Below are 56,631 nucleotides of genomic sequence, written 5' to 3'. Positions count from 1 at the left end.
CTCCGCGAACACGCGAGCACCGCGCTGATGACGTAGCGGTAGGAACGGTCGTCGGCGTCGAGCAGGTTTCCGCTGCGCGCATAGGCGTCGCGCAGCCATGCGGGCTCGTCGAGCTCTCGCGCGGGAGCCACCTCCGCGATCGGAGCGTCGAGCGGGGCCTCCGAGAGGTCGGCGTGGCGGCGGCGTCCCACGGTCACCGCTTCGGGGAGCAGTGTCGGCAGGCGCACCATCTTGCGCACGTAGTCGGGCTCGGGTGTCGTGTCGGCGTCGAGGAAGCACAGCACCTCGCCCGTGGCGGCCGCGACCCCGAGGTTGCGGGCCGCCGCGGCGCGGAACCCGCGGTCGTCCTGCCGGACGAGACGGACACCGGCGGGGACGGCGGGCTCGTCGGGGGATCCGTCATCGGCGACGATCACCTCGAGCAGATCGGCCGGATAGTTCTGCGCGCCGAGGGCGAGGAGGGTGCGGGCGAGCTCGGCGGGCTGGTCGTAGTGGGTGACGATGACGCTCACCCGGACCGGCTCGGGCTCGCGGTGCGCGAGCAGATCCCACCGGTTGCCCGGCACCCACGGCATCCGGTCGTTCCATGCGCCGGTCGGCGACTCGCTCACGCGCTCGCCTGCTTCCACCAGTCGAGGTAGGCACGCGCGGCGTCGGCGCGACCGTAGGGCACCCGGTCGAGGCCGTGCCAGGTGGACCCGGGATCGGCGCGCGCGGCCGAGACGGCAGCCGCGAGGGCGTCGGGCTCGACGGGCGACAGGGTCCCGGGCCGCAGGGCGGCCATCTCGTCGACGTAGCGGTTGCGCACGGCGAGAGGGCGGCGACCCCATCCGATCCACGACGCGAGGGATCCGGATGCCGAGACGTGGCGATGCGCGATCACCGGCACCGCGACCCGGCCCACGCGCGTGGCCATGTCGACATCGTCGAGCCACCCCGTGACCTCCACCCGGACTCCGCGATCCGCGGCGCGCCGCTCGAAGGCGGCGAGGTCGTCGGCGTGTCCGTCGGAGGCGCGACCGAGCACGGTGAGGCGCGTCATGCCGGCCTCGACCGCGGCGTCCAGCGCCTCGTCGTGGCCCTTGCCGGGATAGAAGAAGCCCAGGACACCGACCGAATCATCGAGGGGCCCGGCCGAGGTGTCCGAGGGGGAATCGACGGGAAGCGGCACGACCGCGACGGGGCCGTTCCACACCCCCTCTTCACGCAGCAGCTCGCGCTCATGGGCGCTGTTGACGACCACGCCGCGCGCGGCCTCGACCACCGCGCGGTAGAACGCCCGGCGGCGCGGGCGGTTCCGCTCCCCATCGGACTCCTGCGGCACGTCGTGCAGGGTGACGGTGAGCGGGTGGCGGGAAGCGAGGGCCTCGACGGCCCGCGCGGCGTCCTCGGGCGAGGCGCCCCAGAGGCGGTCGGTCACGTGCGCGTGAACGGGCGTCCCGCTCGGCAGTTCGGCGAGAGCATCGGGCGTCACCGTTCGCGTCGACGGCTCCCGTCGCACGACCTCCGCCGCGATCTGCCGGGCGTAGACGGCGACGCCGTGCGGCCCCGGGGGCGCGAGGAGCACGGGCGGGGCGGCATCCGGAACCGAAGACGTCGCGGTCACGCCGCAGCCGCCCAGGTGCGCAGGAGCGGGGTCATGCGCTCGACGACGGCCGCGAGCAGGGCGGGATGCGCGGCGTAGTACGCCGATTGCGCGTCGCGCACGGCCTCCGCGGACATGCGCTCCCCCGCGACGATCCAGTCGAGCTCGGGAGCGTCGTCGAGATCCCACGCGTCGACGACCCACGACTCGAGGGGCGCGCGCACCGACGCGAGGATCGGGCGGCCGGGGTCGACGACCCGGCCCGGGTGGCCGAGCGCGGCCACGATGCGTTCGCCCAGAGGCAGGAACAGCGCGTTGCCAGGGTGGTTCACCGTGCGGGCAAGGTCGGAGACGACGGGCGAGAAGAGGTCGGATGCCGAGACGTCGAGCCCCATCGCCTCGCGGCGGCGCAGTTCGGCGATCGAGGCGTCGGCGATCGCGCGGACGGTGCGCGCCGGAAGTCGCGGGGGCACCGCGATCCCCGCCGCCGCAGCGACCGTGCGCACGTCGTGATACGCCACAATCGGCGGATCTTCGGGGAAATCGGGGAGGCGCAGCACCGCCTGGAAGGGATGCAGGCCGGCGAAGCGCACGGCCGGGACGGTGACCGTGCGGGCCCCGGACGGCAGGGCCGCGCGCAGCTGCGCGGTGCCGAGCGGGAGTCCGCGGTAGTCGTCGCGGATCGGCTGGACCACCAGGAACGCCGCCTCGGCCAGCAATGCGTGCAGGCGTTCCGCGTCGGCCGCGTCGAGTTCGTGCACCGCCGGCACGCGGATCGCCGGCAGCCCGTCGGAGGAGATGACGAGGCGCAGCGACTCCGCCTGGCAGTTGCCCACGACGAGCCCGAAGCCCGCGGGGGGAGCCGCGTCGCCGAAGAAGGCGGCGTAGTGCGCCCGGCGCGCTATCACCGCGTCGCCGTGATCCGCAAGGCTGTGCAGCCCCGGCCTCTCGCCACCCATGATGAGGAACGTATCCGTCGGTGCCATCGTCGTCACAACCGCCCCGTTGCATTGCGATGTGCCTGGTGATGCGGTACGCGCATCCCTACGCACGCAACGCCACGAGGAGGAGAAGATCGTCGCCACCACCGTCCCCCCGGTTCGAGTCGCCGCCGTTCCCTCGGCCCACCCTTACGTCACCGCCGTCGCCGACCCCGCGCACGTGCACCTGCTGGCGGATCCGCCGCCGCCCGGCGCTCCGGCCGGGCAATGGTGGCCGCCCCAGGTGCTGCTGCCGACGTGGCTCGAGCAGCACGCCGCGGAGTTCGACCTCGTGCACGTGCACTTCGGCATCGAGTCGTACCGCCCCGACGAGCTCGCCGACACCGTCGCAACCCTGCGCCGCCTCGGAAAGCCGCTGGTCTACACGGTGCACGACCTCGAGAACCCGCAGTTGAGCGCCCAGGAGGAGCATCGCGCCTCGGTCGCCGTGCTCGCGGAGGCCGCGGACGAGCTCATCACCCTGACCGACACCGCCGCGGAGGAGGTCCGCGCGATCGCGCACCGCTCCCCCACGGTCATCGCGCACCCCACGCTGCTGGGCGAGGCTGAGCGGCCGATGGGCACCGCACACGATCTGACGCGGGTGGGCGTGCATCTGCGCGACCTGCGTCCGAACATCGACGGCGTCGGCACCGTCGCCACCCTCGTGCGTGCGATCGCGGACCTGCGCGCGCAAGATGCGCGCGTCGAGGGCGTCGTGCGGATGAACGAACGCGTCCGCGACGACGAGGCCGCGGCATCCATCGCCCTGCTCGCCGAGAAGTGCGACGGCGTGCGGGTCGAACGCGGTCCGCGGCAGGACGACGACGAGCTCTCGACGTGGCTCGCCGACCTCGACGCGTGCCTGCTTCCCTACCGCCACGGCACCCAGTCGGGCTGGGCGGAACTCTGCTACGACCTGGCCGTTCCCGTGATCGGCACGCGCGTCGGTCACATCGCGGCGCAGCACCCGGGCGACTTCCACACCTTCGGCGTCGGCGATCCGCTCTCGCTCGCCCGCGCTATCGTCGGCGCGACCGATCCCGCGTGGTCGACACCGGGCTCACGGCGTCGCGCCGCCGAGGTCGAGAGGCGCCGGGCCGACCGGCTCACGGAGTGGGCGGCGGTGCGTGCGGCGCACCGCGAGGTCTACCGACGGGCTCTCTCGGCGGAGGTGGCCGCGTGATCCGCGGGCAGCGACCGCTGCGCGTGCTCGTGGTCGCACCCTCGCGCTACGCCCTGCGGCAGCCGCACGCCGGCGGACTCGAAGCGGCCGTCTGGGATCGCGTGCGCTGGCTGCGCTCCCGCGGCCACGACGTGACGCTGTGCGCCGCCGACGGCTCGGACTTCCTGGGCGAGACCGCGGAGTTCCGCCTGCCGACCCCCGAGTGGACACGGCCCGAAGACGCCTCCGACACCGACTACCCCAGCGGCTACGCCGACGCGGTGGACACCGCCTTCGACGCCGCCCGGGACCGCCTCATCGCCGACCGTCACCTGTACGACGTCGTCGACAACCACAGCCTGCACCCCGCTCCCATCCGCTGGAGCCGCGAGGCCGACATCCCGGTCGTCACGACGCTGCACACCCCTCCGCTCGAGCCTCTGCTCGAAGCCGCCGCCGACGTGCGCGACAGCTCGCATCGATTCGTCGCGGTGAGCCAGGCGACGGCGCGGGCGTGGTCGGTCGAAGGGGTCGACGCGTTCGTGTTCCCCAACGGCGTCGACACCGAGCAGTGGACCCGTGGCGCGGGCGGGACCTCGTGGGTCTGGACGGGGCGCGTCGTGCCCGAGAAGGCGCCGCACCTCGCCATCGAGGCCGCCCGCGAAGCCGGAGCGCACATCGTGCTGGCCGGCCGCATCGGCGACGTGGACTACTTCGAGCAGGAGATCGTTCCGCGCCTGGGAGTGCACGCGCGGTACGTGGGACCGCTGCGGCAACCGGATCTCTGCCGCCTGGTCGGCTCGTCGGCCGTCGCCCTGGTCACCCCGATGTGGGAGGAACCGTTCGGTCTGGTGATCGTCGAGGCCCTCGCGACGGGGACCCCCGTCGCGGCGTTCGACATCGGCGGGGTGTCGGAGGTGATCGCCGGGATCCCCGGCGCCATCACCGTCACCGCCGGGGACGTCGTGGCCCTCGCCCAGGCCGCTGCTCGTCTCGCTGCCACCGGTGCACGCGATCCGCTCACCCGCGTGTGGACGCGTCGCGCCACCGTGCGGCAGCACTCGCTCGCGCAGCGCCACCGCGAGGTCGAGCGCGTGCTCGCCCACATCGCGCAGCCGGTACCGGCGCGCCGCGTGCCGGCGGTGTCGTGGTGATCGGCTGGTACGTCCACCACCACGGATTCGGGCACGTCGCCCGCTTCCTCGCCGTCTCACCGCACCTGCACGAGCCCGTCGTGGCGTTCTCGTCGATGCCGCGCCCGGCGGGCCTGTCGCCCGAGGTCGAGTGGATCGAACTGCCCCCGGACGCCGATTCGTTCGAGGACGCGGACGGCACGATCGTCGATCCGCGTCATGCCGAGCCGACCGCCCGCGGACACCTGCACTGGGCCCCGCACGGGCACCCCGGGCATCGCGCCCGCTTGGCGGCGATCGCGGCCACCGCCGATGACCGCGACCTGCGCGTGCTCGTCGTCGATGTGAGCGCCGAGGTCGTGGCCTTCGGGCGCCTGCTCGGACTGCACACCGTCGCGGTGACGCAGCCCGGCGAACGCACGGACCTTCCGCACGCCCTGGCCTACGCCCTGGCCGACCGCATCGTCGCGCCGTGGGCCCACGGCGCCGTCTCGACCACGGGACTCGCGGAGCACGCCGACCGCGTGATGTGGACCGGTGGGATCTCACGGTACGACGGCCGGCCCGACGACGGCGCCCGCGACGAGCGATCCGTGCTGCTGCTGGGTCGAGTGCTCGACGACGACACCCGCGAAGAGGCGACCGACCGCCTGCGCGCCCGCGGGTGGGAGGTCACCGCGATCGGGCACGACGAGGCCTCCCGCATCGACGACCCGTGGCCCCTGCTCACGCGCAGCACCGTCGTGGTCAGCGCGGCGGGCCAGAACAGCGTCGCCGACCTCGCGGCATCCGGATCTCGAGCCGTCGTCATCTCGCAGGACCGACCGTTCGACGAGCAGCACCACACCGCCGACGCCCTCGGCCGATGGGGGCTCGCGCGTCGCGCCGATCAGACCGTCTCGGCCGACGACCTCGTGACCCTCGTCGAGAGCGCCGCCGGCGACGACCCCGACTGGGCGCTCTGGCAGGTCGCGGGAGCCGCCCGGCGCATGGCCTCGGCCATCGAAGCGGTACTGCCGTGAAGACGGCCGTCATCACCGTCGCCTCGGCGGCGCGGCAGGAACACCTCGAACGACAGCGACGCGTGCTGGCGGAGGTGGCGGACGACATCGTACGGGTCGAGGCGTGGCTCGACGAGACGCCCCCGACGCAGGTTCCGGATGCCGACACCCTCACGCTGCACGTGCCGCCGGGGCCGCACGGAATGCGCGTGGGCGAAGGGCGCAACCGCGCCGCCGCACGGGCCCTGGAAGCGGGTGCGGAACTTCTCGTCTTCCTCGACGTGGACTGCCTGCCGGGTCCCGACCTCCTGCCCACGTACCGCGCCGCCGCGGCCGCGCACCCCGACGCGATCCTGGCCGGAGCCGTGACGTACCTGGCGAGCGTGCAACGCCCGGAATCGGCATCCGACCTGCCGTTCCTCGTACGCCCCCACCGGGCGCGACCGGCCCTGCCGTCGGGGTGGACGCGACCCGCGGCCCCGCCGGAGTACGACCTGTTCTGGTCGCTGTCGTTCGCGGTGACACCCGCGACCTGGGCCCGGATCGGCGGCTTCCACGCCGACTACGAGGGCTACGGCGCCGAAGACACCGACCTCGCCTGGACGGCTCGCGACGCCGACGTCGAGATGCACTGGGTGGGCGGGGCCGATGCGTTCCACCAGTGGCATCCGGTGTCGTCTCCCCCGTGGCAGCATCTCGACGACATCCTGCGCAACGGTGCGACGTTCCACCGCCGATGGGGGTCGTGGCCGATGGGCGGATGGCTCGACGCCTTCGCCGCGGCCGGGGCGATCGAGCGCCGCGGCGACGAGTGGGTGCGCACGGCCTGAGGCCTGCGGAGTGTCCACGACACCCGGAGTGCCGGGAGACCCGGACCGGGTGTCGTGGACGCTCAGCGGTGTGTGCGAGGCGCCCGCCGCCCCGCTCCCCACACGGATCGCGGGGCGCGGGACGGGGCGGGAGCCGGGACGCGACGGGCAGTCAGGGCGTCAGGCGCGACGCAGCCAGACCGTCGTCTCGCCCGGCAGCGTGTCGCCGTCGAGCGCGCGGCTCGACACCAGCACCTCGCCGGCGGGCAGGGGTGCCGGCTGGTCGCCGAAGTTGGTCAGCACGGTCCAGCCGTTCGGGCGCTCGAACGCCACGACCTCGTCGCCGGCCGCGTCGACCCACGTGAGCTGCTCGTCGGTCTGCAGTTCGTGCCGCAGACCGAGGGCGCGGCGGTAGAGCGTGAGGGTGGACGCGGGGTCGCCGTCCTGCAGATCGACGGCGTAGGTGGCGAACCAGTCCGGTTGCGGCAGGTGCGCCCCGCCCTCTCCGAACCCGAAAGCGGTTCCCGACTCCGACCAGGGCAACGGCACGCGGCATCCGTCGCGTCCCTGATCGATTCCGCGGCTGCGGAAGAACGTCGGGTCCTGGCGCTGGTCGTCGGGGATCTCGGCCACCTCGTGCAGGCCGAGCTCCTCGCCCTGGTACAGGTACGCGGAGCCGGGCAGGCCCAGCACGAACAGTGCGGCCGCGCGCGCACGGCGCTCGCCTCGCTCGGCGTCGAGGGTCGGCGACTGCCCGCCCGACAGCAGCCACTCGTTGCCGTGCTTGAGCGTCGGCCGGCCGTCGTCGCCGCGCTCGGCGTCGGGAAGGCCGTACCGCGTGGCGTGACGGACGACGTCGTGGTTCGACAGCACCCACGTGGTCGACGACCCCGACGTCGCGGCGAGGACGAGGTTGTCGGCCACGATCGAGCGGAACTGCCGCGCATCGAAGTCGGCCTCGAGCAGGTCGAAGTTGAAGGACTGGCCGAGGCTCTCGGCGCTCGCGTACAGCGGCACGCGCGAGGGGTGCACCCACGCCTCGGCCACGGCGGTGCGCGGCGGGTCGTACGAGTTGAACACCGCGCGCCATTCGGCGTAGACCTCGTGCACGTCGTCGCGGTCGAGCAGCGGGTGGTTCCCATCGATCGGCATCGCGTCGAGCTCGGCCTGCGAGGGCAGGGGCTCGCTGAGGTCTTTGGTGAGCATGTGCGCCACGTCGATGCGGAACCCGTCGACGCCGCGGTCGCTCCAGAACCGCAGGGTCTTCACGAAGTCGGCGCGCACCTCGGGGTTCGACCAGTTCAGATCGGGCTGCGAGACGTCGAAGTTGTGGAAGTACCACTGGCCGTCGGCGACGCGCTCCCACCCGGATCCGCCGAAGACCGACACCCAGTCGGTGGGCGGCTCGGCCCCGTCGGGTCCGGTGCCCTCGCGGAAGATGTAGCGCTCACGGGCGGCCGACCCGCGGTCGGCGGCCAGGGCCTCCTGGAACCAGGCGTGGTCGTTCGAGGTGTGGTTCGGCACGATGTCGACGACGACGCGGATGCCGTGGGCGTGCAGCTGCGCGATGAGCTCGTCCATGTCGGCCAGGGTCCCCAGCCGCGGGTCGACGTCGCGGTAGTCGGCGACGTCGTAGCCGCCGTCGGCGAGGGCCGAGGGGTAGAAGGGGCTGAGCCAGATGGCATCCACCCCCAACTCGGCCAGGTACGGAACGCGCGAGGTGATGCCGGGGATGTCGCCCAGGCCGTCGCCGTTCGTGTCGGCGAAGCTGCGGGGATAGACCTGGTACACGACGGCCTGGCGCCACCAGTCGGGGGCGTCGGAGAGTTCGCGGGCGTGTGCGGACGGTGCTGCGGTGGTCACGGTTGTCCTTTCGAGGGGATGGTCGGTCAGCCCTTGACGGCGCCCTGCGTGACGCCCGCCATCACCCATCGCTGGGTGAACAGATAGGCGACGATCGCGGGGGCCATGGCCATGAGGTACGAGGCGAAGGCGACGTTGTAGTTGTTGGAGAACTGCGTCTGGAACAGGTTCTGACGCACCGGCAGGGTCTGCAAGGCCGGGTCGCTGATGATGAGCGAGGGCATCATGAAGTCGTTCCACGCGTAGAGGAAGGCGAAGATGCCGACCGTCGCGCTCATCGGCGCCAGCAGCGGGAAGATCAGCTGCCAGAACGTCTGCCACGTGGTCGCGCCGTCGATGCGCGCGCTCTCTTCGAGTTCGAGGGGGATCGAGCGCAGGAACGCGGTGAACAGCAGCACGCTGAAGCTGAGCTGGAACATCGTGGCGAGGATGATCACGCCCAACGGGTTGTCGAGCCCGACGCGACCCGTGAGCTGGATCTGCGGCAGCGCCACGACCGGGAACGGGATGAACATCGCCGCGAGCAGGTAGAAGAACGAGTAGCGGAAGAGCTTGCGATCCCAGTTGCGGGCGATCGCGTAGGAGGCGAAGGCCGCGAGGATGATCGTGGCGACGACGGTGCCGGCGGTGACCAGCAGCGAGATCGCCAGGCCCACCGGGAACTTCGTCAGCGTCCACGCCTGGACGAACCCGTCGAAGCTGATCGGCGACGGGAACGAGAAGGCGTTGCCGTCGACGACCTGGGTGCCGCTCTTCAGCGCCATCGAGACGGTGACGTAGAGGGGCAGCAGCACGGTCAGGGCGCACAGCACGAGGATGGTCGTCGTGGGCCAGTTGACGCGCTCCATGCCGACGCGACGCGAGCGGCGGCGCGAGGGCTCGAAGCCAGCAGGCCCCTGACGCTCGGGGAGGGTGAGCTCCGCCTGCTCGACGGCGAGGGCGGGCTGGTTGAGGGCGGTCATGACAGGGTGTTCCTTCCCCGGGTCAGCGAGAGCTGCAGGAGTGAGATGACGACGGCGACCACGAAGAAGAGCGCGGCGTTGGCCATCTGGTAGGCGTAGTCGCCTCCGTTGAATCCCAAGATGATCGACATCGCGACGCTGCGGGTCGCGGTGCCGGGGCCACCGCCGGTGAGACCGACGATGATGTCGTACGCGTTCAAGAAGCCCTTGAAGCCGAGGATGACGTTGATCACGACGTACCCGGCCACCAGCGGCAGCGTGATGCGCAGCAGCTGCTGGGTCTTGCTCGCCCCGTCGAGGCCGGCGGCCTCGTACACGTCGCCGGGCACCGCCAGCAGACCCGCGATGTAGATCAGGAGCGTGCCGGGGATGGCCTGCCACGCGGTGACGATCACGATCGCGACCCATGCGAGGTCGGGGTTGGCGAGCAGGCTCGTCTCGAGCCACGGGATGCCGAGGGCCGCCCCCGCCTCGGGCACCGAGTTGCTGAACAGGAAGTTGAAGACGTAGGCGATGATGATGCCCGAGATCACCATCGGGATGACGAAGACCGTGCGCAGCGCCTTCTTGAAGCGGATCTGCGCGGTCAGCCCGACCGCGAGCAGGAACGCCGCGACGTTGACGACGATCACGGTCGCGACCGAGAAGCCGAACGTGAACAGATACGCCTGCAGGATGGCCGGGTCGCTGAAGATCGCGATGTAGTTGGTGAGCCCGGTGAAGTTCCACTCCCCCAGGCCGATCGAGTCGGTGAAGCTGAAAAAGATGCCGATGAGACCCGGAACCGTGATCGCGAGCGTGAACAGCACGAGCGTCGGCAGCAGGAACAGGTAGTAGATCGGCTCGACCCGACGGGAGCTGCGACGCGCTGTCGCCTTGCCTCCCGTGACGATCGTGGTGGTGGTGGTCATCGCGCGGCCTCCTCGCCAGCGGCATCGTTCGTCGAGGCCGGGGGCTGGCGGAACGCCAGGCGCGACCAGTCCTCGTCCATCGTGCGCAGGGTGGCCTCGGGCGAGGCGCCGAAGATCATCGCCTGGGCGTAGTTGAAGGTCGGGATCGTCTTGGGCACCAGGACGGAGGCGCCCTGGTAGATGCGCCCCTCGTCGTAGTACGGGATCATCCCGGCCACTCGCGGGTCGCTCGGCGAGGGGGCGTCCGTGGTGGGGGCGAACCCGAGCTGCGACTCGTTGTACGCCTCGATGATCTCGGGTTGGTAGAGGTACTCGAGGAAGTCACGGGCGGCGTCTTGATGGCGGGAGGCCTCGGGGATGATCGCCGCGAGGTCCATGTTGACGCGCACCTTGAGGTCGGCCGGGTCGTCGGTCATGGGCAGCGGGAACGTCCCGACGGGCAGGTCGGGCGCCGTCTTGGCGATCTCGCCGAGCGCCCACGGTCCCTGCAGGTACATACCCGCCTCGCCCTGGGCGAAGGCGAGGTTGCCGTCGCCGTAGGCCCGGCTCTCGGCATCCGGATTCGTGTAGTTCTGCGCCAGCTCGAGCATGCGGTTCATGGGCTCGGTGAAGTCCTTCGCGAACGACACCGGCGAGTCAGGCCCGACCTGCGCGCCCTCGCCGGCGAGGCCGTCGAAGAAGTCGATGACGTCGAGCGAGCCGCCCACGGAGTAGTCGTACCAGCCCTGCGCGACGGTCCAGTCGTCTTTGAAGGTGCCGTAGAACGGGGTCACGCCGTTCTGCTTGAGGGTCTCGGCGACCTGGATGAGCTCGTCGTAGGTGGTGGGCACCTGGAGCCCGAGCTGGTCGAAGATCTGCGTGTTGTAGATGACGGATGCCGCCATCACCGAGTACGGCAGGGCGCTGGTACGACCCGCGCACGAGCCGTACTGGTCCATGAGCGGCTGCAGGTCTTCGCGCACGCTCGCGGCGGCCGCGGTGCCGCTGAGATCGCTGAGCGCGCAGCGCTGGACGAAGCGGGCGACCTCGTAGTTGTAGTTGGCGAGCATGATGTCGGGCGGGTTGCCGCGGACGAAGCTCGCCGACACGACGTCGACACCCGAGCTGTCCATCTCGACGCGCACCTCGTCCTGAGAGGCGTTGTACTGCGCGACGACGTCGTTCATGAACGACAGCGCCTCGCGCTTGCTGAAGGTGAAGCGGATGGTCTCGCGCCCGTCGGCCGAGCAGCCCGCGAGCAGACTCGCCCCGAGCACCCCCACCGCGGTCGCCGCGAGCCATCGTCGCCCGGCTCTGGTCTTCGTCGACACCTGGTTTCCTCCTCCGCCGCACTGCGAATATGTTGTATCAGCGACTAAATCTAGTCGCCAAATCAATGTCGTGGAGGCAGTATTGCATCGGGACGCAGACCGGTCAAGAGCACCGGGCGCGACGCGACAGAGGGGCGGATGCCGATGGACGCCGTGACCGCCACGCCCTCGCTGCGTCGGCACAGCCTCGACGCCGTGCTGCGCCACGCGTGGGATGTCGACGCCTTCACCGCGAGCGATGTGATCGCGACCGTCGGGGTGACCCGGTCGACGGCGATCGACGTGCTCGACGAGCTGACGGCCCGACGACTGCTGGCCGAGATGCCGAACGCCCGCGCCGTCGGGGAGTACTCCAAGGGCCGGCCCGCGCGACGCTTCGCCTTCCAGCCCGGCTCCGGCGTTGTCGTCGGCGTCGACGCCGGTCGCGGGCACGTGACCGCCACCGTGGCCGACCTGCGCGGCGCGACGCTCGCGACCTCCCGCCTGGCCGTCGACCCCGAACGCGACTCCCCCGATCGACGCCGACGCGCCGCCGAGACGATCGTCGACGCGACCCTCACGCGCGCGCGACGCGAGAGGAGCGACATCGTCGCGATGTGCGTCGGGGTGCCCGCCCCCGTCGACCGTCACGGACGCTCGCCCGTGCACCACGACCGGTTCTGGGAGCGCATGAACCCCGGCTTCGTCGACACGTTCCAGGCCTGGTCGCCGGTCGTCCGCGTGGAGAACGACGCCTCTCTCGCCGCCGTGGCCGAGCGCGCACGGGGAGCCGCCGTCGGCTGCGACGACTTCGTCGCCCTGCTCGCCGGGGAGCGCTTCGGCGCCGGCGTCCACCTCGACGGCCGCCTTCTGCGCGGAAAACACGGCGGTGCGGGTGAGACCGTCGCCTTCGACCGTGTCGAGGGCGTGGGCAGCGCCGAGGGGCTCGCGCCCCGCTGCGTCGACGCGGCGCGGGCGGCGCTCGCCGACGGCAGCCTTCCGGCCGACAGCGCGCTGCGCGGGATCGACCCCGAGTCCCTCGACGCCAAGACCGTGCTCGACCTCGCCGCTGCGGGGGACGCCGGGGCGCTCGCCATCGCCCGTCGGGTGGGTGGGGCGCTGGCCGGCGTGGTCGGCATCTTCGGCAGCCTGTTCGACGTCGACCGCGTGATCGTCTCGGGAGCGATCGCCGCGGGCGCGGGCCCCATCATCGACGCCGCGATCGCCGCCCTTCCGCGAGCTCTCGACCTGCCCGCCCCCGAGATCGTCGCCTCGGCCCTCGGCGCCGACATCGTCTCGATCGGCGCCGTCGCTGCCGCCGTCGAGGCGGCGCGCGAGAACGCCCTCGATCTGCCCGTCTTCGCGCTGCCCGAGGATCGCGTGCGGGCCTGAGTCACGGCATCCGGAACGACAGGACAACCCCCGCGGCGCGGATCGCGCGGACGGATAGCGTCGAGGGGTCCGGTCCGATCCCCGGGCAGGTGGAGACCTCATGCCTTCGTGGCCCGAACACGTCATGTGGTGGCACGTCTACCCGCTCGGCTTCGTCGGCGCACCGATCCGCGACGGCGAGGGGCCGGATGCCGAGATCGTGCACCGTCTGGGCCTGCTCGACCCCTGGCTGGACCACGTCATCGAGCTCGGCCTGAACGGGCTCCTGCTCGGCCCGGTGTTCGCGTCGGAGACCCACGGCTACGACACTGTCGACCACCTGCGCATCGACCCGCGACTCGGCGACGACGGCGATCTCGACCGGTTGCTCGCGGGGGCTCGGGAGCGCGGCATCCGCGTGTTGTTCGACGGGGTTTTCAACCACGTCGGGCGCGCGCACCCCGCGTTCCGGACCGCGACCGAGGACGGTCCGCAGCTGTTCCGCGGGCGGTGGGTCGACGGACGGTTCGAGGCCGAGGTGTTCGAGGGGCACGGCGCGCTCGTCGCCCTCGACCACTCGTCGCCGGCGGTCGCCGACCTCGTGGTCGACGTGATGTGCCACTGGCTCGAGCGCGGGATCGACGGGTGGAGACTGGATGCCGCGTACGCGGTGCCGCCGGAGTTCTGGGCCGCGGTGCTTCCGCGGGTGCGCGAGAGGTTCCCCGAGGCGTGGTTCGTCGGCGAGGTCATCCACGGGGACGGCCCCGCGATCGTGCGCGCCTCGACGATGGACTCGCTGACTCAGTACGAGCTGTGGCAGGGCATCTGGCACGGCATCGCCGACGGAAACCTCTTCGAACTGAGTCACGCGATCGAGCGGCACGACGAACTGCTCGCCACCTTCGCGCCGCAGACGTTCGTCGGCAACCACGACGTCACCCGCATCGCCTCGGCCATCGGATCCGATCTCGTGCCGCACGCCCTCGCCGTGCTCTTCACTGTCGCGGGGACCCCGTCGGTCTACGCCGGCGACGAGTTCGGGTGGACCGGGGTGAAGGAGGAGCGCGAGGGCGGCGACGACGCGGTGCGGCCGGAGTTTCCGGCATCGGCCGCGGAGGTCGGCGAGGTAGACGAGCGGATCCTCGAGACGCACCGCGCGCTCATCGCGCTGCGCCGCCGCAAGCCGTGGCTCTGGCGCGCGCACACCGACGTGGTGGAGGTCGCCAACGCCGCGATCGTGCTGCGCACCGCGGTCGGCGACGACGCGGTCGTGGTGGCGCTGAACATCGGCGACGAGGCGGTGTCGGTGCCGGCCGCCGACGCGCACACGGTCGTCACCGGTGACGGCACTCTCGCCGACGGGCGGGTCGAGCTCGGCCCGCGCGGGTGGGCGGTGCTCGAGGGCTGAGTCCCTGCGCTGACAGCAAGGTCCCTGAGTCGACAGCGAGGTCCCTGAGCCGACAGCGAGGTCCCTGAGCCGACAGCGAGGTCCCTGAGCCTGTCGAAGGGACCGGGACCCGCAGACGACCGCGGACGCTTCGACAGGCTCAGCGACCGCTCACCGGGACCGGGACCCGCAGACGACCGCGGACGCTTCGACAGGCTCAGCGACCGCGCGCCGGGACCGGGACCCGCAGACGACCACGGACGCTTCGACAGGCTCAGCGACCGCGCTTCGACAGGCTCAGCGACCGCCCACCGGGACCGGGACCCGCAGACGACCGCGGACGCTTCGACAGGCTCAGCGACCGCGCTTCGACAGGCTCAGCGACCGCGTCAGGCGCCGGCGCGGAAGCGGTGCTCGGGGCGACCGGTGCTGCCGTACCGCAGGCTCACCTGCACGAGCCCGCGTTCGGCGAGCGCCGTGAGGTGGCGCTGCGCCGTCGCACGCGAGACCCCGATGCGCTCGGCCACCTCGGTCGCCGACGCCTCGTCGGCGCCGAGCGCGGCGAGCACGGTCTGCTCGGTCGCCGACCGCGCGAGCGAGGGTCCGTCGCGCTCGCCCCGCATCGCGGCGGCTGCCCGATCGATGTCATCCTGCGAGAGCGGGCGCGGGCTCGACAGCAGATTGCGGTAGCGCGCGAAGCGGTCGAGGCGCTCGGCGAGCACGCGCGTGTCGAACGGCTTGACGAGATAGGCCAGCGCACCGGCCGAGAACGCGCGGCGCACGGTCGAGGCATCCGTCGCCGCCGACAGCACGAACGCGTCGACGTCGAGCGAGCGCACGAGTTCGATGCCGTCGCCGTCGGGCAGGTACACGTCGGCCAGCACGAGGTCGGGCGCGTGCGCGGCCACCGCGGCGCGAGCCTCGCCGACCGTGCGCGCCGGTTCGAGCGCGACGAAGCCCGGCCGCGCCGCCACCGCATCGCGGTGGAGCCCCGCCACGCGGAAGTCGTCGTCGACGACCAGAACCCGGATGCCGTTCACTCGCTGATTCCCTCTCGCTCGCTCGTCCCGCCCCGCACGCCCGGCAGTCTTGCCGCAACCACCGCGCCGTGATCACCGCACCCGGCGTCGACCACCCACACCTCGCCGCCCCGGCGTCGGGCGAACTCGCGCGAGAGCGGGAGTCCGATGCCCAGTCCGTGCACGGCATCGGGATCGTCTCCGCGCTCGCGCGGCGCGAAGATCGCCTCGACGTCGGCGATGCCCGGTCCCGTGTCGGCCACCGTCAGCACGACCGCGTCGGCGTCGTCGAGCACGCTCACCTCGACCCCACGGGGTTCGGGAGCGGATGCCGCCGCCGTCACGGCGTTGTCGATGAGGTTGCCGAGCACGGCGACCACATCTTCGACGTCGTCGATGGGCGCGCTCGAGAACGTGTCGTCAGCCACGCGCAGGGCGACCCCGCGTTCGCGCGCCGACAGCGCCTTGGCACCGAGGAACGACTGCAGCATGGGGTCGCCGACGAGCTCGATGCCGGGCACGGCCCAGTCCACCGATCCGCGGTCGACGAGATCGGCGAGGAACGCGCGTGCTTCGTCGATGCGTCCGGCGTCGAGAAGGCCCACCGCGGCGTGCAGGCGGTTGGCGTTCTCGTGGCGCTGCACGCGCAGGGCATCGCCCATGGCGCGCACGCTGTCGAGACGGCCGGACAGGGCGATGACGTCGGTGCGGTCGCGCAGCGTCGCCACCCGGCCGAGTGTCCGCGTGCCGCGGCGCACCGGACGCACGTCGAGGAAGACCACGCGATCTCCCAGCGGGAGCCCGCTCGACGCACCCGGTGCCGACAGGGCGGCGACGACGGCGGGCGGGAGCCCGAGCTCGTCGAGGCGGTGGCCGACGGCATCCGTGATCCCGAGAAGCCGCTCGGCGGAGGGCGTGCACACCCGCACGACACCGGCGTCGTCGAGGGCGAGCACTCCCTCGTCGGCGCTCTCGAGCACGGCGGTCTGCGTCTGCACGAGCGAGACGAGTTCTTCGGGCTGGACGCCCAGGGTCAGTCGCTCGAGCCGTCGGCGCATGAGCAGGGCGACCACCGCCCCGATCGCCACGGCGAGCGCCACGGCCACCGCGATCCCGCCGATGAGGGCAGGGAGGTCGTCGAACACGCTCGCGCGCTCGAAGCCGACGCTCACCTCGCCCACGGGCGCTCCCCCGCCGGGCGGATAGACCGGCACCTTGGCGCGGGCCGATTCGCCCAGCGTTCCCGTCTCCCACGTCACGACCTCGCGCCCGGCGAGAGCGTCGGCGAAGCTCGTGCTGACCACCTCGCCCAAGCGATTCGGATCGGGATGGGCGAGGCGGATGCCGTGGTCGTCGGTGATCACGACGAACAGGCCCTGCGTGCGGGCGGTCACATCGGCCGCGTACTGCTGCAGCGCGCCGCCGCGGAGGTCCGCGGCATCCGGAGTCCCGGGATCGGCCGAGTACTGCGCCACGCGCTCGCGCACCTCGGGCGCCTCGGCCACGGAGCGGGCGATGTTGAGGGCGGAGGAATCGGCCTCGGCCTTGAGCTGCTGCACGCCGAGCCAGGCGAAGACGGCGGTGCAGACGACAACGACCACGAGCTGGGTGGCGATCTGCACGAGGAGCATCCGCGTGGCGAACCGCATGCGCACCTCCTCGCTCGTCGTCTTCGGCGCACGGGGCGGCGCGCACGGCTCTGTGCGCGAAATGCGCAGAACACACGGTACGCGCATAACGCCCCGCAATGCGAGCAAGCGCGCGGCCGAGCACCCCGCGTCCGTAGTGTCACCGAATCGACGGCGCGCCCCGTGCCGGCATCCACGACGAAGGAGTCGCGATGACCCCCCTGATCCTTGCGGCCGAAGCCGAAGAGTACGCGGTGGCCTACACGCCCGCCGACGGAGTGCTCGTCGCCCTCGGCTTCCTCATGGTCCTGTCGTTCATGGCGCTGATCATGACGCGGCGCATGACCCCGATGGTCGCCCTGATCATCGTCCCCACTGTGTTCGGCCTGATCGCGGGCGCCGGCTTCGGCCTGGGCGACATGGTGATCGACGCGATCGGCAAGATGGCCCCCACGGCGGCCCTGCTGCTGTTCGCCATCATGTACTTCGGCATCATGATCGACGTCGGACTGTTCGACCCGCTCATCCGCGTCATCACGCGCTTCTTGGGCGACGACCCGGCCAAGATCGTGCTCGGCACGGCGATCCTCGCCGGCGCGGTCTCGCTCGACGGCGACGGCTCGACCACCTTCATCATCACCACCTCGGCGATGCTCCCGCTCTACCTGCGCCTGGGCATGAGCCCCGTCGTGCTCACCTGCGTCGCGGGCCTCATGAACGGCACGCTGAACATCGTGCCGTGGGGTGGCCCGACCGTTCGCGCCGCCACCGCCCTCGGCCTGCAGCCCACCGACGTCTTCGTGCCGATGATCCCCTCGCTGCTCGCGGGCCTGGTCGTCTCTCTCGCCTTCGCCTGGTTCCTCGGCCTGTCGGAGCGCAAGCGCCTCGCCGGCTCGATCGACACCGCCAAGATCGACGGCCCGGGAGGCTTCGGTCGCCTCGGCGCCCCGAAGATCTTCCGCGGAGCCGAGCACAAGCCCGGCGCCCTCGCGTCGCTGCGCACCGGCAACATCGTCACCGTCCGCGGTGGCGGGGCCGCCGTCGCCGCCCCGCAGCTCGTCGAGGCCGCCGACACGGCGATGGCCGACACGATGCTCGACCCCAACCGCGCGACCCTGCGACCCAAGCTCATCTGGTTCAACCTCGCATTGACCATCGCGGTCATGGTGCTGCTGGTGCTCGACCTGTTCCCCCTGGCCTTCGTGTTCATGGTCGGCGCCGCGATCGCGCTCGTGATCAACTTCCCGAAGCTGCGCTCGCAGGCCGACGAGATCGTCGCCCACGCACCCAGCATCGTCGGGGTCGTGTCGATGGTGCTCGCGGCCGGCGTGCTGGTCGGCGTGCTCAACGGCACGGGCATGGTCACCGCCATGGCCGACTGGATCACCCAGGTCATCCCCGCGTCGATGGGGCCGTTCCTCGCCGTCATCACGGGTGTGCTGTCGATCCCGTTCACGTTCTTCATGTCGAATGACGCGTTCTACTTCGGCATCCTCCCGGTGCTGGCCGAGAGCGCGGCGAACTACGGCATCGCCCCGGTCGAGATGGCCCGCGCCTCGATCACCGGTCAGCCGGTGCACCTGCAGAGCCCGCTGGTCCCCGCGATCCTGCTGCTCGTCTCGCTCGCCGGGGTCAACCTCGGCGACCACCACAAGAAGGTGCTGTGGCGCGCGACCGTCGTCTCGCTGGTGATGCTCGCGGTCGGCGTGCTCGTCGGCGCGGTGCCTCTGCTGGGCTGAGGCCCGAATGCGACGAGACCCCGGATGCCATGGCATCCGGGGTCTTCTCGTGGGAACGACTCAGCGCGCGGGCGGGGCCGAGGCGCGCACGATCAGGCGCGTCGGCAGGGGCGTGCTCTCGGTGACGGTGTCGGGCTCTTCGACGAGCAGCAGCACCTTCTGCATGAGGATCTCGCCCAGAGCGGCGAAGTCCTGCCGCACCGTGGTCAGCGAGGGGTAGACGAACGCGGCCTCGGGCACGTCGTCGAAGCCGACGACGCCGATGTCTTCGGGCACCCGCAGGCCCCGCTCGCGCAGGGCCGACAACACGCCGATCGCCATGTGGTCGTTGGCGACGAAGATCCCCTCGCCGGGGGTGAGGTCGGCCTCCGACGCGATGCGGTAGCCGCTCGCCGCCGACCAGTCGCCGTGCACGGCCGGGGTCGACTGCGCGCGCGCCGCCGCGACCTCGTCGCGCCATCCGCGCAGACGCTCGACGGCATCGGGGTTGCGGGCCGGGCCGGCGATGTGGCGCACCGTGTCGTAGCCCGCCTCGAGCAGGTGGCGCACCGCTCCCCGAGCCCCGCGGTACTGGTCGATCGCGACGAGGCGCGGGTGCGGCCGGGCGCTGCTGGCCGAGGCGACGACGGGGATGTCGATGTCGAGGGCCTGCACCGCCGCGAGCACCTCGGTGTCGACCACGACGAGCACGATGGCATCCACTCGCTGCTTCAACAACCCGTCGATGGCGGTGCGCACCGCGGCCACGTCGTTCTGCGGCGAGCTGATGGCGTCGACGTTGTAGCGCGCCGCGCGGGCGGCGAAGTTGAAGTTCGTCGCGATCGACGACGGGCCGTAGTCGACCGTGCCGGGGGTGACGAGGCCGATCGTGCGCGTGCGCCGCGTGACCAGCGCGCGTGCGGCCGGCGACGGGCTGTACCGCAGCTGCGCGATCGCCTGCTCGACGCGCGCGCGGGTGGCGGGGCGCACGTTGGGCATGTTGTTGAGCACGCGCGACACCGTCTGGTGCGACACCCCCGCCAGGCGTGCGACGTCGAAGATGTTGGCGGTGCGGGAGGTCCTGTCGTCAGCCACCGTCACCCGCTTCCGGGGTGGTGTGACCGGCGACGAGTGCGAGCAGCGCGTCGGAGGTGAGATCGGCGGCCGGCACGATCTGGGCGAGCTCGCCGTCGCGCATCACGGCCACCAGATGGGCCACGCGCAGCACCTCGTCGAGCTCGGCGGAGATGTAGACGATCGACAGGCCGTTGTCGCTGAGTTCACCGACGAGGCGTTGAATCTCGGCCTTGGCGCCGACGTCGATGCCGCGGGTCGGTTCGTCGAGCACGATGAGGCGCGGCGACAGCGCGAGGAGGCGCGCGAGGAGCACCTTCTGCTGATTGCCGCCCGACAGCGTCGAGACGGGACGATCGATGTCGGCGGGGCGGATGTGCAGCGCCTCGACCCAGCTCATCGCGAGCTCGCGCCGCCGCGCCGTGCTCAGTCGGTGGAACACGCCCCGCTGGGCCTGCAGCGCCAGGGTGATGTTGTCGAGCACGCTGAGGTCGCCGATGACCCCCTCGGTGCGCCGGTTCTCAGACGAGTACGCGACGCGACGCCGAATCGCCTCTCGCGGAGTCGCCAAACGCACGGGGTCGCCGTCGATGCGCAGCTCGCCCGCGTCGGGGTGGTCGACGCCGGTGAGCGCCCGCGCGAGCTCGCTGCGACCCGAGCCCAGCAGGCCCGCCACTCCGATGACCTCGCCCTCAGCGATGTCGAGGTCGGCGCCGCGCAGACGGGGTCCGGATGCCATGCCCCGGGCGCTCAGCACGGTGGGGCCCTCGGCCGGGTCGGTGGAGCGCTGGCCGAGCGGGGCGAGCGCCTCGGCCGTGGCGCCGAGCATTTTCTCGACGAGATCGATGCGCAGGAGTTCGCGGGTGCCGTACTCGCCGACCAGGCGTCCTCCGCGCAGCACCGTCACGCGATCGCAGATCTCGTAGACCTGGTCGAGGAAGTGCGAGACGAACACGATCGCGATCCCCTGCGCCTTGAGGTCGCGGATGACGCGGAACAGTTCGGCGACCTCGTCGGCGTCGAGGCTGGAGGTGGGTTCGTCGAGCACGAGCACGCGGACGTCGGTCGAGACGGCACGGGCGATCGCGACGAGCTGCTGCACCGCCAGCGGGTGCGACGACAGCACCGAGGCCGCGTCGATGTCGACGCCGAGCGCCGCGAGCGCCTCGTCGGCCCGCTGCCGCATGGCCCGGTGATCGATGACGCCGAAGCGGCGCGGCTCGCGGCCGAGCGAGATGTTCTCGGCGACGGTCAGGTTGGGCAGCAGGTCGATCTCTTGGTAGACGGTGGAGATGCCACGGGCCTGCGCGTCGGCCGGCGACGACAGCCGCACGACGCGGCCGTCGAGCGCGATCTCGCCGGCATCGAGGCGCAACGCCCCGGTGATCGCCTTGATGAGGGTCGACTTGCCGGCGCCGTTCTCGCCCATGAGCGAGTGCACCTCGCCGGGCAGCAGCCGGAAGTCGACGTCGGCGAGGGCCGATTCGACCCCGAAACGCACCGTCGCTCCGCGCACCTCGAGGAGGGGCGGAGCGACGGCGGACATGGGGTCAATCATGCCCGCGCCGCACCTGCTGCGCCGACACGACCCGGAAGAATCACCGACTCAGCGCCGAGCGCGACACGATGACCCGCTGCACGACGACGAACAGCAGCAGCAGGGCACCCACCGTGATGCGCGTCCACGACTGCTCGGCACCCGAGAACGAGATGATCGTGCGGATCAGGCCGTAGACGAAGACGCCGATCATCGAGCCCACCACGAAGCCGCTGCCGCCGGTGAGCAGCGTGCCGCCGATGACGACCGCCGCGATCGTGTCGAGCTCGGTACCCACACCGTTCAGCGGATATCCCGCACCGGAGTAGGCCGTGAGCACGATGCCCGCCAGCCCCGCGCACACCCCGCTGATGACGTAGACCGACAGCTTGGCGCGGACGACGGGCAGACCCATCAGGCGTGCCGACTGCTCGTTGCCGCCCACCGCGTACACGGTGCGGCCGAAGCGCGTGTACCGCAGCACGAAGGCGGCGAGCGCGACGACCAGCAGCGCGATGATGCCGGTGGGGGTGATGTACCACCCGGCGAACGAGAAGCGCGTCGACTGCAGCCACAGCAGACCCTCGTTGTCGACCTTGATGGACTCCAGGCTCACCACGAACGCGAGACCTCGCGCGAGGAACATGCCGATGAGCGACGCGATGAACGGCTGCACGTCGAAGAACTGCACGAGCACGCCGATCAGCAGGCCGATCGCCGCACCGATGAGCACCATGGCGGGGAGGGCGACGGCGACGGGAGCGCCGTCGGAGAGCATCTTCGCGCAAAGGATGCCGGTGAAGGCCATCACCGCTCCGACCGACAGGTCGATGCCCCCGGTGAGGATCACGAAGGTCATGCCGACGGCCAGCACGAGCAGGTACGCGTTGTCGAGCAGGATCGACGACATGATGCGCGGGAGCTGGAAGTTGGGGAACCAGTACATGGCCCCCGCGATCATCACGACCAGGATGATCACCGCGGCGAACACCGGCACCCACGAGATGTGGCGGCTGAGGAAGCGACGGTAGGTCGAGGTGGGCGACGACGACGCCGTGCGCCGTTCTTCGGTGAGAGTGGCCATCAGGACAGCACCTTTGCGTCAGGACGTCGGGTGAGCGGGCGCGCCGCGGAGCGGCCCGCCGTGTGGAAGTACGCGCGGAACCGACGCGACTGCAGCAGCACCACGATGAGCACGGCCACGGCCATGAACACGGGGCTGACCGCGGGCGGCACACCGAGGAAGGTGATCGTGCTCTTGAGCGTCTGGATGGTGAAGACGCCCACGACGGTGCCCGCGAGGCTGAACTTGCCGCCCGCGAGCGAGGTGCCGCCCAGGACGACGGCGAGGATCGCGTCGAGCTCGATGTAGAGCCCTGCCGCATTGGCATCCGCCGCCATGATGTTCGAGCTGTAGAGGATTCCCGCCATGCCTGCCAAGGCACCGCTGGCGATGTAGGCGCCCCAGATGATGCCGCGCGAGCGGACGCCCGCCAGACGGCTCGCCTCGGGGTTGATGCCGACCGCCTCGGTCAGCATGCCCAGGGCCGTTCGCCGCTCGAGCACGCCGATGACGAGCACCGCGACGATCGAGACGTAGAACGCGAACGGCAGTCCCAGGACGTACCCGCCCGCGATGAACTTGTACGGATCGCTGTTGATGGTCGTGATGAAGCCGCCCGTGATCAGCAGGGCGACACCGCGACCGGCGAGCATGAGCACGAGCGTGGCGATGATGGGTTGGATGCCGAGGACCGAGACGAGGAACCCGTTCCAGACCCCGAGCAGGAGGGCGACGCCCACGGCCGCGGCGATCGCGGTGAAGACGACGCCGAGGTTGCCCGGGTCGGGTGAGGCCTCGATCACGGTGAGCGCGACGGCTCCCGAGACGGCCATGATCGCCCCGACCGAGAGGTCGATGCCGCGCGTGGCGATGACCAGGGTCATACCGAGCGCGACCAGCATCAACGGTGCGCTGTTGCGCAGGATGTCGATGAGCGAGCCGTAGAGCTGACCGTTCTGCACGGTGACGCTCAAGAACGAGGGGCGCGAGATCGTGTTGACGGCGATCAGCGCGAGGAGCGCGGCGATCGGCCAGACGAGGCGGTGCGCGAGGAACTTCTTCATGCGATCTTCTCCCGATCGGACGACACTGTCTCGGGTACGGTGGGCGCGGCCTGCTGCGACTGCCCCTCGGCGATGTAGGTCACCAGGGCGTCGAGATCGACGTCGCGGGTGGCCAGCTCGCCGATCTTACGACGGTCGCGCAGCACCGCCACCCGTTGGGCGATGCGCAGCACCTCCTCGAGCTCCGACGAGATGAAGACGACCGACAGGCCCTTCTCGGCGAGCTCGGCGACCTTGCGCTGGATGTCGGCCTTGGCGCCGACGTCGATGCCGCGCGTGGGCTCGTCGAGGATGAGCAGCTCGGGGGCGGTGGCCAGCCACCGGGCGAGCAGCACTTTCTGCTGGTTGCCCCCCGAGAGGTTGCGGATGAGGGCGTTCGGGTCGGCGGGCCGCACCCCGAGGGCGGTGATGTACTCGTCGACGACCGCCTGCTTCTCGGCGGCGCTGATGCGGCGCATCGCCCCGCGTCGGGCCTGGATGCCGAGCACGATGTTCTCGGCGACGGTGAGGTCGCCGACGATGCCCTCGGCACGACGGTCTTCCGACGAGAACGCGATGCCGCGGTCGAGGGCGTGACGGGGCGAGCCCGTGCGCGATGCGGTGCCGCCGACGTCGACGGATCCCTGGTCGGGACGGTCCGCACCGGCGAGCAGTCGCGCGAGCTCGGTGCGACCCGAACCCAGGAGCCCTGCGAGCCCGACGATCTCGCCCCCGAACACTTCGAGATCGACGGGCTCGAGGGCGTTCTTGCGGCCGAGGCCCGAGGCCCGCAGCACGGGCGTACCCGTGCGGTCGATGGGCCGCTCGGCACTGGCGGAGAGCGATTCCAGCTCCCCCAGCTCGCGGCCGATCATCTTGGCCACGAGTTGCTCGCGGCCGAGCTCGGTGATGGCGTACTCGCCGACGAGCGTGCCGTTGCGCAGCACGGTGAGCCGGTCGGAGATCTCGTAGATCTGGTCGAGGAAGTGCGACACGAACAGGATCGCCACCCCCCGGTCGCGCAGGTCGCGGATCACCGAGAACAACTGCTCCACCTCGCCCCGATCGAGGCTCGAGGTCGGTTCGTCGAGCACGAGCACCTTGGTGTCGACGACCATCGCGCGGGTGATGGCGACGAGCTGCTGCACCGCGATGGAGTGGCTGGCGAGGATCGAACGCGTGTCGATGTGCACGCCCAGCTCGGCGAGGTAGGTGGCGGCCGCGGCGTGCGTGGCCTTCCAATCCACCATGCCCGCTCGGCGGATCTCGGCGCCGAGCATGACGTTCTCACCGACGGTGAGGTTCTGGCAGAGGTTGACCTCTTGGTAGACGGTGGCGACGCCGGCGGCCTGTGCGTCGGCGGTGGTGCGGAACTGCCGCTCCTCACCGGCGACGCGGATGCTGCCCGCGTCGATGCCGTAGACCCCGGTCAGCGCCTTGATGAGAGTGGACTTGCCGGCTCCGTTCTCGCCCATCAGCGAGTGCACCTCGCCGGCGCGGAGGGTGAAGTCCACGTCGTCGAGCGCCTTCACCCCGGGGAACTGGATCGTGATGCCGCTCATCTCGACCACGGCGGATCGTTCGGGTGTCATGTCGATCGCTTTCTCTGATCGGTGGCGTGCGGGACCGGGGAGGGCCCGGCCCCGCACGCCGGGGAGGATGTTCCGTCGATGCCGTGGCGATCGGACGGGTGCCGCCGTGGGAACGACGGCCGATCCCTGCGGATCAGTAGGGGCGGCTGTCGAGGACCTTGGCGGCCTGCTCCTGGTCGAAGGCCTGGTCTTCGACGATGTAGCTCTTGTCGACGGACTCGCCCGCGACGACCTTCTTCACGATCTCGGCAGCCTTCTCACCCAGCAGCGGGTTGCACTCGACGATGTAGTTGAACTCGCCCTTGGACAGCGCGGTCATGCCGTCTTTGACAGCGTCGATCGTGACGATCTTGATGTCGGTGCCGGGCGTGAGACCCGCCGCCTTGATCGCCTCGAGCGCGCCGAGACCCATGTCGTCGTTGTGCGCGAAGAGCAGGTTGATCTGCGAGCCGTACTTCTGCAGGAAGCCCTCCATCACCGTCTTGCCCTCGGCGCGGGTGAAGTTGCCGGTCTGCGAGTCGAGCACCTTGATGTCGGTGCCCGAGATCGCGGAGTTGAAGCCCTCGGCCCGGTCGGTCGCCGCCGACGATCCGGTGGTGCCCTCGAGCACGACCATGTTGGTGGGCGTCGAGCCGAAGTTGTCGGCCACCCACTTGCCGGCCGTCTCGCCCTCCTTCTTGAAGTCGAGTCCGACCCAGCTGGCGTAGAGGTCTTCGGATGCCGAGACCGTGCGGTCTTCGAGGATCACCGGGATGTTGGCGTCCTTGGCCTCTTTGAGCACGTCGTCCCAGCCGTCGGTGACGATGGGAGCGAGCACGATCGCGTCGACGCCCTGATTGATGAAGCTGCGGACCGCGGCGATCTGCGCCTCGGGCTTGTTGTCGGCCGCGTTGAAGATGAGGTTGAAGCCGTTGGCCTCGCTGAACGCCTCCTTCATCGACTCGGTGTTCGCGCTGCGCCAGCCGCTCTCGGAGCCGGTCTGCGCGAAGCCGACCGTGATGACGTCGCTGCCGCCTCCGCCGCCGCCCGCCGCTGCTCCCCCGCCGCCTGCGCAGCCGGTCGCGGTGAGTGCGATCGCTCCGACGAGCGCTGCGCCCGCGATGATCTTGTTCGCCTTCATGATGAAACCTCCTCGTTTCGCCGGCGCCTGTGCCGGTGTCATGTATGCAGCACCTCGGGTGCGCCGTGTGGGAATGTTAGCGCTCACACAACGCGTGCTGTCAAGCAATCTAGCTCCGGCAAATGTCACGGATTGATAAATGTGAAGCTTCACACTGGGCGCATGGCGGGGCGACGGAGGCCCTCGCCGCCGGGGCGCGACGGCGCGAGTGCGGCCGCCGGCCCGCCGGGGATCCGCGCACGAACGGTCGATGACGGGCACGGGAGCGTTTCGTCGTGTTGCGCCCAGCGATGCCCCGCGCCCGGTGAGCGCCTACCGTGGATGTATGACTTCCCTTCCGCATGCAGCCCCCGAGAGCACTCCCGCCATCGGCACCTCGGTCTCGGCGGACGACTTCAAGCGCGCGTTCCGCGGGCACCCGGGCGGGATCGCGGTCATCACCGCGTACGGAGAGAACGGCCCCGTCGCCTTGACCGCCTCGTCGGTGTCGTCGGTCAGCGCCGATCCGCCGCTGCTGATCTTCTCGGTGTCGGCGCTGTCGTCGGCGACGCCCACGATCATCGCGGCCGACACGATCGTGGTGCACCTGCTCGACGCCGAAGACATCTCGCTCGCCCGCGCGGGCGCGACCAGCGGCCTCGACCGCTTCGCCGACACGTCGACCTGGTCGCGCCTGGCCACCGGCGAGCCCGTCTACCACGGCGTGCGGGCGTGGCTGCGGTGCAAGATCGTCAGCCGAATGGATGCCGGCGGCTCCACAGTCATCGCCGCCCAAGCCCTGCAGGTCGACGTCGAGCGCGACCTCGAGCCCGGTGAGCCCGGCGCCGCGCTGGTCTACCACAACCGCACCTGGCACCGCCTCGGCGAGCACTCGCGGCTCGACTGATCCCAGTGGGTCGGGGCCGGCCCACCTCGGTCGGCTCGGTCGGCTCGGCCGGCTCGGCCGGCTCGGTCGCCTCGGTCGCCTCGGTCGGCGAGACTGCAACTCGCTGACGACCCGGCGTCAGGCTGCAACGGACTCGTCAGCGAAATGCAGTCTCAGCGTGAAGGGCCCCGCGAAATCGCGTCAAAGGCCGCAGAACGCCGCGTAGAAGTCGTACATCTTGCGGCGCAGGTCGTCGGACGCCGCCAGCCGTACCGTCCCCGTCTGGCCGTCGGCCGTGGTGACGGCGAACGGGATGAGCGTGCCGACCTTGTCTTCGGCGAGCGCGTGCGCATCGCAGCGGTTGGGGACGAAGGGCACGCGCAGCTCGCTTGCGGCGTCGGTCCCCCGCACGACGCGCGAGATCATCACCGTCGGGGCCCCACCCGTGCCGTCCCACGGCGCCAGCAACGTCGTCCCCTCGACGGAGTCGATGGTGAACGATCCGTCACCGCCGCCCGCGCCGATGGCCACGACCAGGTCGGCGGGCGTCCCCGGACCGCCGCCTGCGAAGTCGGCCGCCTCGAGGGTCGCCACGCCGTCGACCGCAGCGGTGAAACACGCGCTCGCGTGACCGACTGCGAGGAACGAGAACCGGTCGCCGGGGGTGACGGTCGTGGTGCCGGATGATGCGGTATCCCGCCAATCCACCTCGATGGCGGCCGATGCCGATTGCTCGCCGCACACGGCATCCGGAAGCGCGATCCGCAGGTCGGGAGATCCCTTGCCCGGCTGCAGGTCGACGGCACGCCCGTCCCACGCCGGCTCGCCGGGATAGTCGGCCGAGACGAGCCGGACGCCCGTGATCGTCACGGTGCGGTCGCTGCCGTTGGTGACGCTGACCGCGATGCGCCCCTTCGCGATGTCGGAGCGGGGTTGGTAGAGATCGGCCGATAGCGCGGGTGAGGGCGGTGCGGCCGGCGCGCAGCCGGTGAGGCACAGCGCGAGCAGGACGAACACCGCGAGTGACCGCCGCATCTGCCCACCTCCTGCCGTGCGGGAAACCTACCGCGTCGGACGCGGGCCGTCAGTGGCTCGCAGCCGAGGCATCGCGCTTCACCAGCCGCGAGATGCCGGTCACGATCCCCACGATGATCAGGCCCAGAATCAGCCCGAACACCGCCGACATCGCCGTCTCGACGATCCAGACCACCACGGGCCCCGCCGCCTCGATGGCGTGGGTCACGACGTGGACCAGGTCGTAGGGACCCGACCACAGGGTCTCCGACAGGTTCTGCAGCACGAGGTGCCCACCGACCCACAGCATCGCGACCGTGCCGATGACGCTGATCACACGGAAGACGGCGGGCATGGATGCCACGACCCGGGCCCCGAAGCGGCGGACGCCCCGCGACTCGCTCTTCATGAAGCGCAGACCGATGTCGTCGATCTTCACCAGCAGGGCGACCGCACCGTAGACCACGACGGTCATGGCGAGGCCGATGATGAGCAGCGCCCCCAGCGTCATCCAGATGCCGAAGCCCGGATCGAGGCTCGACAGGGCGATGAGCATGATCTCGGTGCTGAGGATGAGGTCGGTGCGCACGGCGCCCAGCACGAGCTTCTTCTCGTCGCGCGACTCGTCGGCGTCGCCCTCGGCATGGTGCACGCCGAACCACTCGAGCACCTTCTCTGCACCCTCGAAGCAGAGGAACCCGCCACCGATGATCAGCAGGAAGGGGAGCACCCCCGGGGCGAAGGCGGTCAGCAGCAACGCGATGGGGATGATGATCACGTACTTGTTGATGATGCTGCCCAGCGCGATCTTCCACACCACGGGCAGCTCGCGCGCGGGCGTCAGCCCCTGCACGTACTGCGGAGTGACGGCCGCGTCGTCGATCACGACGCCGGCGGTCTTGGCACTCGCGCGCATCGCGGCGCTGAGGATGTCATCGACGACGGCGAGGAGTCCGACGGACATGCGCTTCTCCCGGGGTGAGAGGGCACGCGAGGTGCGCACCGCAGGCACGACCCTATCGGGGTGCGGGGCCGTGGCCGACGGGGTGGCGCCGACGTCGGCACCCTGTCGTCGCCGCGCGGCCGTGGCTAGGGTGAAGCCACCGCCACCCGCAGAGGAGACCCATGTCGTTCATCACACGCGGATTCTCGGGACGACGACGCGAGCGCGACCCCCGTCTCCCACCCGGTCAGACGCTCGTCGGCGACTGGCCGGTGCTGTCGGCCGGCCCGACACCCCGCATCGACAACGACGGCTGGGAGTTCGCGATCGGCACCGAGAACGGCGTGCACCGCTGGACGCGGGCCGAGCTCGAGGCGCTCGGGGTCGAGGACGTCACCGTCGACATCCACTGCGTCACGCACTGGACGAAGCTCGACATGCCGTGGCGCGGCGTCTCGCTCGATCGCCTCTTCGCCGAGGTCGACACCTCCCACCACTTCGCGATGGTGCACTCCTTCGGCGGCTACACGACGAACATCGCCCTCGACGACCTGCTCGGCGGCAAGAGCTGGATCGCCTTCGAAGCCGACGGGGCACCACTGACGCCCGAACACGGCGGCCCGGCGCGACTGCTGGTGCCGCACCTGTACTTCTGGAAGAGCGCGAAGTGGGTGCAGGGGCTCATCACCATGCCTGCCGACAAGCCCGGCTTCTGGGAGCAGAACGGCTATCACCTGCACGGCGACCCCTGGCGCGAGGAACGGTACGGGTGACCGCGCGCACCGCGGCCTGGCACGCCGCGACCGTCGTCGCCTCGCGCCCCGAGACCGCGACGGCCCGGCGCATCGAGCTCGAGGTGCCCACCTGGCCGGGCAACGAGGCGGGCTCGCACCTCGACGTGCGCCTCACCGCACCCGACGGCTACCAGGCGAGCCGGTCGTACTCGATCGCCTCGGCCGGCCCGGGTACGCGCATCGTCCTCGCCGTCGACGAGGTGCCCGACGGGGAGGTCTCGCCCTTCCTCGTGCACGACCTGCGTGACGGCGACCAGATCGAGGTGCACGGGCCGCTCGGGGCGTTCTTCGTGTGGATGCCCTCCGATGACCCCGCACCGGTGCAACTGATCGCGGGCGGCTCCGGGGTCGTCCCCCTCTTCGCAATGGCCTCGGCGCACGCGGCGAGCGCCGACGCGACCCCCTTCCGGCTGCTCTACTCCGTTCGCACCCCCGACGACGTGTTCTTCGCTGACGAGCTCGAGGCGTTGGTCGGCGAACGGTTCGCCCTCGACCTCGTCTACACCCGCCGGGCCCCCGCGAACGCGGAGTGTGCCCCCGCACGACTGACCGTCGAGGGCCTGCGTGCCGCGGTCATCCCGGCCGACCAGCGGCCGCGCGTCTTCGTCTGCGGACCGACCCCCTTCGTCGAGGCGGTCTCGGGCTGGCTCATCGAGGCGGGCCACTCAGCCGCCCGCATCCGCACCGAACGTTTCGGAGGTTCGTGATGACGCTTCTCGACGGCAATGCCCTGGCCGGTCGCCTCGACGACCTGCTCGGATGGGATGCCACGGCATCCGGGGTGCGATGCACCCACTGCGGGCTGACGGGACTGCTCGCCACGGCGACGGTGTACGCCTCGGCCATGGGGATCGTGGCGCGATGTCGCGGGTGCGACGCCGTGCTCCTCACCGTCGTCGACGGCCCCGACGGCCGTTCGTGGCTGGGGCTTTCGGGCGTGAGCGCGGTGGAGATGCACCGCGCCTGACCGCTCGCGTTGCGACGGAGCATCCGGCCCCGGAATACTCGGCGCTGATCGGCATCCGGCCACGGGGGTCCGGAGCGAAGAACAGGGGGCGGGCGATGAGCGACGCACAGGCAGGGTGGTACGACGACGGTTCCGGGCGGACGCGTTGGTGGGACGGACAGCGGTGGACCGAGCGGTTCCAGGAGCCGACCCCTCCGCAGCCGGGCGTCGCGGGTTTCATCGAACGGGCGCAGGCCGACGCGGTGGCCGGCGCACAGCCGCGGCCCGCCCAGAACGGCTACAACTACGTGGTGCTCCAGGTGGTGCTGAAGGAGAAGCTCTTCGGCAGCGGCTCGAACAACCTGACCGAACTCGAGGGCGTCATCAACCGTCAAGCGGCGCTCGGGTTCCGCCTGCACACGATCACGACTGCATCGTCGGGCAGCACCGGGTTCGGCGGGGGTGATCGCATCCAAGCGACGATGGTCTTCGAGCGGCAGGTCTGAGACGGCTCGCCGACAACGCGAAAAGCCCCGGCGAACCGGGGCTTTTTCGGCGGAGACGGAGGGATTTGAACCCTCGGTCCCCTTACGGGGACTCCACCTTAGCAGGGTGGTGCACTAGGCCTGACTATGCGACGTCTCCAGGTGATCGACGCCTCTCGGCGCGAGCACACCGCTCAATACTAACCGGATGCCGCCCGGCATTCGAACCACGTTCGCGATGCCGGGCGGCGAGGACTCACTCGCGGACGTTACCGTTCGAGCACGTCGCCTGCGCCGCGGTCTGCCCGGCGATGCCCTCGGGCAGCACGACCGTTCCGGAGCTCGGGTCGGGTGTGGGCGTGGCACCGTCGGTCGGGGTCGACGTCTCGGTCGGCGCCGGAGTATCGGTCGCGGTCGGAGCGGGCGTCGCGTTGGGGTCGGCCACCACTCCATCACCGTCGCTGAGGTTGCCCGACAGCTGCAGCGGCTGGTTCGCGGCGAGCGCGGCCCAGAGCGTCTTGGCATCGTCTTCGTTCGGCACGACGCGGTTCGGGTTCGACGGGTCGGTACCGGTCGGGTACTGGATGAAGACGATCTCGTTGAACGGCACATCCTTGACCGCCGAGGCGATCTGGACGAGCGTCAGCGGGTTGGTCAGCGACGTCGAGGGGTCGACGTTGCGCAGCGCGGTCGAGGCCAGCTTGTAGAGGGTCGCCGGGTTCGACAGCACCTCCTGGCTCTTCAGCTTGTTGGCCAGTCGCGACATGTACTGCTGCTGGTTCGAGATGCGGCCGAGGTCGCCGCCGTCTCCGACACCGTGACGCGTGCGCAGGAACTGCAAGGCGTCGAAGCCCTTCACCGTGCGGATGCCGGCGGGCCAGTCGATGCCGGTGTACGGGTCTTCGATGCCGTTGGCGATGCAGACGTCGACGCCGCCGATGGCATCCGTGATGTTGATGACGCCGCCGAAGCTGACCTTGGCCGCGAACGGGATCTCGAGTCCGCTGAGCTCGGAGACCGTCTGCACGACGCACGACAGGCCGCCGTCTTCGAACGCGCTGTTGATCTGGGCGAAGCTGCGCGCGGAGTTCTCCTGCCCGTCGGCGTTGGTGCACGCGGGGATCGGCACCATCAGGTCACGCGGGAACGAGATGACCGTCACGCGCCGAGGCGCGTCGGAGATGTGGATGAGGAGGTTGACGTCGTTCAAGCTGCCGTCGGAGTCGGGACCTGTGCAGCGATCGCCGAAGTACTGCGCGAACGCCGGCTCGCACTCGTCGGTGCCGACCAGCATCATGTTGACGCCGCCCTGCAGCTCGCCGATGTCGGGCGGGACGGCCGGTTGGTTCTTCAGGTCGACGGCGTCGGCGGTGAAGCTGCGTGTGAGGTCGACGGCGGCGTAGGCGAGCACCGTGCCACCCGATACGAGCACGACGGCGAGGGCGATCGCGAGGCCGCGCAGCAACTGGGCGACGGGGCCCGGCGACGTGAGTCGCCCATGGCGCGCGACGGTCCGCTGACCGCGCGAAGGGGTGGTCTTGATCACTCGGGTCCTTTCACGACGGATGCCGCCGGCCCGGCAGCACGTCACGCTCCGGCACGGCCGGAGGTCGCAGCAATACTAGGGACGGGCGGCTGTGAATGGCGTGAAGACCTGGCGTTTCATCGGCGCTTCTCGCCCCGCTGACAGGCGCGCTCACCCGCGCGGCGGGGGCCCTCGGGCGGCGTGGGCCCAACCAAGGTTCGACTCCCGCTCAACCGGTCATAACGCAGAACGGCGGACCCCTGCGGGGCCCGCCGTTCTGCGTTGCGGAGGGTGTGGGATTCGAACCCACGGGACATTGCTGCCCACTGGTTTTCAAGACCAGGTCCATCGGCCGCTCGGACAACCCTCCCGGACCCGACGAGTCTACCGAGCACGTCGCGAGATCGAGTCCAGCCCCCGGGCGCGGGCACGGCATCCGGATACCGTCGCGCCTATGGCACCGATCGCGCGCAGCCCCCTGGCCTCGTTCTTCCTCCGGCTCGGCCGGCAGGTGTGGGTGCGCGCCGCCGTGTTCACCGTCGTCGGGATCGTCGTGGTGCTGGCAGCCCGATTCGTCGGGCCCCTGCTGCCGTTCTCGTTCAGCTTCGGGCTCGCCGACGACGCCGTCGGCTCGCTGCTGCAGATCATCGCGACCGCGATGCTCACCGTCAGCACGTTCTCGGTCACCGCGATGGTCACGGCGTTCTCGTCGGCCACCACGACCGCCACCCCGCGGTCGACGCAGCTGCTCATCGCCGACCCGACCTCGCAGAACGCGGTGTCGACGTTCGTCGGGGCCTTCGCCTTCTCACTGGTCGGCATCGTCGCCCTCGAGACGGGGTATTACCAGGGCCAGGGGCGCACGATCCTGTTCGTGGCGACGCTGGTCATCATCGTGATGGTCATCGTCACCTTGCTGCGATGGATCTCGCACCTGTCGACCTTCGGACGGATGGCCGACGTGATCGACCGCGTCGAGAAGGCGGCCACCGAATCACTGGAGGTCTACGCCGAGAGGCCGACGCTCGGTGCCCGCGCCGCAGTCGAGATCCCCGCCCGGGCGAGAGCCGTCTACGCTGCGGACGTCGGCTACGTCACCCACGTCGACGTGGCGGGACTGGGCCGCATCGCCGAGCGCTTCTCCGTCGACATCCACGTGCGGGCGACGCCGGGACGCATCGCCGACGCCCGCGTCCCCCTCGCGAAGGTCGTCGGGAAGCTCGACGACGACGTGATCGCGGGCATCCGTCGCGCATTCAGGATCGAGCACCACCGCACGTACGAACAGGATCCCCGGTTCGGTGTGATCGCACTCACGGAGATCGGCAGCCGGGCGCTCTCGCCGTCGACCAACGACCCGGGGACGGCGATCGAGGTGGTCGCCGCGCTCCAGCGCGTCTTCGCGCGCGCTCTGCGTACCGAGGCGGACGACGACGTCGCCCACGAGCACGTCTTCGTGCCGGCTCCGCGCCTGGCGGATCTCGTCGACGACGCGTTCCGCCCGCTGGCGCGCGACGGAGCGGGGCTCGTCGAGGTGCAGGTGCGTCTGCAGAAATGTCTCGCCGCGCTCGCGGCATCCGCCCCTCGGAATGCACGCGTGTTCCGCGATGCCGCGCGCGAGGCGCTCCAGCGGAACCGGCGCGAACTCCCCCGAGGCGACCGTCGGATGCTGGAGGGGTCGGCGCGCAACGCCTGGCGGGACCTCGCCGCGGGATCGGTCGACGACCGGCGCTTCTGACAGCGCGCTATGGCCGGGCTATCGATCCCCTTCGGCGTGACCACGCGCCGTTGAGGGCGCCCTCCGCGAGGAGTAGACCGGGTCTCATCAGTCGTTCACGACCCACGGGCCGTCTGACTTGAGGAGGTCACCATGATCGTCACCAGCATGTCTTCGCAGATCGTCCTGGCGGTGTTCGCGCTCGTCTACGCGGCATCCGTCCTCGCCGCGGTCGTCGCCGTGCGAGACCCGCACGCGTCGGTCGGGCTCAAGGCCGCATGGGCGACCGCCCTGCTGTTGCTGCCGCCGGTGGGCCTGGTCGCCTGGGAGGCCGCACGCGTGGTCGATCACCGCGCTACGATCCGCCCCCTGAGCGCGGTCGATCGCACCGCGTACCTGGCCGACCGAGCCGCCCACGTGGCGAGCGGGTCCGCGCGAGTGTGAAGCGGGGCGCGGGCCGGCGCTGCGTCGGTCCGCGCGCCGTCAGAGCGCCCGGAGCACCGCCGCGACGCCGCCCTCGGTGACCGACAGGCCGACTTCGCCGGCCGCGGCGTGCACCTCGGGCGGACCCTGGTGCATCGCGATCGCACGACCACCGTTGCGCACCGCCCACTGCATCATCTCGATGTCGTTGCGCCCATCCCCCATCACCAGGACGTTCTCGGGGGCGATGTCGAGCCAGCCGCGGACGAGTTCGAGCGCGGTGGACTTGTCGACGCCCTGCGGGGCGATGTCGAGCCACGCGGTCCAGCCGATCGCGTACGACACCTGGGTCAGGCCGATGCGCTCGACCAGTTCGAGGAAGTCCTTGTCGGTCTGCTCCGGTGCGACCACGACCACGCGACAGACGGGCTGGCCCGAGAGCTCCGCGAAGGTCACCTTGTTCGCGCCGACGAGGTTCCAGTCGTCGAGGTAATCCGTGAACAGGCGCTTGCCGTCGGGCAGCTCCACGAGGAAGTGCGCCCCGGACAGGTGCTCGCCGAGCAGCGTCAGCACCTCGGTGGGGTCGAACGTCTCGACGTGCGCACGCTCGTACTCCGCGGCATCCGCTTCGCCGCCCCTGCGCATCACGATGGCGCCGTTCGAGCAGACGGCGTACTCGGGACGGATGCCGAGGCGCTCCATGACCCCGTGCGTGCTGTCCCAGCTGCGGCCGGTGGCGAGCATGACCTCGTGCCCCGCCTCTTGCGCGTGGCGGACGGCGTCGACGACACCGGGGCTGAGGGTCTCGTCTTCGAGGAGCACGGTGCCGTCGATGTCGAGGGCGATGAGCATGCGTCCGACCGGCGCCTCACGGGCGACGTCGGCGACGAGCTCGGCCGCCTCGTCCTGCGGCGACGCGTCGATGTCTCCGGTGCGGGGAAGGGCGGCCTCGTCGCTCACGCGATGGGCTCCATGACCTCGAGCCCACCGAGGTAGGGCCGCAAGACCTCGGGAACCGTGACCGATCCGTCGGCGCGCTGGTGCGTCTCGAGCAGCGCCACGATCCACCGCGTGGTGGCGAGCGTGCCGTTGAGGGTCGCGACCGGCTGCGTCTTGCCGCCGTCGGCCGGGCGGAACCGGGTCTCGAGGCGACGGGCCTGGTAGGTCGTGCAGTTCGAGGTGCTCGTCAGCTCGCGGTAGGCGTCTTGCGTGGGCACCCAGGCCTCGATGTCGAATTTGCGCGCGGCGCTCGAGCCGAGGTCGCCGGCGGCCACGTCGATCACGCGGTAGGCGAGGCCCAGGTCTTGCAGCATGCCCTCCTGCATCGCGACGAGGCGGTCGTGCTCGGCCTCGGCATCGGCCGGGTCGGTGTAGACGAACATCTCGAGCTTGTTGAACTGATGCACGCGGATGATGCCGCGGGTGTCCTTGCCGTAGGAGCCGGCCTCGCTGCGGTAGCAGGTGGACCATCCGGCGTAGCGCTTGGCGCCGCGATCGAAGTCGAGGATCTCGTCCATGTGGTACCCGGCGAGGGGCACCTCGCTCGTGCCGACCAGGTAGAGGTCTTCCTTCGGCAGGTGATAGACCTCGTCGGCGTGCTGGCCGAGGAAGCCGGTGCCGCGCATGACCTCGGGACGCACCAGCGTCGGGGGGATCATCGGGGTGAAGCCCGCCTGCAGCGCGCGGTCGAGGGCCAGTGTCATCAGCGCCAGTTCGAGGCGGGCGCCGATGCCGGTGAGGAAGTAGAAGCGGCTGCCCGAGACCTTGGTGCCGCGCTCCATGTCGATCGCGCCGAGCAACTCGCCGATCTCGAGGTGGTCGCGCGGGGTGAAGTCGTAGGTCGGGACCTCGCCGTGCGTGCGCAGGGTGACGAAGTTCTCTTCGCCGCCCGACGGGACGCCGTCGATGACGATGTTCTCGATCTTCGCGAGGGCGGCTTCGGCGGCGGCCTCGGCCTCGGCGGCGGCGTGCTGCGCGGCCTTCACCTGCTCGCTGAGCTGCTTCGCCTCGGCCACGAGCGCGGCCTTCTCGTCTTTCGGCGCCTGCGCGACGCGCTTGCCGTGCGCGTTCTGCGCGGCGCGGAGCTCTTCGAAGGCGGTGATGGCGGCGCGGCGGTCGCGATCGGCGGCGAGGGCGTCGTCCACCGAATCCGGCGACTCCCCGCGGGCGATCTGGGAGCGCTTCACGAGCTCGGGATCTTCACGCAGCAGGGTCAGGTCGATCACGCGTCCATCCTACGGTCGGCGTCGCGTGCCGCTTCGCTCCCCCGGGGGGGGGGGCAGCCCGCGCCACGACCCGCGGAATCGCGCGCGCACACCGGGGTGCTCGGCATCCGCCCGTCAAGCCCACCCCACCGCGCCGTTCCGGCGCGCGGGGCGGTCCTATGGTTGACCCCATGGCCGCCCCTGACGAGCCGCGTGACGACGCGGAGTCCCCCGAGACCGTTTCCGCCGACGCTCCCGACGAGGTGAAGGCGGATGCCGCCGCGGCCCAGGGCTCGGACGAGCACTTCCACGCCGCGCGCCTCGGCGACGACGTCGCCGATCACCCGCGCAAAGACGTCCCCCACCCGAAGGACGCCGCGGAGCCCGACGACACCATCCACCAGCCCGAGGACGTCGACCCCGACTCGTCGGCCGAGCTGCCCGGCAAGACGCAGCGCGTCGACCTCGAGGGCGAGGACGCCCCGATCGACGCCGAGACCACGCAGAAGAAGCGGGCCGCCCTCATCTACAACCCCGTCAAGGTCGACCCCGACGCCCTGCGCACCCGCACGGCCGAGCTGTCGGCCGAGGCCGGCTGGGCCGAACCGCTGTTCTACGAGACGACGGTCGACGACCTGGGCGACGACGTCACCCGCGCCGCCCTCGATGAGAAGGTCGACGCCGTGCTCGTGGCGGGCGGCGACGGCACCGTCCGCGCCGTCGCCGAGGCGCTGACCTCGTCGGGAGTGCCCCTGACGATCATTCCGAGCGGCACGGGCAACCTGCTCGCCCGCAACCTCAACCTGCCCCTCTCCGACAGCGACGCGATGATCCGCTCGACCTTCGAGGGTGACGTCCTCTCGATCGACACCGGGATCGCGCGCATCCGTCGCGTCGGCGGAGAGATCGAGGAGCACGGCTTCTCGGTCATGGCCGGCATCGGCCTGGACGCCGCGATGATCCAGAACACCCGCGACGACCTGAAGAAGCAGGTCGGCTGGGTCGCCTACGTCGACGGAGCGGCGCGGTCGCTCGTCTCGGCGAAGCCCTTCCGCGTCATGTACCAGCTCGACGGGCACCGCCTGCACTCGGCGAGGGTGCAGAGCGTGCTCTTCGCGAACTGCGGCGCCCTGCAGGGCGGCGTGGCTCTGATCCCCGACGCCTCCATCGCCGACGGCAGCCTCGACGTGGCCGTGCTGCAGCCGAGCGGCGTTCTCGGCTGGCTCGGCGTGTGGCGGAGCATCGTGTGGGACAACTCGGTGCTCCGGAAGTTCCGCGCCGGGCGGCGCGTGCTCGAGCGCCGCAAGGACACCTCGGTGCGCTACCTGCGGGGCACGGGCATCGAGCTGGCGACCGCTCCCGCGCAGCCGATCGAGCTCGACGGCGACGAGTTCGGCGAGGCGACGCGCGTGTACACCCGCATCGTCGCCGGCGGGCTCGTGGTCGCTCTGCCGAAGGGCCACGACACCTCGTCGCTCTGACCTTCTCGGGGCGGCGGCCGCGCGCGGGTGTCAAGCCCGAAGCACCGGATGCCGCGGTGGATAGCGTCGACGCATGGCTTCACCCTCGATCGTCTGGTTTCGCGACGACCTGCGCCTGACCGACAACCCGGCGCTTCGCGCAGCCCTCGACCGCGACGAGCCGATCGTCGCCCTGTACCTGCTGGACGAGGAATCCGACGGCGTGCGCGAGATCGGCGGGGCGGCCCGCTGGTGGCTGCACGGCTCGTTGACCTCGCTCGGCGAGCGCGTGAGCGAGCGCGGAGGGTCGCTGGTGCTGCGTCGCGGCAAGGCGGCCGAGGTCGTCCCCGCCCTGGTCGAGGAGGTCGGCGCCGGAGCGGTGTTCTGGAACCGGCGCTACGGCGGAGTGGAGCGCGAGATCGACGCCGGCATCAAAGAGAAACTGCGCGACGACGGCGTGACCGTCGCCTCGTTCGCCGCCAACCTGCTCTACGAACCGTGGACGGTGCGCACCCAGTCCGACAAGCCGTACGGGGTGTACAGCCCCTTCGCGCGGGCCGTGCAGAAGCTTCCCGCCCCGCGCCCGCCGATGCCGGAGGCGCGCAAGATCCCCGGTTTCGACGCCAGCGTCGACGGCGACGACCTCGGCGCGTGGGGGCTGCTGCCCACGAAGCCCGACTGGGCCGGGGGCCTGCGCGAGACGTGGGAGCCCGGAGAGCCCGCCGCGAAGGCGCGCCTGAAGGAGTTCCTCGACGACGACCTCGGCGACTATTCGCAGTACCGCGACGAGTTCGCCGGCGGCGCCACCTCGAACCTGTCGCCCCGCCTGCGCTGGGGCGAGCTCAGCCCCTACCAGGTGTGGCACGACACCCTCGAGCACCGGGGATCGGGCCAGCACGCGCAGAGCGCGAGCGGCTTCCTCTCGGAGCTCGTGTGGCGCGAGTTCGCCTGGCACGTGACCTACCACTCCCCCGACATCGCGACGGTGAACTGGCGCCGCACCTTCGACGCCTTCCCCTGGCCGGAGCTCGACCGATCGCACCTCGAGACCTGGCAGCAGGGCAAGACGGGCGTGGCCGTGGTCGACGCCGGCATGCGCCAGCTCTGGCACACCGGCGTCATGCACAACCGCGTGCGCATGGTCACGGCATCGTTCCTCATCAAGAACCTGCTCATCGACTGGCGTCACGGCGAGCAGTGGTTCTGGGACTGCCTCGTCGACGCGGATGCCGCGAGCAACCCCTTCAACTGGCAGTGGGTCGCGGGAAGCGGTGCGGATGCCGCTCCGTACTTCCGCGTGTTCAACCCCGACACGCAGCGCAAGAAGTTCGACCCGCACGACGCCTACATCAAGGAGTGGGCCCCGGAGTACCTCGGAGAGGACCCGCCGGAGCCGATGGTGGACCTCGGCGAGACGCGTAAGCGGGCGCTCGACGCGTATTCGCACGTGCGCCACGGGGGCTGAGCCGGAACCCGCTTCGACGGATCGCGAAGCTCGCGGCATCCGGGGACGCGAAAGGAGCGCCACCTCACGGTGACGCCCCTTTTCGAGACGGGTGTCAGTTGACGCGCTGCTCGGCGGCGGCGTCCTCGTCGTCGTCGTCGCCCGGGATGAAGACGTCGACCACGGTCACGTTGATCTCGGCGACCTTCATGCCCACGAGCTCGGTGATGGCCTGGTGCACGGCCGCGCGGACGTTCGAGGCCACGCGCTGAAGCTGCTCGGGGTAGTCGACCTGGATCGCGATGTCGGCGGCCACCTCGGTCTCGCCGACCTCGACGCTCACACCCTGGGCGTGGTCCTTGGCACCGACGGCCTGACGGATGTTGCCGATCACACGGGCCGCTCCGCCACCGAGAGCGTGGACGCCGGGAACCTCGGCCGCGGCGATGCCGGCGACCTTGGCGACGACGGCGTCGACGATGACGGTCGAGCCGCCGTCCTTCGTGGCAGGGGTGGGGGTGGCGGTGGTGGTGGTGTTCTCAGCCATGTTCGCTTCCTTCCGTCGTTCCGGGACCGTGTGTCCCGCGATGTCATAGGTAGGACGCACGCCGAGCACCATTCGTCACGGAATCTTCCTGAGAGGATCCTGACCGTCGGTCATCCGCCGAAGAAGTCACCGAAGGGCTCGCCGGCGTCCCCCGTGTCGCGCGGATCGATCTCGACGGTCTCGACCGACAGCGTCACACTCGTGTGCGGAGTGAACAGCACCCACATCTCGCGATCGCCGACCACGACGAACCGCTCGAACCTCCCGCCCGCGTGCACCGCCTCCTCGATTCGTCGCTCGAGGTCGCCGAGGTCTTGCCCCTGAGCGAGGAGATAGGAGTTCTCGCCTATCGCGATCTGCGTGCGCACCATCGTCTCGGTCCCCATGCGCGGGACGGTAGGCCGCGTCATCGGCGGAGGTCACGGGGGTTGCGCTCTCGCGCCGGAGGAATAGGAGAGGGCACGAACCGGTTGGATCCGAGGTGAACGACGCCATGCCTTCCCTCTCCGTTCTCGACCTCGTTCCCGTGCGCCACGGGCAGAGCAGCGCGCAGGCGGTGAGCGCCGCCCTCGACCTCGTCGAGCGGGCCGACCGCCTCGGCTACCGGCGCTACTGGTTCGCCGAGCACCACAACATGCCCTCGGTGGCGTCGACCACTCCCCCCGTGCTCATCGCCGCGGCTGCGGCGCGCACCTCGCGCATCCGCGTCGGGTCGGGCGGCGTCATGCTGCCCAACCACTCCCCGCTCATCGTCGCCGAGCAGTTCGCCGCCCTCGAGGCCCTGGCCCCCGGCCGCATCGACCTCGGCATCGGCCGCGCCCCCGGCAGCGACCCGGTCATCACCCAGTTGCTGAACCGCTCGGGCACCACGAGCGACGTCTCGCGCTTCCCCGACCACGTGACCGACATCATGGCGCTCACCTCGCCCGACGGGGCGACGGTGCGCTTCACCTCGGGCACCGAGTACCAGGTGAAGGCGACGCCCGCGGCATCCGGAACCCCCCAGGTGTGGCTGCTCGGCTCGAGCGACTACTCGGCGCAACTCGCGGCCAGCTTCGGTCTGCCCTACGTCTTCGCGAACCACTTCTCGGGCGAGGGGCTCACCCACGCGCTCGGGGTGTACCGCGACCAGTTCGTGCCCAACGAGTCGGGTGAAGGCCCGCGCACCTTCGTCACCGCCAACGTCGTCGCCGCGCCGACCGCCGAAGAGGCGGAAGAACGCGCTCTGCCGCAGCTGCGCATGATGGCGCGCCTGCGCACGAACCGCCCCATGGTGCCGCTCGAGACCATCGAGCAGGCCAAGGCCGAGCCGTTCGACGCGATGGCCGAATCGGTCATGGCCTCGACCCGGCAGAAGTGGTTCGTCGGCACCGGAGCCGAGGTGCAGGGCCAGCTCGCCGCGTTCGCTGCGCAGCACGGCGTTGACGAGATCATGGTCTCGCCCGTCGCCGGAGCATACGAAGGCGAGGGGTCGGAAGGCCGCGTGCAGACCCTCGAGCTCATCGCGGCCCCCGCGACCGTCGCGGCCTGACGCGAGACAGGTGGCTGAGCCTGTCGAAGTCACCGAGGGCGCCGCGGGTACCGGGCCCTTCGACACGCTCAGGGACCTCTGCCGTACGCGAGGTGGCTGAGCCTGTCGAAGCCACCGAGGCCACCGCGGGTCCCGGGCCCTTCGACACGCTCAGCGACCTGGGCTGCGCGCGACACAGGTGGCTGAGCCTGTCGAAGCCACCGAGGGCGCCGCGGGTACCGGGCCCTTCGACAAGCTCAGGGACCTCTGCCGTACGCGAGGTGGCTGAGCCTGTCGAAGCCACCGGGGCCACCGCGGGTCCCGGGCCCTTCGACACGCTCAGGGACCTGGGCTGCGACGGGCCGTTCGACACGCTCAGGGACCTCGCGACGGGTCAGGCCTCGGGCTCGCCGCTCAGCAGGCCGCGCAGCCAGTCGCGGGCCTCGACGAACACGTCGTCGCTGTAGCGCTGCGGGTAGCGGACGATCGCGCGGTCGGCGCGGGCATACGAGCCGAGGAAGATGACCTTCGGGCTGAACCGGCGGAGTCCCAGAAGAGCATCGGCCATGCGCTCGTCGTGCACGTGCCCGTCGGCGTCGATGACGAAGCGGTAGCGCCCGAGGGCGTCGCCGATGGGGCGCGAGGCCAGCAGGCTCAGGTTGATGCCGCGCGTGGCGAACTGCTCGAGCAGCTCGAGCAGGGCACCCGGGTGGTCCTCGGGCAGCTCGACGATGAGCGAGGTCTTGTCGGCACCGGTGGGCGGCGCCGGGGCGACCGTGCGGCTGACCAGCACGAACCGCGTCACCGCATTGGGGTTGTCGCCGATGTTCTCGGCCAGCACCGACACGTCGTGGTGGGCGACGATGCCGGGGGCCGCCACCGCGGCATCCGCCGCACTCGTCCCATCGAGCACGCCGAGCGCGCTCGCGACGTTGCTCTCGGCGGGAAGGTGCGCGTGGGCGGGGAGGTTCTTGCTGAGCCATCCGAGGCACTGGCCGTAGGCGACCGGGTGGGCGGCGATGAGCGAGACGTCGGCAAGCGTGGCGCCGGGGCGACCGACGAGCACGAAGTTCACCGGCACGAGGTATTCGCCCACGATGCGCAGACCCGGCACGGTGGCCAGGGCGTCCTGCGCGGTCGAGACACCGCCGTCGACGGAGTTCTCGATGGCGATCATCGCGGCATCCGATCGCCCCTCGACGACGTCGGCCAGCGCTTCGCCGACGTTGCGGACGGGACGCCAGATCTGATCGCGCGCCTCGGGCACCTGCGCGAGGGCCGCCTCGGTGAACGTGCCGGCCGGGCCGAGGTAGCTGTAGGTACGGCGGGCGGGCACGGTCTCTGTGTCGGGCAGCACGGCGTCCAGCCTAGACCTGGGGGATGATTCCGGATGCCGCGTCAGCGGGCCCCCGTCACCGTCCGGGGCCCGGTCGACGGGCGACCGCCCGCGGCGCGATGACGGATTCTCTCAGAATGCGTCACGGCGTGTGCGCATGTCGGAGGGAGCGGGCAGACTGGACGCATGAGCAGTCGCGCAGGGCAGCCCGCAGAGGCGTCCGATCTCATCGACATCGACGAACTGATCGCCGCGTATTACGACCGCAAGCCCGACGCCGCCGTGCCCGAGCAGCGCGTCGCCTTCGGAACGAGCGGTCACCGCGGATCCTCGCTGAGTACGAGCTTCAACGAAGACCACATCCTCGCCACGACCCAGGCGATCGTCGACTACCGCGCCGCGCAGGGGATCACCGGTCCGCTGTTCCTCGGCCGCGACACCCACGGGCTGTCGCTCCCGGCCGAGCGCAGCGCCATCGAGGTGCTCGTGGCCAACGGCGTCGACGTGCGCGTCGACTCGCGCGACGCGTGGGTGCCGACCCCCGCGCTCAGCCACGCGATCCTCACCTACAACCGCGACCTCGACGCCTCCGACCCCGGCCGTGCCGACGGGATCGTCGTCACGCCCTCGCACAACCCGCCGCGCGACGGCGGCTTCAAGTACAACCCCCCGCACGGCGGACCGGCCGACACCGACGCCACGGGCTGGATCGCCGACCGTGCGAACGAGCTCATCGCCGCCGGCCTCGACGGCGTCACCCGCACGCGTCACGCCGACATCGACCTCGACGGCCTGGGCCAGTACGACTTCCGCGACGCGTACGTGCGGGATCTGGCATCCATCATCGACATCGACGCTATCAAGAACGCCGGCGTCCGCATCGGCGCCGACCCGCTGGGCGGTGCGTCGGTGGAGTACTGGGCGCTCATCGCCGAGGTCTACGGCCTCGACCTCACGGTCGTGAACCCCGAGGTCGACCCGACGTGGAAGTTCATGACGCTCGATTGGGACGAGAAGATCCGCATGGATCCCTCGTCGCCCTCGGCCATGGCCTCGCTCGTCGCCGCGCGCGCCGACTACGACATCCTCACCGGCAACGACGCCGACGCCGACCGCCACGGCATCGTCACCCCCGACGCGGGGCTGATGAACCCGAACCACTACCTCGCGGTCGCGATCGACTACCTGTTCTCGCACCGCCCGAACTGGCCGGCCGACGCCGCCGTGGGCAAGACGCTCGTGTCGTCGATGATCATCGACCGCGTCGCCGACGCCCTCGGCAAGACGCTGCTCGAGGTGCCCGTCGGGTTCAAGTGGTTCGTCCCCGGCCTGCTCGACGGCTCCGTCGCGTTCGGCGGCGAGGAGTCGGCCGGTGCGTCGTTCCTGCGCAAGGACGGCACGGTGTGGACGACCGACAAGGACGGCATCCTGCTCTGTCTGCTGGCCGCCGAGATCCTCGCGGTCACCGGCAAGACCCCGTCGCAGCGCTACGCCGAGCTCGAGCAGCAGTTCGGCTCGTCGGCGTACCAGCGCGTCGACGCTCCGGCCTCGCCCGCGCAGAAGTCGGCGCTGTCGAAGCTGTCTCCGGCTGCCGTGTCGGCCACCGAACTCGCCGGTGAGCCCATCACCGCGAAGCTCTCGCACGCACCGGGCAACGGCGCCGCGATCGGCGGGCTGAAGGTGCAGACCGAGTCGGCGTGGTTCGCCGCGCGCCCCTCGGGCACCGAAGACGTCTACAAGCTGTACGCCGAGTCGCTCCGCGGTGAGGACCACCTGCGCGAGGTGCAGGAAGAAGCACGCGCGGTCGTCTCGGCCGCGCTCGGCCAGGCCTGATCCGCACGGTTCGTCAGCGGCGTCGCCCTTCGGGGCGGCGCCGCTTTCGCGTGTACCGGGTCGGCGCGACGAGCCGTCGTGCGGAGTCGACGGCGACACGCCGCGACCCCGGGCCGGCAGACCGGCGTGTCGGCCTCGAACTCCGCAGGACGGCGGGGCGGCGGGGCGGCGGGAGGACGGGGACGGGGACAGGGACCGGGACGGGGGACGGGACGGGGACCGGGACGGGGACCGGGACGGGGACCGGACCGGGACGGGGACGGGACGGGACGGGGACGGGACCGGGACGGGACCGGGACGGGGACGGCACCGCGCCGACCGCCCCCTCAGGAACCGTCGTGCGGAGTCGACGGCGACACGCCGCGACCCCGGGCCCGCAGACCGGCGTGTCGGCCTCGAACTCCGCAGGACGGCACCCGGCGGGGCGGGCGGGCCGCCGTAAGGGGCGGGGCCGGACGGGACGGGACGCCCGACCGGGCCGGGAACGCCGCGGCCCCGACGCTCCGGAGAACGTCGGGGCCGTGGCATCCGGGGCCGAAGCCGGGATCAGGCGGGGGCGAAGGTCTTCGCGTCGATCACGAAGCGGTAGCGCACGTCGCTCTTCAGCACGCGCTCGTAGGCCTCGTTGATCTGGTCGGCCGAGATGAGCTCGGTCTCGGGCGCGATGCCGTTCTCGGCGCAGAAGTCGAGCATCTCCTGGGTCTCGCGGATGCCGCCGATCGACGAACCCGCGAAGGAACGACGGTTGGTGAACAGCGTGAAGACCTGGATGGGCAGGGGCTCCGGCGGGGCGCCGACGTTGACCATCGTGCCGTTCAGGGCGAGGAGGCCCAGGTACTGCTTGAGGTCGAGCGGGGCGCTGACGGTGTTGATGATGAGGTCGAAGCTCTTCTTCAGCTTCTCGAAGGTCTCGTCGTCCTTCGTCGCGTAGTAGTGGTCGGCGCCCATCTTCAGGCCGTCGTCCTTCTTGCTGAGAGTCTGCGAGAGCACGGTGACCTCGGCGCCCATGGCGTGGGCGATCTTGACGGCCATGTGGCCGAGCCCGCCGAGGCCGACGACGGCGACCTTCTTGCCGGGGCCGGCGTTCCAGTGGTTCAGCGGCGAGTAGGTCGTGATGCCGGCGCACAGCAGCGGCGCGGCCTTCTCGTAGGGGATCGACTCGGGAACGCGCAGCACGAAGTGCTCGTCGACGACGATCTTCTCGCTGTAGCCGCCCTGGGTGATCGTGCCGTCGACGTCCTTCGCGCCGTACGTGCCGATGTTGCCCTTCTCGCAGTACTGCTCCTCGCCCGCGAGGCAGTTCTCGCACTCGCGGCAGGAGTTCACCATGCAGCCGACGCCGACGCGGTCGCCGACCTTGTGGCTGGTGACCTCGGAACCGACCTCGGCGACCGTGCCGACGATCTCGTGGCCGACGGTCAGGGGGTAGGGCACGTCGCCCCACTCGCCGCGGATGGTGTGGATGTCGGAGTGGCAGATGCCGGCGTAGGCGATGTCGATCAGGACGTCCTTCGGGCCGACGTCGCGGCGCTCGATGGTCGTGGGCTCGAGGGGTGAGGTCGCGGACGACGCCGCGTAGGCGTTGACGTGCATGGGTCTCCTCAGTGGGGGATCGTTGCGGACGGTCAATCTTCTCCCGCCGACGCCGCCGAGGGACGGGCTTGCACGGATGTGCGCGAGATGCCAGAGGACGAGGGCTCAGGCGGCTGGCGACAGCAGGGCGGCCAGGCGCGGCAGCTGCGAGGAGTCCTCGAGGGCCGAGCCCACGGCCGCCACGCGCACCCCGGCGTCGAGGTAGTCGGCGACGTTGCCGGCGTCGAGACCGCCCGTCGCGACGAACCGCACGTCGGGGAAGGGTCCGCGGATCACGCGGAACCACGCCGGGGTCAGCCAGGTCGCGGGGAACGCCTTGAGCCAGCGCAGCCCGAGCGAGACGGCGAGCTGCACCTCGCTGGGGGTCGCGACGCCCGGGAGGATCGGGATGCCGTGCGCTCGGGCCGCGGCGACGACGGCGGGGTCGAGCCCGGGCGAGACGAGGTAGCGCGCACCGGCCGCGACGGCGATCGGCACCTGCGCGGGGTCGATGATCGTGCCGGCGCAGACGATCCGCCCGCGCTCGGCTCCCGCGGCGCACACCGCGCGCAGGGCCTTTTCGTCGGCGGGGGTCTGCAGGGGAACCTCGACGTTGTCGATGCCGAGGTCCCACGCGGTCGCGGCGAGCGCGAGCGAACGCTCGCGGCCCATCCCCCGCAGGATCGCCATGAGCGGGGCGGAGGCGAAGGTGTCGTCGAACCAGGCGGCGGTGGCATCGGGAGGGGTCATGCGGGCGTCCTGTCGGGGTGGGCGGCATCGTGCAGCGAGTCGCCGTAGGTGCGGAGGGTGAGCGCGGCGCGCTCGTGGCCGGAGCGGAGGCGATCGGATGCCGTGGCGCCGGTCGCCCGCGCGGCGAGGTATCCCCCGGCGAAGGCGTCACCCGCTCCCACGGCGTCGAGAACCTCGACGGGCAGCGAGGGGACGAAGACGCGCTCCTCGCCCGCGAACACCGTCGCGCCGACGTCGCCGTCCTTCACGACCAGCTCGGCGATCTCCGGGAACAGCGCGCGCACGTCGGCGTCGGTGGGAGTACCCCAGAGCACCTCGGCCTCATCGCGGCCGACGAACACGAGGTCGGCCCGAGCGGCGAGGGCACGCAGCACGGGCGCGGCCTCGGCCGCCGACCACAGCGCGGCGCGGTGGTTCACGTCGAAGCTGACGGTGACGCCCTCGTCGCGCGCCCGGCCGATCGCGGCGTCGAGGAAGTCGCGCGCGGTGTCGGACAACGCGGCGGTGATGCCCGAGACGTGCAGCATGTCGACGCCGTCGAGGGCCAGGGTCGCGGCATCCGCCCTCGAGAAGCACGACGCCGCGGAGCCCCGCCGATAATAGCTCACCCCGCGCCCCGGATCTTTCACGTACAGCCCGGTGGGGTGCGCCGCGTCGCGCTCGACGAGCGAGACGTCGACACCGCGACCCGCGACCTGCCGCAGCACGCGGTCGCCGAGCGCGTCGGCGCCCAGGCGGCTCCACCAGCGTGCGGTCACGCCGAGGGCCGCGGCGTGCGCGGCGACGTTCGACTCGGCTCCGCCCGCGTCGACGAGGAAGCCGGTCGCCTCGACCACTCCCGCCCCGTCGGCGGGCGCGAGCATCGCCATCGTCTCGCCGACGGCGAGCAGCACGGGACTCATCAGCGCAGGTCGGTGATGGGCGCGGCATCCATGTCGTCGAACGACTGGTTCTCGCCCGCCATCGCCCACACGAATGAGTACGCGGCGGTGCCGACTCCCGAGTGCAGCGACCAGCTCGGCGAGATGATCGCCTGGCGGTCGCCGACGATGAGGTGACGCGTCTCTTCGCGCTCGCCCATGAGGTGCACGACGCGCGCCTCCTCGGGCAGGTCGAAGTAGAGGTAGCACTCGGTGCGGCGGTCGTGGGTGTGGGCCGGCATGGTGTTCCACATCGATCCCGGATGCAGCTGCGTCACACCCATCACGATCTGGCAGCTCTTCACGCCGTTCTCGTGGATGTACTGGTTGAGCGTGCGGCGGTTGCTCGTGAGCTGGTCGCCCAGCTCGCGGACCGTGCCTTCGCCCGGAGAGACGAGGGCGGCGGGGTAGGCCGTGTGCGCGGGGGCCGAGAACAGGTAGAACTGCGCGCCCGCGGCATCCGCCCCATCGGCGAAGACCACGTCGCGGATGCCGCGACCGAGGTACAGACAGGCTCCGGTGACGAGCTCGTACACCTCGCCGTCGGCGGTGACGGTTCCGGCGCCGCCCACGTTGACGATGCCGAGCTCGCGGTGCTCGAGGAAGTACTCGCTGCGGATCTCGGGGTAGCCCGTGAGCGGCAGGGGCGAGCCGGCGGGCACCGCTCCGCCCAGCACGATGCGGTCGTGGTGGGTGTACGTCAGGCGCACCTCGCCGGCGACGAAGACGTCGTCGATGAGGAAGCGCTCGCGCAGCTGCGCGGTGTCCATGCCGGGGATCTGCTCGGGGTGGGTGGCGTAGCGCTGGGGGATGGAGGCGGTCATGCGAATCTCCTGGATCGGGGGTGGAAGGGGCGGGCGGCGGCGCGCGTCAGCGGACCAGCCACCCGCCGTCGACGGGGATCACCGCGCCGGTGACGTACGCGGCGGCATCGGAGGCGAGGAAGACGAAGGCACCCTGCAGGTCGGCCGGGGTGCCCCAGCGGGCGGCGGGGATGCGGGCGAGGATCGACGCCTCGCGATCGACGTCGGCGCGGATGGGCGCGGTGTTGTCGGTGGCCATGTAGCCCGGGGCGATCGCGTTGACGGTGACTCCGGATGCCGCCCACTCGTTCGCCAGCGCCTTGGTGAGCCCCGCGACCGCGTGCTTGCTCGCCGCGTAGCCCGGGACGAGGATGCCGCCCTGGAACGACAGCATCGAGGCGACGTTGACGATGCGCCCCCAGCCCTGGTCGATCATGCGGCGACCGGCGGCCTGCGACAGGTGGAACACCGCGTCGACGTTGACCGCCATGACCTCGTCCCAGTCGCTCGTCGCGTGCTCGGCGGCGGGGGCGCGACGGATCATGCCGGCGTTGTTGACGAGGATGTCGACACGGCCGAGGGCATCGGCGGCCTCGTCGATCGCGGCGGCGAGCTCGGCGGGCGTGGCCGTGGCGAAGTCGCGCTGCACCGTGTGCACGCGCCGCCCGAGGCCGCGCGCGAGCTCGGCGGTGTGCGAGGCGTCGCCGCGGTCGATCAGCACGAGGTCGGCTCCGGCCTCGGCGAGCGCGAGGGCCGCGCCCTGGCCGAGCCCGCGGCTCGAACCGGTGATGACGGCGACGCGGCCGTCGAGGCGGAAGGTGTCGAGGATCATGCGGAGTCTCCCGGGGGTGCGACGAAGGTGGTGGTGAACTCGCCGAGGCCCGAGATGCGCACGGTCACCGCGTCGCCGGGGGCGAGGGGCCGGTGCGCCTCCTGGGCGTCAGGGAGCTTCTGCGGCGTGCCCGTCGAGACGACGTCGCCGGGCTCGAGGGTCATGACCTGGCTCAGGTGATGCACGACGAAGGCGACCGAGAAGATGGTCGTCGCCGTCGACTGCGAGACGGTCACGACCCCGTCGCGCACGACCTCGACGAGCAGGTCCTGCGGGTCGACCTCGTCGGCGGTCACGAGCCACGGGCCGAGGGGCGCGAAGCCGTCGAAGCACTTGCCCAGCGCCCACTGGCTCTGCTTGCGCTGCCACGAGCGGTCGGACACGTCGTTGAGCACGGTGTACCCGGCGACGTACGACATCGCCTCGGCCAGCGGCACGGCGTGCGCGCGGCGCCCGATGACCACCGCCACCTCTCCCTCGTAGTCGACGTCGTCGGCGACGGCGGGGACCACGACGGGATCGTTCGGCCCGCCGAGCGTGTTCGCCGTCTTCACGAACACGTCGGGCGTGGCCGGGTCGTCGGTGGTCGGGTCGACGCCGTCGGGCACGTGACCGCGGTAGTTGTACCCGAGGCAGGCGAGGATGCGCGGCCGCACCGGCGCGCGCAGGCTCGAGGGGTCGAGGGTCGGCAGGGTCTCGGCATCCGTCGTCTCGATCAGATCCCGGATGCCGTCGAGCTCGGCGAAGAGCTCGCTCAGCGGTCGCGGGCCGAGGTCGAGCACGTGGTCGCCGGTCGCTCCCGCCACGACGGCCACCGACCGCTCGCCGGCGCCGCCGTCGATGCGCGCGAGCCTCACCACACGGGCCGCCAGTCGGGACGCGAGGCGCGCGCGAGCGCCTCGAAGTAGAAGTAGTCGCCCCAGAGGGTCCCCTCGTCGACGCCGACGTTCTTGGGCAGGTCGTAGACGCTGTGCAGCAGCACGGTGTCGGCGTCGTCGGCCCGGGCCGGGGTGTAGTGGGCGATGAGCGAGGTGAGGATGCGCTCGGCCGCCGCGCGCCAGCGGGGCGCGTTCTCGGGGTCGGCCTCGGCCAGCTCGAACAGTCCGCACACCGCGATCGCGCCCGAGGAGCTGTCGCGCGGGGCTTCGGCGCCGTCGTTGTACACGAGGTCCCAGAAGGGGACGTCGTCGGCGGGCAGGTGCGAGAGGAAGTACTCGGCGCACGTGCGGGAGGCCTCGAGCAGCGCCTCGTCGCCGGTGGCGCGGTGGTTCAGCGCGAAGCCGTAGATGCCCCACGCCTGTCCGCGCGCCCAGCACGAGTCGTCGAACGCGCCCTGCTCGGTCGCTCCGCGCAGCGGCTCGCCCGTCTCGGCGTCCCAGTAGAAGGTGTGGAAGGTCGAGCCGTCGGGGCGCAGGATGCGCGTGCGCAGCTCGGCCGTATGCCGGGACACCACCTCGCTGAAGCGCGGGTCGCCGGTCTGCTCGCCCGCCCACGTCAGCAGCGGCATGTTCATGAGGCTGTCGATGATGGTGCGACCGCGCTGCGCGGGGTCGGCGAGGTCGCCCCAGGCCTGGATGATCCCGGCCGAGGGCAGGTAGCGCGTCATGAGGTGCTCGGCCGCCGACAGGGCGCTCGCGCGGGCCTCGGCGTCGTCGAGAAGGCGCGCGGGCGCCACGCACGACAGCGTGTAGAGGAAGCCGAGGTCGTGGGTGTCGAGGTCGTCCTCCTCGCGCACGCGGCGACCGAAGTCGGCGGCGTGGCCGAGCGCGGCGTCGCGGAACACGTCGTCGCCGGTCAGCTCGTAGGCGATCCACTGCATGCCCGGCCAGAAGCTCGTGGTCCAGCCGCGGTTCGCGCCCTCTGCGAAGCCGGGCACGGCGGGGCGCAGCGGATAGCGGTTCTCACGGGTCGTGTCGTCGGGGTATCGCGCGCCGAAGGCGTCGATGTTGGCCCGCACCGTGGCCAGCACCTGCGCGATCGCGCGGTCGGTGTCCACGCGAGCGGTGGGGAGGGAGGTCGTCATCGGGGGATCCTTCAGGTCAGACGGCCACGGCGGCGTCGGCCGGCAGCACGGGACGGAGGCTGAAGCGGGCGTTGGCCCACACCAGGTAGAGAGCGGGGGCGGCCGTCAGGCCCAGGGCCAGCGCCGGGGAGGTCGTGAAGAGCACGGCCTGCCCCGCGAGCACCAGCAGGCTGACGGCGCTGAGATACCAGCGGCGTACGGCGAACACCGCGGCCGTCGACAGCAGCACGCGCAGCGGCGTGCCGGGAGCCTCGACCAGGGCGGTCAGCGCGACCGGCGCGACGGCCAGCGCGAGCAGCACGACGCTCAGGCACAACGGCACGACGAGCACGCCCCACGAGGCCGTGGCGACGGCGCGCACGTCGATCAGCGCCAGCGTCACCACGATGGCGGCGAGAGCGCCGATTGCGAGCGACTTGCCGGCGGTCCGGCGCCATCCGGCCCAGAAGACGCGCACGACGCGCCCCTCCCCCATGCCGTGCGCACGGAACGCGGTGAGGGCCCCCGCGAGCGCCGGTGCGCACAGGGGCGCGGTCAGCAGCAGCAGCGGCCAGGATGCCGCGGGGTCGGTCGTCATGGCGACGATGAGGAATGGCGCGCACGCGACGGCCAGCATCACGTTGACGATCAGCCCGAGGTAGACCGTCGCGAAGACGCTCGCGTACGTGTCGTGAGAGATGCGGCGCACGGCTCAGCCCTTCATTCCGCTGGTCGCGATGCCCTCGACGAAGTACTTCTGTCCGAAGAGGAAGACGATCGCGATCGGGACGACCGACATGGTGAGCCCGGCGAACAGCAGGGCGTAGTTGGCGTCGTACAAGGTGCTCACGAAGCTCTGGAGCCCCAGCTGGATGGTCCACAGGTCGGGGCTGCGCAGGTAGATGAGCGGCCCGAGGTAGTCGTTCCACGTGTTCACGAAGGTCAGCAGCGTGAGGCTCGCGATCGCGGGGACCGACAGGGGCAGCATGATGCGGGCCCAGATGCCGTATTCGCTCAGTCCGTCGAGCCGCGCAGCCTCGGAGAGGTCTTCGGGGATGGTGTCGTAGTACTGCTTCATCAGGAACACCCCGAAGGCGCCGAACGCCTGGATCAGGATGATCGCCCAGAGGGTGTTCGAGACCTTGGCGTTGGAGAGCAGGATGAACTGCGGGATCATGTACGACTGCCACGGCACGGCGATCGTGCCGATGTAGACGAGGAACAGCACGTCGCGGCCAGGGAAGCGCATGCGCGAGAACCCGTAAGCGGCGAACGAGCCGGTCAGCACCTGCAGGAAGGTGACGACCACCGCCAGCACGAGCGTGTTGCGGATCCACGTCAGCATGCCGGACTGCGTCCAGATGTCGACGTAGTTGCTCCACACCCACGTCTCGGGGAACCACTTCACGGGGGCGCTGAAGACGTCGTTGGGCGTCTTGAGCGAGCTCATGATCATCCAGAAGAACGGCATGAGCAGCGCCACCGCGGCGAGGACCATCACGGCGTAGCCGATGACGCGGCCGATGCGGCGCGCGGGGCGCTTCGCCCCCGCGACGGGACGACGGCGCGGCGGCTTCGCCCCCGCGGTGACGAGCGTGCGGGTGGCGTCGGGAACGAGGAGGTCGGTCATCAGGCGTCCCGCTTCTTGTTGATGAAGAACTGCACCAGGGTCACCACGATGCAGAGGAGGAAGAGCACGATCGAGGCCGCCGAGGCGTATCCGAACTGGTTCTCCTGGAAGCCCTTCTGGTAGATGAACTGCGACAGCACGAGGGTCGACTGGCCGGGTCCGCCCTGGGTCATCACCAGGATCAGATCGAAGATCTTGAACGAGTTGATCGTCAGCATCACCGTGACGAAGAAGGTCGTCGGGCGCAGGCACGGCAGCGTGACGTTGACGAAGCGCTGCCAGACGTTGGCTCCGTCGACGCGGGCGGCCTCGTGCAACTCGCGCGGCACGGTCTGCAGGCCCGCGAGGAACAGGATCATGTAGTAGCCCATGTCGCGCCACGTGCTGATGATGACGACGGCGGGCATCGCCCACTCCGACGAGGTGAGCCACCCCGGCGGGTTCTGCAGGCCGAAGAACCGCAGGATCTCGTTGATGGGCCCGTACTCGGGGCTGAAGAGCAGGTTCCAGACGACCGCGATCGCGACGATAGAGGTGATGTAGGGGAAGAACGCCGCGGTGCGGAAGAAGGCGACTCCGCGCAGCTTGTTGTTCAGCAGCAGGGCGAGTCCCAGCGCGACGATCATCGTCAGCGGGATGTGCAGAGCGGCGTAGTACAGCGTGTTGAACAGGGCGATGCGGAAGCTGCCGTCGCCGAGGAGCCGCTGGAAGTTCGCGATCCCGACGAACGCGGACGACCCGAAGACGTTCCAGTTCGTCATCGACATGTAGAACAACGTCACGACGGGCACGAGCGTGAGGGCGGCGAACCCCACGAAGTTGGGGAGGATGAAGCTCCACCCGATGAGGGTGCTGCGCAGCGTCAGACGGGAGCGGCTCCGCGGCCGGTCCGGCCCGGTCTTCGGCGCCCGCTTGCGGGTGTCGGCGATGGTCGCCATGGTGTCTCCAGGTCTCGAGGGGGTCTCAGGGGTGGCCGGCCCGGGAGCGGACCGGCCACCAGGGGGTGGCGTCAGCCGACGCCGACCTCGCTCTTCACGCGGTCCTGAGCCGTCTTGATGGCGTCGTCGATCGACGTCGACCCCGACATCACGGCGGTGTGCAGGTCGAGCAGGATGTTCTGCACGGCCGCGGTCTTGGCCGAGGTGGGGTTCTCCGGCTTGGTGTCGTGCGTCGACCATGCGAACTTCGACAGTTCGTCGGTCGGAGCACCCTTGACGGCGAAGTACGTGTCGGCGACGGAGTCGCTGGTCAGCGCGGGGGTGATGCCCAGACCCGCGAGCACCTGGGCGCCGTCTTCACCGGCGGCGAAGGCGAGGAACTTCTTCGCGGCGGCGAGCTTGGTGGCATCCGCCGCCTTGTTCACGGCGAAGCCGGTCGGGTCGCCGAAGGTCACCGGGGTCTCGGAGGTGCCCGTCGTCGAGGAGTCGAACTGCGGGATGGGCGCGAAGCCCCACGAGAAGGCGTCGGCCTCGCCCTTGGCCTGCTGGGCGATGAGGGTCGCGACGTACCAGGTGCCCATGGGCATCATCGCGGCGGACTGCTTGCCGAACTCGGCCTGGTAGGTCAGCTTGTTGGCGGTGACGGTGTTGTACTCCACCTGCGCACCCGCCGACTGCAGGTCGAGCACGCGCTCGTAGTACGGCTTCATGTAGTCGTACTCGCCGTCGAGGATGTTCACGTCGGGGGTCTGCGCGTTGGCGAAGCCCTGGACGGTGGACTGCCAGCTGTGCTGGTACGTGCCGAGGGCTGCGGAGCCGGCGGCCCCGAGCTTGGTGGTGAGCTCCTTCGCGGCCTTCTCGTAGTCGTCCCACGTCCACGAACCGTCGGGCTCGGCGACGCCGGCCTGGGTGAAGAGGTCCTTGTTGTAGAAAAGCACCCACGAGTCCTGGCGGTAGGGCACCGCCCACGTCGCGCCGTCGACCTGGAACGCGCCGGCGCCGCCGATGCCGTCGGGCAGGCTCACGTCGGAGACGTCGGCCAGCTGGTTGCCGGCCTGGTAGGTGATGAACGACTTGAGGTTCTTCTGCGTGATGATGTCGGGGCCGGTGCCTGCGGCGAGGTCGGCCGTCATCAGGGTGTCGTAGTTGGTCGCGTCGTATTCCTTGACCTCGACGGTGATGTCGGGGTTCTCCTCGTGGAACTTATCGGCGAGGGCCTGGAACTCCGGCGTCGTGCTGAGGCTCCAGCCCGACATCGACAGGGTGACGGGGCCCGACTCGGCGGGCGCCTCGGACGATCCGCCGCTGCAGGCGGTCAGCGACAGGGCGGCGACGATGCCCACCCCGGTCGCGACGATGATCTTGCGCTTCATGCGTGCTGCTCCTTTGCGATTGCGTTCCGGGCGCCGCTTCGGGCCCGAGAGTGCCGGTGCGCCCTACGGGAGGCTCCGGAGTCTGTGAGGGGGGTGCGCGTGCGCAGCCCGTCGGGCCACGTCACCAGCGCAGTCCCGGTGATCTCGTCGAGGTCGAGGGTCGCGACGGTCTCGACCGGCTCGGCGGCCAGCGAGACGAGAGCCGCGAAGGGAACGCCGACGCGCGCGTCCCACGACAGCACCGGCACGGCCGCAACGACACCGAGCGGGCTGGCGTCGCGGCGGACCACCACCTGCGAGGTCGCGTCGTCGACCAGGGCCCGGATGCCGGAGACCCGGTCGTTCGCGCGCGCCTCGGCGGCGCCGGTCGAGGTGAGGTGCGCGGGCTCGGCGGCCGCGATCGGCCACCCGCCCATGCGCAGGCGCAGATCCGACGCGTCGAGGTCGTCGGAGAGCTCGTCGACCGTCGCGATGCGGATCTCCCACGGCCCGCGCACGAGGCAGTGCACGCTCAT

The 56,631-nt window shown here is 70.9% G+C and carries 53 protein-coding genes and 2 tRNA genes (2 of these 55 running past the window's edge); 18 read left to right on the top strand and 37 right to left on the bottom strand.

Going from position 1 to position 56,631, the window contains the following annotated elements:
* The 3 genes in view from FS769_RS14760 to FS769_RS14750 are tightly spaced (each overlapping or abutting the next) and all read right to left on the bottom strand, a layout consistent with a single transcriptional unit that may run on beyond the window.
* On the bottom strand, positions 1-611 hold the start of the coding sequence (locus FS769_RS14760; protein ID WP_260979778.1) for a glycosyltransferase family 2 protein. It extends 721 nt beyond the left edge of the window; 611 of the gene's 1,332 nt are visible here — the first part of the coding sequence; its start codon is at positions 609-611; its stop codon lies off the left edge, out of view.
* Positions 608-1,606: a glycosyltransferase gene (locus FS769_RS14755; RefSeq protein WP_144834694.1), complete on the bottom strand. Its 999-nt coding sequence runs from the start codon at positions 1,604-1,606 to the stop codon at positions 608-610. The genes FS769_RS14760 and FS769_RS14755 overlap by 4 nt, the downstream gene beginning before the upstream one ends.
* The gene (locus tag FS769_RS14750) at positions 1,603-2,571 is read right to left on the bottom strand and encodes a WcbI family polysaccharide biosynthesis putative acetyltransferase (RefSeq protein ID WP_260979779.1); all 969 of its coding nucleotides are present in this window, start codon (positions 2,569-2,571) and stop codon (positions 1,603-1,605) included. Before FS769_RS14750 ends, FS769_RS14755 begins: the two co-directional genes overlap by 4 nt.
* Before the next feature lie 31 nt (positions 2,572-2,602).
* Here FS769_RS14750 and FS769_RS14745 point away from each other — a divergent pair, with 31 nt between their 5' ends.
* From FS769_RS14745 to FS769_RS14730, 4 genes are read left to right on the top strand one after another with little or no spacing between them, the layout of a single operon-like run.
* Positions 2,603-3,751, top strand: coding sequence for a glycosyltransferase (locus tag FS769_RS14745; RefSeq protein ID WP_186325569.1), 1,149 nt, complete (start codon positions 2,603-2,605; stop codon positions 3,749-3,751).
* Positions 3,748-4,884: a glycosyltransferase gene (locus FS769_RS14740; RefSeq protein WP_186325568.1), complete on the top strand. Its 1,137-nt coding sequence runs from the start codon at positions 3,748-3,750 to the stop codon at positions 4,882-4,884. The genes FS769_RS14745 and FS769_RS14740 overlap by 4 nt, the downstream gene beginning before the upstream one ends.
* On the top strand, positions 4,878-5,885 hold the full coding sequence (locus FS769_RS14735) for a hypothetical protein (RefSeq protein WP_186325567.1): 1,008 nt from the start codon (positions 4,878-4,880) through the stop codon (positions 5,883-5,885). The genes FS769_RS14740 and FS769_RS14735 overlap by 7 nt, the downstream gene beginning before the upstream one ends.
* Positions 5,882-6,694 carry a galactosyltransferase-related protein gene (locus FS769_RS14730; protein WP_144834684.1) on the top strand — a complete coding sequence of 271 codons (813 nt, stop codon included), beginning with the start codon at positions 5,882-5,884 and terminating at the stop codon, positions 6,692-6,694. The genes FS769_RS14735 and FS769_RS14730 overlap by 4 nt, the downstream gene beginning before the upstream one ends.
* 159 nt (positions 6,695-6,853) lie before the next feature.
* Here FS769_RS14730 and FS769_RS14725 read toward each other — a convergent pair whose 3' ends face one another.
* From FS769_RS14725 to FS769_RS14710, 4 genes are all read right to left on the bottom strand, one after another.
* Positions 6,854-8,536: a glycoside hydrolase family 13 protein gene (locus FS769_RS14725; protein WP_260979777.1), complete on the bottom strand. Its 1,683-nt coding sequence runs from the start codon at positions 8,534-8,536 to the stop codon at positions 6,854-6,856.
* A gap of 26 nt (positions 8,537-8,562) precedes the next feature.
* Positions 8,563-9,384, bottom strand: a complete 822-nt coding sequence (locus tag FS769_RS14720) for a carbohydrate ABC transporter permease (protein ID WP_144784729.1) — start codon at positions 9,382-9,384, stop codon at positions 8,563-8,565.
* 110 nt (positions 9,385-9,494) lie between these two features.
* Positions 9,495-10,409: a carbohydrate ABC transporter permease gene (locus FS769_RS14715; protein ID WP_144784467.1), complete on the bottom strand. Its 915-nt coding sequence runs from the start codon at positions 10,407-10,409 to the stop codon at positions 9,495-9,497.
* Positions 10,406-11,719, bottom strand: coding sequence for an ABC transporter substrate-binding protein (locus FS769_RS14710; protein ID WP_144834680.1), 1,314 nt, complete (start codon positions 11,717-11,719; stop codon positions 10,406-10,408). Before FS769_RS14710 ends, FS769_RS14715 begins: the two co-directional genes overlap by 4 nt.
* 144 nt (positions 11,720-11,863) lie before the next feature.
* Between FS769_RS14710 and FS769_RS14705 the strand changes: the two genes are divergently transcribed.
* On the top strand, positions 11,864-13,090 hold the full coding sequence (locus FS769_RS14705; protein WP_144834678.1) for an ROK family protein: 1,227 nt from the start codon (positions 11,864-11,866) through the stop codon (positions 13,088-13,090).
* A 100-nt stretch (positions 13,091-13,190) separates the two neighbouring features.
* Positions 13,191-14,477, top strand: a complete 1,287-nt coding sequence (locus tag FS769_RS14700) for an alpha-amylase family glycosyl hydrolase (protein ID WP_144834676.1) — start codon at positions 13,191-13,193, stop codon at positions 14,475-14,477.
* A 368-nt stretch (positions 14,478-14,845) separates the two neighbouring features.
* Here the strand turns inward: FS769_RS14700 and FS769_RS14695 are convergent, their stop codons facing one another.
* On the bottom strand, positions 14,846-15,496 hold the full coding sequence (locus FS769_RS14695) for a response regulator (RefSeq protein ID WP_144834674.1): 651 nt from the start codon (positions 15,494-15,496) through the stop codon (positions 14,846-14,848).
* On the bottom strand, positions 15,493-17,124 hold the full coding sequence (locus tag FS769_RS14690) for a sensor histidine kinase (protein ID WP_186325566.1): 1,632 nt from the start codon (positions 17,122-17,124) through the stop codon (positions 15,493-15,495). The genes FS769_RS14695 and FS769_RS14690 overlap by 4 nt, the downstream gene beginning before the upstream one ends.
* 191 nt (positions 17,125-17,315) lie before the next feature.
* Here FS769_RS14690 and FS769_RS14685 point away from each other — a divergent pair, with 191 nt between their 5' ends.
* Positions 17,316-18,842 carry a CitMHS family transporter gene (locus tag FS769_RS14685; protein ID WP_144834673.1) on the top strand — a complete coding sequence of 509 codons (1,527 nt, stop codon included), beginning with the start codon at positions 17,316-17,318 and terminating at the stop codon, positions 18,840-18,842.
* A 60-nt stretch (positions 18,843-18,902) separates the two neighbouring features.
* Here FS769_RS14685 and FS769_RS14680 read toward each other — a convergent pair whose 3' ends face one another.
* From FS769_RS14680 to FS769_RS14655, 6 genes are all read right to left on the bottom strand, one after another.
* On the bottom strand, positions 18,903-19,916 hold the full coding sequence (locus tag FS769_RS14680) for a LacI family DNA-binding transcriptional regulator (RefSeq protein WP_144834671.1): 1,014 nt from the start codon (positions 19,914-19,916) through the stop codon (positions 18,903-18,905).
* A complete protein-coding gene (locus FS769_RS14675) occupies positions 19,909-21,441 on the bottom strand; it encodes a sugar ABC transporter ATP-binding protein (protein WP_144834669.1) in 1,533 nt (510 codons plus the stop codon). The genes FS769_RS14680 and FS769_RS14675 overlap by 8 nt, the downstream gene beginning before the upstream one ends.
* A gap of 52 nt (positions 21,442-21,493) precedes the next feature.
* Positions 21,494-22,516, bottom strand: a complete 1,023-nt coding sequence (locus FS769_RS14670) for an ABC transporter permease subunit (protein WP_144834667.1) — start codon at positions 22,514-22,516, stop codon at positions 21,494-21,496.
* Complete coding sequence (locus FS769_RS14665) at positions 22,516-23,559, bottom strand: ABC transporter permease (protein WP_144834665.1); 1,044 nt, start codon at positions 23,557-23,559, stop codon at positions 22,516-22,518. The genes FS769_RS14670 and FS769_RS14665 overlap by 1 nt, the downstream gene beginning before the upstream one ends.
* Entirely contained in the window at positions 23,556-25,130 is a 1,575-nt protein-coding gene (locus tag FS769_RS14660) for a sugar ABC transporter ATP-binding protein (protein WP_144834663.1), read from the bottom strand. Before FS769_RS14660 ends, FS769_RS14665 begins: the two co-directional genes overlap by 4 nt.
* A gap of 133 nt (positions 25,131-25,263) precedes the next feature.
* Complete coding sequence (locus FS769_RS14655) at positions 25,264-26,250, bottom strand: ABC transporter substrate-binding protein (RefSeq protein WP_144834661.1); 987 nt, start codon at positions 26,248-26,250, stop codon at positions 25,264-25,266.
* A gap of 325 nt (positions 26,251-26,575) precedes the next feature.
* Between FS769_RS14655 and FS769_RS14650 the strand changes: the two genes are divergently transcribed.
* The gene (locus FS769_RS14650) at positions 26,576-27,136 is read left to right on the top strand and encodes a flavin reductase family protein (protein WP_144834659.1); all 561 of its coding nucleotides are present in this window, start codon (positions 26,576-26,578) and stop codon (positions 27,134-27,136) included.
* A gap of 180 nt (positions 27,137-27,316) precedes the next feature.
* On the opposite strand, the gene FS769_RS14645 is transcribed toward FS769_RS14650, so the two are convergent.
* Positions 27,317-28,150, bottom strand: a complete 834-nt coding sequence (locus tag FS769_RS14645; RefSeq protein WP_144834657.1) for a hypothetical protein — start codon at positions 28,148-28,150, stop codon at positions 27,317-27,319.
* A 49-nt stretch (positions 28,151-28,199) separates the two neighbouring features.
* Positions 28,200-29,093 (bottom strand): DUF808 domain-containing protein, encoded by an 894-nt coding sequence (locus FS769_RS14640; RefSeq protein WP_144834655.1) that lies wholly within the window; start codon positions 29,091-29,093, stop codon positions 28,200-28,202.
* Between the two features lie 161 nt (positions 29,094-29,254).
* Here FS769_RS14640 and FS769_RS16890 point away from each other — a divergent pair, with 161 nt between their 5' ends.
* The 4 genes from FS769_RS16890 (at position 29,255) to FS769_RS14625 (ending at position 31,318) form a co-directional block, all read left to right on the top strand.
* A complete protein-coding gene (locus FS769_RS16890) occupies positions 29,255-29,845 on the top strand; it encodes a molybdopterin-dependent oxidoreductase (protein ID WP_186325565.1) in 591 nt (196 codons plus the stop codon).
* On the top strand, positions 29,842-30,573 hold the full coding sequence (locus FS769_RS16885; RefSeq protein WP_186325564.1) for an FAD-binding oxidoreductase: 732 nt from the start codon (positions 29,842-29,844) through the stop codon (positions 30,571-30,573). Before FS769_RS16890 ends, FS769_RS16885 begins: the two co-directional genes overlap by 4 nt.
* Positions 30,573-30,833, top strand: coding sequence for a DUF6510 family protein (locus tag FS769_RS14630; RefSeq protein ID WP_144834653.1), 261 nt, complete (start codon positions 30,573-30,575; stop codon positions 30,831-30,833). Before FS769_RS16885 ends, FS769_RS14630 begins: the two co-directional genes overlap by 1 nt.
* A gap of 95 nt (positions 30,834-30,928) precedes the next feature.
* Entirely contained in the window at positions 30,929-31,318 is a 390-nt protein-coding gene (locus FS769_RS14625) for a DUF2510 domain-containing protein (protein ID WP_144834651.1), read from the top strand.
* Positions 31,319-31,368: 50 nt separating this feature from the next.
* On the opposite strand, the gene FS769_RS14620 is transcribed toward FS769_RS14625, so the two are convergent.
* The 3 genes from FS769_RS14620 to FS769_RS14610 form a co-directional block, all read right to left on the bottom strand.
* Positions 31,369-31,457 (bottom strand) — tRNA-Ser (locus FS769_RS14620).
* Between the two features lie 96 nt (positions 31,458-31,553).
* Complete coding sequence (locus FS769_RS14615; RefSeq protein WP_144834650.1) at positions 31,554-32,843, bottom strand: LCP family protein; 1,290 nt, start codon at positions 32,841-32,843, stop codon at positions 31,554-31,556.
* A gap of 264 nt (positions 32,844-33,107) precedes the next feature.
* A tRNA-Ser gene (locus FS769_RS14610) sits at positions 33,108-33,192 on the bottom strand.
* 84 nt (positions 33,193-33,276) lie between these two features.
* Between FS769_RS14610 and FS769_RS14605 the strand changes: the two genes are divergently transcribed.
* Together FS769_RS14605 and FS769_RS14600 are read left to right on the top strand one after the other, a co-directional pair.
* The gene (locus FS769_RS14605) at positions 33,277-34,560 is read left to right on the top strand and encodes a DUF2254 domain-containing protein (protein WP_144834649.1); all 1,284 of its coding nucleotides are present in this window, start codon (positions 33,277-33,279) and stop codon (positions 34,558-34,560) included.
* Positions 34,561-34,692: 132 nt separating this feature from the next.
* On the top strand, positions 34,693-34,983 hold the full coding sequence (locus FS769_RS14600) for a PLDc N-terminal domain-containing protein (protein ID WP_144834646.1): 291 nt from the start codon (positions 34,693-34,695) through the stop codon (positions 34,981-34,983).
* A 39-nt stretch (positions 34,984-35,022) separates the two neighbouring features.
* Here the strand turns inward: FS769_RS14600 and FS769_RS14595 are convergent, their stop codons facing one another.
* Both FS769_RS14595 and serS read right to left on the bottom strand, forming a co-directional pair.
* Entirely contained in the window at positions 35,023-35,922 is a 900-nt protein-coding gene (locus FS769_RS14595) for an HAD family hydrolase (RefSeq protein WP_260979776.1), read from the bottom strand.
* Entirely contained in the window at positions 35,919-37,187 is a 1,269-nt protein-coding gene (gene serS / locus FS769_RS14590; RefSeq protein ID WP_144834644.1) for a serine--tRNA ligase, read from the bottom strand. The genes FS769_RS14595 and serS overlap by 4 nt, the downstream gene beginning before the upstream one ends.
* A 170-nt stretch (positions 37,188-37,357) precedes the next feature.
* Between serS and FS769_RS14585 the strand changes: the two genes are divergently transcribed.
* Positions 37,358-38,647 (top strand): diacylglycerol kinase family protein, encoded by a 1,290-nt coding sequence (locus FS769_RS14585; protein ID WP_260979775.1) that lies wholly within the window; start codon positions 37,358-37,360, stop codon positions 38,645-38,647.
* Positions 38,648-38,720: 73 nt separating this feature from the next.
* Positions 38,721-40,091: a deoxyribodipyrimidine photo-lyase gene (locus FS769_RS14580; protein WP_144834642.1), complete on the top strand. Its 1,371-nt coding sequence runs from the start codon at positions 38,721-38,723 to the stop codon at positions 40,089-40,091.
* 94 nt (positions 40,092-40,185) lie between these two features.
* On the opposite strand, the gene FS769_RS14575 is transcribed toward FS769_RS14580, so the two are convergent.
* Together FS769_RS14575 and FS769_RS14570 are read right to left on the bottom strand one after the other, a co-directional pair.
* Complete coding sequence (locus tag FS769_RS14575) at positions 40,186-40,617, bottom strand: Asp23/Gls24 family envelope stress response protein (protein ID WP_144834640.1); 432 nt, start codon at positions 40,615-40,617, stop codon at positions 40,186-40,188.
* Between the two features lie 110 nt (positions 40,618-40,727).
* Positions 40,728-41,003, bottom strand: a complete 276-nt coding sequence (locus FS769_RS14570; protein WP_260979774.1) for a hypothetical protein — start codon at positions 41,001-41,003, stop codon at positions 40,728-40,730.
* 107 nt (positions 41,004-41,110) lie between these two features.
* On the opposite strand from FS769_RS14570, the gene FS769_RS14565 reads away from it, so the two are divergent.
* A complete protein-coding gene (locus FS769_RS14565; protein ID WP_186325563.1) occupies positions 41,111-42,148 on the top strand; it encodes an LLM class flavin-dependent oxidoreductase in 1,038 nt (345 codons plus the stop codon).
* 373 nt (positions 42,149-42,521) lie between these two features.
* Here the strand turns inward: FS769_RS14565 and pheA are convergent, their stop codons facing one another.
* Complete coding sequence (pheA, locus tag FS769_RS14560) at positions 42,522-43,484, bottom strand: prephenate dehydratase (protein WP_144834634.1); 963 nt, start codon at positions 43,482-43,484, stop codon at positions 42,522-42,524.
* A 165-nt stretch (positions 43,485-43,649) separates the two neighbouring features.
* Between pheA and pgm the strand changes: the two genes are divergently transcribed.
* Positions 43,650-45,296, top strand: coding sequence for a phosphoglucomutase (alpha-D-glucose-1,6-bisphosphate-dependent) (gene pgm / locus FS769_RS14555; protein ID WP_144834632.1), 1,647 nt, complete (start codon positions 43,650-43,652; stop codon positions 45,294-45,296).
* A gap of 546 nt (positions 45,297-45,842) precedes the next feature.
* On the opposite strand, the gene FS769_RS14545 is transcribed toward pgm, so the two are convergent.
* The 12 genes from FS769_RS14545 to FS769_RS14490 form a co-directional block, all read right to left on the bottom strand.
* Positions 45,843-46,889 (bottom strand): NAD(P)-dependent alcohol dehydrogenase, encoded by a 1,047-nt coding sequence (locus tag FS769_RS14545; RefSeq protein ID WP_144834628.1) that lies wholly within the window; start codon positions 46,887-46,889, stop codon positions 45,843-45,845.
* 105 nt (positions 46,890-46,994) lie between these two features.
* Positions 46,995-47,618, bottom strand: a complete 624-nt coding sequence (locus FS769_RS14540; RefSeq protein WP_144834626.1) for a bifunctional 4-hydroxy-2-oxoglutarate aldolase/2-dehydro-3-deoxy-phosphogluconate aldolase — start codon at positions 47,616-47,618, stop codon at positions 46,995-46,997.
* Positions 47,615-48,520: a sugar kinase gene (locus FS769_RS14535; protein ID WP_144834624.1), complete on the bottom strand. Its 906-nt coding sequence runs from the start codon at positions 48,518-48,520 to the stop codon at positions 47,615-47,617. The genes FS769_RS14540 and FS769_RS14535 overlap by 4 nt, the downstream gene beginning before the upstream one ends.
* Positions 48,520-49,362, bottom strand: coding sequence for a 5-dehydro-4-deoxy-D-glucuronate isomerase (kduI, locus tag FS769_RS14530; protein WP_144834622.1), 843 nt, complete (start codon positions 49,360-49,362; stop codon positions 48,520-48,522). The genes FS769_RS14535 and kduI overlap by 1 nt, the downstream gene beginning before the upstream one ends.
* 46 nt (positions 49,363-49,408) lie before the next feature.
* The gene (gene kduD, locus FS769_RS14525) at positions 49,409-50,173 is read right to left on the bottom strand and encodes a 2-dehydro-3-deoxy-D-gluconate 5-dehydrogenase KduD (protein WP_144834620.1); all 765 of its coding nucleotides are present in this window, start codon (positions 50,171-50,173) and stop codon (positions 49,409-49,411) included.
* Positions 50,170-51,030 carry a fumarylacetoacetate hydrolase family protein gene (locus FS769_RS14520; RefSeq protein WP_260979773.1) on the bottom strand — a complete coding sequence of 287 codons (861 nt, stop codon included), beginning with the start codon at positions 51,028-51,030 and terminating at the stop codon, positions 50,170-50,172. The genes kduD and FS769_RS14520 overlap by 4 nt, the downstream gene beginning before the upstream one ends.
* On the bottom strand, positions 51,027-52,196 hold the full coding sequence (locus tag FS769_RS14515) for a glycoside hydrolase family 88 protein (RefSeq protein ID WP_144834616.1): 1,170 nt from the start codon (positions 52,194-52,196) through the stop codon (positions 51,027-51,029). The genes FS769_RS14520 and FS769_RS14515 overlap by 4 nt, the downstream gene beginning before the upstream one ends.
* 16 nt (positions 52,197-52,212) lie before the next feature.
* Complete coding sequence (locus tag FS769_RS14510) at positions 52,213-52,884, bottom strand: ferredoxin-NADPH reductase (protein WP_144834614.1); 672 nt, start codon at positions 52,882-52,884, stop codon at positions 52,213-52,215.
* A gap of 3 nt (positions 52,885-52,887) precedes the next feature.
* Complete coding sequence (locus FS769_RS14505; RefSeq protein ID WP_144834612.1) at positions 52,888-53,805, bottom strand: carbohydrate ABC transporter permease; 918 nt, start codon at positions 53,803-53,805, stop codon at positions 52,888-52,890.
* On the bottom strand, positions 53,805-54,743 hold the full coding sequence (locus FS769_RS14500) for a carbohydrate ABC transporter permease (RefSeq protein WP_144834610.1): 939 nt from the start codon (positions 54,741-54,743) through the stop codon (positions 53,805-53,807). Before FS769_RS14500 ends, FS769_RS14505 begins: the two co-directional genes overlap by 1 nt.
* A gap of 71 nt (positions 54,744-54,814) precedes the next feature.
* Positions 54,815-56,116, bottom strand: coding sequence for an ABC transporter substrate-binding protein (locus FS769_RS14495; protein ID WP_144834608.1), 1,302 nt, complete (start codon positions 56,114-56,116; stop codon positions 54,815-54,817).
* A protein-coding gene (locus FS769_RS14490) for a DUF2264 domain-containing protein (protein ID WP_144834722.1) crosses the window boundary here: on the bottom strand, positions 56,113-56,631 show its end. The gene runs 1,482 nt beyond the window's last position; only the last 519 of its 2,001 coding nucleotides appear in the window; its start codon lies beyond the right edge, outside the window — the gene reads right to left on this strand; its stop codon occupies positions 56,113-56,115. Before FS769_RS14490 ends, FS769_RS14495 begins: the two co-directional genes overlap by 4 nt.

The organism is Microbacterium sp. BH-3-3-3 (assembly GCF_007679045.1).
In the GTDB taxonomy this organism is placed as follows: domain Bacteria; phylum Actinomycetota; class Actinomycetes; order Actinomycetales; family Microbacteriaceae; genus Microbacterium; species Microbacterium algihabitans.
This window is presented reverse-complemented; position numbering and strand designations above follow the sequence as displayed.

Bases quoted from the DNA above. Each gene is read 5' to 3' on its own strand.
- FS769_RS14705 (WP_144834678.1), top strand. From the start codon at position 11,864: ATGGACGCCGTGACCGCCACGCCCTCGCTGCGTCGGCACAGCCTCGAC.
- FS769_RS14720 (WP_144784729.1), bottom strand. From the start codon at position 9,384: ATGGAGCGCGTCAACTGGCCCACGACGACCATCCTCGTGCTGTGCGCC.
- FS769_RS14500 (WP_144834610.1), bottom strand. From the start codon at position 54,743: ATGGCGACCATCGCCGACACCCGCAAGCGGGCGCCGAAGACCGGGCCG.
- FS769_RS14750 (WP_260979779.1), bottom strand. From the start codon at position 2,571: ATGGCACCGACGGATACGTTCCTCATCATGGGTGGCGAGAGGCCGGGG.
- FS769_RS14515 (WP_144834616.1), bottom strand. From the start codon at position 52,196: ATGACGACCTCCCTCCCCACCGCTCGCGTGGACACCGACCGCGCGATC.
- FS769_RS14605 (WP_144834649.1), top strand. From the start codon at position 33,277: ATGGCACCGATCGCGCGCAGCCCCCTGGCCTCGTTCTTCCTCCGGCTC.
- kduD (WP_144834620.1), bottom strand. From the start codon at position 50,173: ATGATCCTCGACACCTTCCGCCTCGACGGCCGCGTCGCCGTCATCACC.
- FS769_RS14585 (WP_260979775.1), top strand. From the start codon at position 37,358: ATGGCCGCCCCTGACGAGCCGCGTGACGACGCGGAGTCCCCCGAGACC.
- FS769_RS14575 (WP_144834640.1), bottom strand. From the start codon at position 40,617: ATGGCTGAGAACACCACCACCACCGCCACCCCCACCCCTGCCACGAAG.
- FS769_RS14495 (WP_144834608.1), bottom strand. From the start codon at position 56,116: ATGAAGCGCAAGATCATCGTCGCGACCGGGGTGGGCATCGTCGCCGCC.
- FS769_RS14665 (WP_144834665.1), bottom strand. From the start codon at position 23,559: ATGAAGAAGTTCCTCGCGCACCGCCTCGTCTGGCCGATCGCCGCGCTC.
- FS769_RS14625 (WP_144834651.1), top strand. From the start codon at position 30,929: ATGAGCGACGCACAGGCAGGGTGGTACGACGACGGTTCCGGGCGGACG.
- FS769_RS16890 (WP_186325565.1), top strand. From the start codon at position 29,255: ATGTCGTTCATCACACGCGGATTCTCGGGACGACGACGCGAGCGCGAC.
- FS769_RS14660 (WP_144834663.1), bottom strand. From the start codon at position 25,130: ATGACACCCGAACGATCCGCCGTGGTCGAGATGAGCGGCATCACGATC.
- FS769_RS14715 (WP_144784467.1), bottom strand. From the start codon at position 10,409: ATGACCACCACCACCACGATCGTCACGGGAGGCAAGGCGACAGCGCGT.
- FS769_RS14670 (WP_144834667.1), bottom strand. From the start codon at position 22,516: ATGGCCACTCTCACCGAAGAACGGCGCACGGCGTCGTCGTCGCCCACC.
- FS769_RS14570 (WP_260979774.1), bottom strand. From the start codon at position 41,003: ATGGGGACCGAGACGATGGTGCGCACGCAGATCGCGATAGGCGAGAAC.
- FS769_RS14675 (WP_144834669.1), bottom strand. From the start codon at position 21,441: ATGTCCGCCGTCGCTCCGCCCCTCCTCGAGGTGCGCGGAGCGACGGTG.
- FS769_RS14700 (WP_144834676.1), top strand. From the start codon at position 13,191: ATGCCTTCGTGGCCCGAACACGTCATGTGGTGGCACGTCTACCCGCTC.
- kduI (WP_144834622.1), bottom strand. From the start codon at position 49,362: ATGACCGCCTCCATCCCCCAGCGCTACGCCACCCACCCCGAGCAGATC.
- FS769_RS14580 (WP_144834642.1), top strand. From the start codon at position 38,721: ATGGCTTCACCCTCGATCGTCTGGTTTCGCGACGACCTGCGCCTGACC.
- FS769_RS14645 (WP_144834657.1), bottom strand. From the start codon at position 28,150: ATGCGGCGGTCACTCGCGGTGTTCGTCCTGCTCGCGCTGTGCCTCACC.
- FS769_RS14545 (WP_144834628.1), bottom strand. From the start codon at position 46,889: ATGCACGTCAACGCCTACGCGGCGTCGTCCGCGACCTCACCCCTCGAG.
- FS769_RS14650 (WP_144834659.1), top strand. From the start codon at position 26,576: ATGACTTCCCTTCCGCATGCAGCCCCCGAGAGCACTCCCGCCATCGGC.
- FS769_RS14655 (WP_144834661.1), bottom strand. From the start codon at position 26,250: ATGAAGGCGAACAAGATCATCGCGGGCGCAGCGCTCGTCGGAGCGATC.
- FS769_RS14630 (WP_144834653.1), top strand. From the start codon at position 30,573: ATGACGCTTCTCGACGGCAATGCCCTGGCCGGTCGCCTCGACGACCTG.
- FS769_RS14640 (WP_144834655.1), bottom strand. From the start codon at position 29,093: ATGTCCGTCGGACTCCTCGCCGTCGTCGATGACATCCTCAGCGCCGCG.
- FS769_RS14565 (WP_186325563.1), top strand. From the start codon at position 41,111: ATGCCTTCCCTCTCCGTTCTCGACCTCGTTCCCGTGCGCCACGGGCAG.
- FS769_RS14535 (WP_144834624.1), bottom strand. From the start codon at position 48,520: ATGAGTCCCGTGCTGCTCGCCGTCGGCGAGACGATGGCGATGCTCGCG.
- FS769_RS14505 (WP_144834612.1), bottom strand. From the start codon at position 53,805: ATGACCGACCTCCTCGTTCCCGACGCCACCCGCACGCTCGTCACCGCG.
- FS769_RS14540 (WP_144834626.1), bottom strand. From the start codon at position 47,618: ATGACCCCTCCCGATGCCACCGCCGCCTGGTTCGACGACACCTTCGCC.
- pgm (WP_144834632.1), top strand. From the start codon at position 43,650: ATGAGCAGTCGCGCAGGGCAGCCCGCAGAGGCGTCCGATCTCATCGAC.
- FS769_RS14690 (WP_186325566.1), bottom strand. From the start codon at position 17,124: ATGCGGTTCGCCACGCGGATGCTCCTCGTGCAGATCGCCACCCAGCTC.
- FS769_RS14600 (WP_144834646.1), top strand. From the start codon at position 34,693: ATGATCGTCACCAGCATGTCTTCGCAGATCGTCCTGGCGGTGTTCGCG.
- FS769_RS14685 (WP_144834673.1), top strand. From the start codon at position 17,316: ATGACCCCCCTGATCCTTGCGGCCGAAGCCGAAGAGTACGCGGTGGCC.